The following is a 57,671-nucleotide window of genomic DNA, read 5'->3' as shown; positions in this document are numbered from 1 at the left end:
GGGGCGGGCGGCTACGGCTTCCAGGATGTAGCGGCCGTGGCCGGCCGCAATGTCGAGGATGCGCACCGGCTGGCCGGCGGCTTTCAGCAAGTCAATAGCCTGGCCGATAAGCTGTTCCAGGTGCTGCTTGCGAATGCGGATGCCGCGCCAGCCGATGCTGTTCAGGAATGCGTTATCGACCAGCTTGCCCACGGGCGTGAAGCCCTGCTGGCGGTTTTGGTACACGTAGTCGAGGGTGCTGCCCGAGTCGAAGCCGGTGGCCAGGCCGTTTTTCATGCCCGTCGAAAACCGGCCGCCCACGCCCACCCAGAAGCGGCTCATGGCCCAGTAGAGGCGCGCCGCGGCTGTGGTGGCGGGCGCGCTCAGGGTATCAAACTCGCGCTTGGTGAGGCCGTGCTGGTCGGCATCGAGCAGGCCGGGGCGGGCGGGCGTGGCGGCAAACAGGCGCTCGATAAACGCACGGGCCAGTCCGATGGGAATGGCGCGGTTGCGCTCGCCCAGCGTGTCGTGCAGGAAGTCGTCGAGGCGGTGCAGCTCCTTGTTTTCGGTGCCCAGGTTGTCGAAAAACGTCTGCTGCGGCTCCTCATACACCACGGCATCGCTGCCCGAAACCAGCACCTGGGTGGGCACGTGAATGGCCGCCGCATCGGCCACCACGCGGGTGGCGGCCTCGTCTACTTCGAGCAGAATATTGGCGGCTATGGGCCTGGTAATGAGTGGGTCGGCGTGGTAGGAGGCAATGCGCGCCGCATCGCTAGTGAGCTGGGTGGGTTTCACGTACGACTTCACGAAGTAGTTGCCCCGCGCCGCGTACAGCAGCTTGAGGCCGGCCAGCGCGCCGGGCACAATGAGGTTGATTTTGAAGGCCGGCGCGGCCAGTATCATGCCGCGCAGGCGGGGCGCGTAGTCGTGCACCCAGGTGGCCACCGTCACGGCCCCGAAGCTCTGGCCGATAACCACCACGTTTTCGGTGGCAATGCCGTGATTCGTAGCAATGTGGCGCACAAAGGCGTCCACGTCCTTCACCAGTACGCCGTAGTTGTCGGCCGCGCCCCGCTCGCCCGGCGACTGGCCGAGGCCGCGCGCATCCCAGGCGAAGAAATCGAAATCGGGCAGCGAGAATTCGTCGGCCAGGTGGGCCATGCGCCCGCCGTGCTCGTGGCCGCGGTGGAAAAGCACGATGGCTTTTTTGCCCGCCGCGCCGCCCGCCGCCGGCCAGTGCCGGTAGAAGAGCGAGGTGGCATCGAAGGAAGCGAAATGGCGCTCCTGGCAGGGGCGGATGGTGTCGTAGGTAGCGTTCATGCGAAAAGAAAAGTAGTGGTTGATAGTAGATTTTATATTGTGAGAAAATAACAAAAGGAACGTCCTGCTGAACGCAGTGAAGCATCTCGCTCGCTTAATTAAACGATTGATTTACTGCTGCGAGCGAGATGCTTCACTGCGTTCAGCAGGACGTTCTTGACCACTTTCGGCCAGCCCAAGCTGCGCGCGCAACTCGCAAAGCTGTTCGCGCAAGGTGCTCATAAACTGTGCTTTATCACCTAGGTAGCTTAATGGGTGGCCCACAATTGCCTGCACATTCATGGGCACCGCAATAGGCGCGCCGCGCGGCATCGACTTGCCCATGCCGGCCAAAAATACTGGCACGATGGGCACCTGCGGAAAGCGCCGGGCCAGGTACCAGATGCCCGATTTAAGCTCGCCGAACTGCTCGGGCTGGCCGCGGGTGCCTTCGGGAAAAACGATGACCACCTGGCCGGCGGCCAGGGCGCGGTAGCAGCCTTCAAGCGGGTCAATGTCAGCGGCTTGGCCGCTGCCGCGCACTATGGGGATAATGCCCACCAAATGGGTTGAAAACCACCGCAGCCACCGGCTTTTACAGAAATAATCGGTGGCGGCCACCGTTTGCACATCTGGCACGCGGCGTAGCGGAAACAGGGCCAGCAGCGCCAGAATATCGAGGTGGCTGTTGTGGTTGGCCACTATGATGGCGGGGCCCTGCTGGGGCAGCCGCGCACGGTGGCGCACCCGCAGGCCCAGCCACAGCCGCATGACCGGGTAGGCCATGCCCAGCGCAAACAGCTGCCGCCACAATGCACCTTGGCTTGGCATTAGTAGTAGAGATAATAGGTATAGTGAAAAAATAGCGGCGCTGCGTAGGTGAGCGAGTCGAGCCGGTCGAGCACGCCGCCGTGGCCGGGCAGCAGCGTGCCCGAATCCTTTACGCCCACATCACGCTTGATGGCCGAAACCACGACATCGCCAAAAAAGCCGAATATGCTGATAATGAGGCCCGCCAGCACCGCCTGCCCCGGCCCGAAGGGCGTGAGCCACGGCCCCAGCGCCCAGGCCAGCAGCGTGGTAGTGCCCACGCCGCCCAGTAGGCCCGCCCAGGTTTTGTTGGGGCTCACGGTGGGCGTTATGCGGCGGCCGCCCAGCATTTTACCCCACAAAAACTGCGCAATGTCGTTGAGCTGCGACAGCACCAGCAGGTAAAAAACCAGCAACTCGCCAGGTACCGGGCCGTGCGCGCCAGTGTGCGCGGGTAGTACCAGCAGGTAGGCTACGTGGCTGATGCTGAACACGGTAGCCATCAGACCCCAGTGCACCGTGCCCGCCGCCTGCAAAAACCCCTTGGTTTCGCCGGCGATAACCATGCGCACCGGCAGCAGCAGAAAAAAGTAGACCGGAATGAAGACGATGAACATCCCGTACCAGGCCAGGTGCACCCACAAATACTGCCCCGGAATGGCCAGGTAGGCCAGTAGCAGCACCGGGTTATCGACGGGCCGGGTGGGCACCAGCGATAAGAATTCCCGCAGGGCCAGGAAGCTCACCAAAGCCGCCAGCACGATGGCCACCGGGCGGCCCAGCGCCAGGCCCAGCGCCAGCAGCGCTGTGAGCCCCCACCAGGTTTGGATGCGCTGCCGCAGGCTGGTGTAGTCGTGCGCGGGGCGCCAGCGCATCAGCCCCGCCGTGGCGAGCGAGGCCAGCACCAGCAGCCCCGCGAGGCCACAAAAAGCGTAGATTAGGATAGGATTCACTGGTAATCAAGTAGTTGAATTTGCGGCGGCTCGCAGGGCCTGCCGTACCCGATTCCAGCAGGTGGCAACCAGCAGCAGGACCAGCCCGCCAAAGGCGTAGTTGAGGTAGGGGCTCACGGGCAGGCCCAGGGCCACGGCCAGCGCCAGCGCCGCAAAGGCGGCGGCCCGGTCGCTTTTGCCGCAGGGGCCGTCGTAGCGCCGCCCGCCGCCCACCACCTGGCCCACCACGCCCACAAACTCGCTAAGCAGCGCCAGCAGCACCACAAGCACCACGAGGCTGGCGTGCGCGCCCGGCAGCAGCGCAAACGGCAGGTAGAGCGCAGTATCAGCCACCACGTCGCCCACTTCGTTGAGCACCGCGCCTAGGCGGCTCTGCTGGTTGTACTCGCGGGCCAGCATGCCGTCTATCGCATTGAGGGCCATGCGGGTAAGCAAAAAGGAGGGCAGCAGGCCCCAGGCCCAGCGGTTGGCCGGGGCCAGCGCCAGCCAGCCGCCGTAGGCCAGCGAGGCGAGCCCGGCCGCCACCGTTACGGCATTGGCCGTGATGCCCGCGCCGTGCAAGGCCGCCAGCAAAGGCCGCAATAACTGTTGAAAGCGAGGCTTGAGTGCATAAATAGAAGGCATGGCGGCGAATGTAGGGGACGCCCGCGGCGCAAACGGCCCGTTGACTAAACAAAGCTGCGGGCTGCGCGCCCGCCTCACAAACGCATTTGTGCGCCCGTCAGACTTTAGCAAGCGCGCTAAAGCTGGCGCCATAGCTCATAATTCATTGATACTTAACGAGCCGGGCCAGAGCTTTGTCTGACTTTAAGCCGCGGCTGCCGGCGCGTCGCCGGGCCGACCGGTTGCGCGCCGCCGGGGGGCAGCTACCCGGCCGGGAGCCGTAAATTGCCGCTTTATTGGCGGTGGCGTGCAACGTACCAAACGCCCCGCGCACTCGTTACCCCGGCGGTGGCCACTGCGCCGCCGCGCTATTCACCCCTCTTTCTTTTGTTTATGAAATTCTCTGCTCTGGCCGCCGTTTCGCTGCTTGCTTGCGCGCTCGCGCCCAAGGCCCACGCCCAGTTCGGCATCAAGGCCGGCGTGAACGAGGCCGTGCTCAAGGGCCGCGTTGGCGAAGACGCGACCTACAAAACGTACTTCCACGCCGGTGTTTTCTACGAAGCCAAACTGATTGGCCCGCTCTCCATTCAGCCCGAATTGCTATACTCGTTGCAGGGCTCGCAGCTGAAAGGTGCCACTACCGTTACCAACTACACCACCCAGCTCAACTATATCCAGGTGCCCATCTTGCTGAAAGCCACCCTGGGGCCGGTGTTTGTGGAGGCGGGCCCGCAATTCGGCTACCTCGTGGCGGCCAATGAGAACGGCACCGTGCAGGTGCGCACCGCCAGCGGTAACGTGGCGTTTCGTGATATGAACCAGTCGTCGACCGGCAACTACAAGCGCGGCGAAATTGCTGTGTGCGCCGGCCTGGGCCTCAAGCTGGGCTCGCTCATCCGGGTGGGCGGCCGCTTCGTGGCGGGCCTCAACGACGTCAATAACCTTCAGTATCTGCAAGGCGTGAATGACCCGCAACTGAAAAACCGCGTGTTTCAGGCCTACGTGGCCGTGCAGCTGCCAAAATTGTAGGGTAAGCTTCAGCTTGCCAACGGGCGCGCCAGCCGCGCCTCAGTAAGTGTAGGGTAAGCTTTGGCTTGCCGGTAGGCGCGCCTGGTGCGCGCGCCGGCAAGCCAAAGCTTACCCTACACTTATATAGCGTCCGACAGGCTCGTGAACGTGAAGTCCCGAATTTTGAGGGGTGGCACCAGGCAGCCGGCCAGGCGCACGGGCCGGCCAATGGCCTCAATGTTATTGAGCATAATAATAGGGCTCTCGTTGAAGCGCAGGTTTTTAATGGGGAATTTGATGGCCCCGTTTTCGATGTAGAACGTGCCGTCGCGAGTGAGGCCGGTGTAGAGCAGCGTTTGCGGGTCGACCTCGCGGATGTACCAGAGGCGCGTGACCAGGATGCCCTTGGCGGTGCCTTTGATGAGTTCGGCGGTGCTTTGGGTACCGCCGCTCATGATGAAGCCGCTGGGGAAGGGCGTGGCCGTGGTCTTGTTTTTTTCGGCCCAGAAGCGCGAGTAAAACAGGTTTTTGACCACACCTTTCTCCACCCAGCTCATGCGCCGGGTGGGCAGGCCCTCGTCGTCGAAGGCGTTGCCGGGCACCTCGGCGTTGAGCGGGTCGGAGTAGATATTGATGCGCTCATCGAAGAGCTTTTCGCCCTTGCGGTTGCCGCCGCCCTTCTTGGTCATGAAGCTGCGGCCCTCGTCGGCCGAGCGCGCGCTGAGGCCATATACGAGCCCGCCGAGCAGCGAAAGGTCGTCGCCGGCCATGAGCGCGGCCGGCTCCAGAATCACGGTGTATTTGCCCGGCTCAATGGCCTTGGCATTCACCGAACCCAGGGCCTTGTCGACGGCGCGCTGGGTCAAGGCCTTGGTATTGAGCTTAGTAGGGTCCGTAACGTCGGCAATGGCGTAGCCCGAGCCCCGGCCGTCGGCGGTGCGCACCGTCACCGAAAAGTCGGTGTTGGTAGACTGCTGGTAGGCCTCCAGGCCCTTGGAGTTGCGCAGCGCCGTGAAGCGCGTGCCACCATCCAAGAAGCCCGCGGAGGTCAGGTTTTTGGCCGCGCACAGGGTCATGCTATCGGCCGCGGCCTGGGCGCGCAGCGCGGGCGTGAGCGGCGTAGAAGCTGCTGAGGGCGGGTTGAGGTAGGTTTGGGGCCCGAGCAGGGCCACGTACTCGGGGCTTTCGGGGGCCAGCTTGGCGATTTCCTCGGCCCGCTGCACGCAGCGGCGCAGGGTGGCGTCGTCAAACTCGTTGCAGGTGGCAATGCCGCTGCGCTTGCCAAAGCGCGCCTCCACGGCCAGCGACACGTTGTCTTGCGCGCCGGCCGTGCTCACGCTGTTGCGGGCGTAGCGGATGTTGCCGGCCGTGCGCCCGCTCAGCGATACCGCGCACTCGTCGGCGGTGCTGTAGCCGAGCACTTTTTTCAATAAAGCCTGGGCTTCGTCTTTGGATAGGATAGCCATGTTGGGGAGCAGCCCCACCCCCCGGCCCCCTCCCCTGCGGGGGAGGGGGAGCCGCGGCGGCGCAGGCATTAGCTTGATGATGATGCAGTTGGAAAATCGACTGGCTCCCCCTCCCCCGCAGGGGAGGGGGCCTGCCCCATAGGGGTCTCGTGGGGCTACACCTTCCGCGCCGTGTTAATGACGTTCACGCCATTAAACCGCGTGGTGGCCGAGCCGTGGCTCACCGACGACACCTGGGCGGGCTGGCCCTTGCCGTCGAAGAAGGTGCCGAAGAGGCGGTAATCACTCTGGTCGCAGCTGCCGGCGCAGGCGCCCCAAAACTCCTGGGTGTTCGACTGGTAGGCCACATCCTCAATCGGCTCCGTGATTTTGCCCTTCTCGATGGCGAAGAACAGCTGCCCGCCAAACTGAAAGTTAAACCGCTGCTGGTCAATGCTAAATGAGCCGGCGCCAGCGATGTAGATTCCTTTATCCACCTTGCTCACCATCTCATCCACGCTCAATTTGGCGGGGCCGGGCTTGAGGCTGATGTTGGCCATGCGCTGGAACTGCACATCCTCCCACGACTGCGCGTAGCAGCAGCCATCCGACTCCTTCTGGCCCACGATGTGCGCCTGGTCGCGAATCTTCTGGTAATCAACTAGTTTACCGGCCTTGATGATGTCCCACTCCTTGGTTTTCACGCCCTCATCGTCCCAGCCCACGTTGCCCACCGAGCCGGGTTGCAGCTTATCGGCCACGATATTGACCTGGGGCGAGCCGTAGGGCAGGTTTTTCGCCTTCCACTCCAGGGTGGCGAAGCTGGTGCCCGCGTAGTTGGCCTCGTAGCCCAGCACACGGTCGAGCTCGGTGGGGTGGCCCACGCTCTCGTGGATGGTGAGGCCCAGGTGGCCGGGGTCGAGCACGAGGTCGTACTTGCCGGGCGTCACCGACTTCATGGCCAGCTTGGCCTTGGCCTGCTTGCCAGCCAGCGCGGCATCGGCTAGTATGTCGTAGCGCAGCTTATAGCCCACAGTATCAGTGCCCTGCGGGCCGCGCACCTGCTCGGTGGCGCTGGGCGTGAGGTACTCGTAGCCCATGCCCACGGGCGCGCTTAGTGATTCGCGCGAGCGAAACTTACCCGACTTGGTATCCACGGCCGTGGCGCTGAAGGTGGGCCAAAGGCGGTGCACATCCTGGTCGATGTACGAGCCGTCGGTGCTCGCAAAGTACTTCTGCTCATTTACTTGGAAGAGCGCCGAGTTGATGTAGCTGGCCCCGGCATCCAGGGCGGCCGCGTTGGCGGCCAGCAGCAGGTCGGCCTTTTGCTTCACTGGCACCTCGAAGGCGCTTTGCAGCACGGGCGTTTTCCAGCTCACCTCGCCGAAGCCGGCCTGGGGGGCCAGCTGCACGGGCTCCTTCATTACCAGGCGGTTGGCCTTGGCAATGTCTACGGCCAGGCGGGCGGTGGCGGCCAGGCTGGCCTCGGTAACTACGCTGGTGGAGGCAAAGCCCCAGCATCCACCCACCAGCACCCGAATGCCCACGCCGTAGCTCTCGGTGCTCACGATGTTCTGCACCTGCTTTTCGCGGGTAAACACGTACTGGTTGAGCGAGCGGCCGATGCGCACGTCGGCGTAGCTGGCCCCGGCGCTCTTGGCGGCGTTGAGGGCCGCGTCGGCCAGGCGCTTCTTGAGGATGGTATCGGCGCCGGGCTCCAGCAAGCGGCTGGGGTCCACGCGCTTAGCCCCGAAGCCGGGCAGGCTGGGCAGCAGCAGGGCCGTAGCGCCCAGTCCGGTAAGGGCAGCAAAGTCGCGTCTGTTCATAGGAGGAAAGGTGTAATTGGTTGGCAGGAAGAAGTTGATAGCGGCAAGCTAGTACTGGTAGGGCTTAAAAGAGCGGTCCGTTTGCCTGGCCGCTCTTTTCTGGGACTGCACATATTCGGTTCGCGTCGCAATCCATACCATTCAAAGTATTGCACACGAAGGCTGTACAATTTTGTGCAACGTGCCGTATATTTGCCAAAAATAATAGCAAAATAAGATGGGCACGACAATAAACGAAGCCGCTGGCGACACGTCGTCAGCCTTGATGGGGGAGGTGCTAAGGCTCTTGGCAGCCTCAGATACGCCCACTTTAGCTTCCTTAATCGAAAAGAGAAGAGAAGAGCTACAATTGTCGACTAAGGCAGCAAGCGAAATACTTGGTATGCCCCGGTCGTCATACGAGCGGCTAGTTACGGGGGTATTGCAGAAGCTTGACGTTTTAACCGTTTATAAGCTAGCACACTTTCTAGATACCCGAATTGAAGATATTATGCAGCTATTCGCTGCATCTGCTATGCCACCTGAGGATTTCAAAGCAGTCGAAAAAGTAAAGGAGGCATCCTTTATCGCGAAGAACTTTGATGTTGAAAAACTTAGAAAAATTGGCTTTATAAAATCGGCTGATTATGAGCACATCAAAGAGCGTATAATTGAGTATTTTGGGCTGTCATCGCTTTATGAATATGGCGTAGAGACGGCAGCCATATTGTTCAGTAGGGCGAGGACTACTGTTGAGGATAAGATGATGAAGTTCTGGATTTTATCTGCTTACCAGCAGTTCCAGCGTATCAATAATCCTCATCCTTTTAATCCAGAAAGGGTAGAGCAGCTTGCTATGCAAGCTAGGCAGTACACCCGCAAGGAAAAAACAGGTCTGCTAACAGTTATGCGAGCGCTCGACGAAGCAGGTGTAACTGTAATTACGCAACGGGCACTACCAAATACATCGGTTCACGGGGCCACATTTATTGTGAATAAGAAGCCGTGTATTGTGCTGACGGACCACTTCAAGCGTTACCCAACCTTATGGTTTACACTACTTCATGAGTTAGCACATATCATATTTCATATGGATAAATTGGCTACTATGAAGTTTCACATCAGTGATGGAGTTGAAGACCTATTCTTGATTGAGGCACAGGCTGATAAATTTGCTAAGCAGCTTCTGCTGTCGCGCCAGAAATTTGATTACATCAAGAACTACATCAACATTGAATCATTCGTTACAACTTATGCCGAGCAGAACAATATCCATCCCTCGGTAATTTATTGGCTGTATGCACAAGAGTTGAGGGAGCAAAATGATGATTCTGGTTGGCGTTATTTCAGCCGCTATATCACCATGTCAGATGTTTGTCCCGCCCAACTTCATAGTGCGCCTTGGCTTGCTAAGTCAATCGTTGAAGAGGCCGATAAGAACAAAGCTCTAATTTCTAACCCTTCACAAATTTAGACTGGCTTTCCAATGCAAAATGACGAGTTTCCCAGCGCAGATGAATTTAAAGCAAGCGATGCTTCTGATACTGCCAAGAAAGAACGAGATGAGCAGGAGCGGCTTTTTCAGGACAAGCTAAAGCGTATGTCTGATGAAGCCGAAGCAAATGCGGAGGCAAAGCAGTCTGGTTTTGATTTTTCGGAAGGAGAAAGTGAGGATGAGCCGTTCAAACCTGAACTAGCTGGTGACTTACAAAATCCGAAGGAATCATACGACCTCTATTATACCATTCGACGGCTTTTAATGCAGGGGCTACCTACCGGAGATAAGAATAAAAAACTAAGACAATTCGTATACGACGAAAAGAATCTCTATCTCCGACAGGGTGTTCATCGTCCAGATGATGGTAGCATTGTTGGAGCAGATAGCCGGCAATCGCGGCTTCAGTTTTTGCGCGAAGCGTATGCTGCGACAAATGCCTGGGCAGCCCGGGGAGGAAGTGCTAACGATATCTTTTTAGAATATTACGACTTGAATAAGAAAATGCGCTTTCGTTAGATAGTATTTAACACATAAAAAAAGCCGCTTCTTGAAGCGGCTTTTTTTATGTGTTAAATAATTACACGGCGTCGGACAAGCTTGTGAACGTGAAATCGCGAATCTTAAGCGGCGGCACCAAATTGCCGGCCAAACGTACCGGGCGGCCGATGGCCTCCAGGTTGTTGAGCATGATAATCGGGCTTTCGTTGAAGCGGAAGTTCTTGACTGGGAACTTGATAGCGCCGTTCTCGATGTAGAACGTGCCGTCGCGGGTGAGGCCGGTGTAGAGCAGCGTTTGCGGGTCAACGGGGCGGATGTACCAGAGGCGCGTCACCAAGATGCCTTTTTTGGTGCCCTTGATGAGGTCGGCGGTGCTTTGGGTGCCGCCCTCCATGATGAAGCCGCCGGGGCCAGGCAGGTCGGGGATGCCCGATTTCTGGGCCCAGTAGCGGCTGGTGTAGAGGTTTTTCACCACGCCCTTTTCAATCCAGGTGGTGCGCTGCTGCGGGCGGCCATCGCCGGCGAAGGTGAGGTCGGGCACCTCGGCGTTGGTAGGGTCCGAATAAATCGTCACGCGCTCATCAAACATCTTTTCGCCCTTGCGATTGCCGCCGCCCTTCTTGCTCAAAAAGCTGCGCCCCTCATCGGCCGAGCGGGCGTCGAACGAGCGCATGAGCGCGCCCAGCAGCGAGGCATCGGAGCCCGAAACCAGCGCATTGGGCTCCAGAATAACGGTGTACTTGCCCGGCTCAATGGCCTTGGCCCCCAGCGAAGCCGAGGCCTTGCCGGCCGCCACAGCGGTCAGGACTTTGGCATCAAACTTCGACACGTCCGTAAAGTCAGTGGCCGCGTAGCCCGAGCCCAGCCCATCGGGCGTGCGCACGGTGATGCTGAAATCGAGGTTCGAGGTGCGCTGGTAGGCCTCCAGCCCTTTCGAGTTGCGCTTGGCCACGAAGCCCGCCTGGTCATTCAAGAAGCCCGCCGACGACAGCTTCTTGCCGTCGCAGTACTGCATGCTGGCCGCCATCTGGTTGGCGCGGTAGTCGGGCGTGATGTTGGCCGTGCTCTGCGCAAACGACTGGGGCGAAGCCAGATACGTCTGCGGCCCGAGTAGCGGCATCGACTCGGGGCTTTCGGGCGCGAGGCGCGCAATTTCTTCGGCACGCTGCACGCAGCGGCGCAGCGTAGCCTCGTCAAACTGGTTGCAGGTGGCGGTGCCCGAGCGCTTGCCGAAGTACGACGTCACGGCCAGCGACACGTTGTCCACAGCCCCGGCCGTGCTGATGGAGTTGCGCGCCGAGCGCACGTTGCCCTCCAGGCTGCCGTTGAGGTTGGCCTCGCACTCGTCGGCGGTGCTGAAGCTGAGGACTTTTTTGAGGATATCCTGGGCTTCGGTTTGGGAAAGAATTGCCATGTTGTGGAGTTGCAGCCCCACCCCCCGGCCCCCTCCCCTGCGGGGGAGGGGGAGCCGAGGAGGCGTAGGCTTCATTTGATTGACGATTGTAGATTGAAAATCGTTTGGCTCCCCCTCCCCCGCAGGGGAGGGGGCTGGGGGGTGGGGCTACCCGATTTTACGGGCCGTGTTAATCACGTTCACGCCATTGAAGCGCGTGGTGGCCGAGCCGTGGCTCACGGCCGAGCTCTGCGAGGGCTGGCCCTTGCCGTCGTTGAAGAAGCCCGCGAAGCGGTAGTCGCTCTGGTCGCACGAGCCGGCGCAGGCGCCCCAAAACTCCAGGGTATTGGTCTGGTAGGCCACGTCTTCGAGCATTTCGGTAATTTTGCCCTTCTCGATGGCGTAGAACACCTGGCCGCCAAACTGCGAGTTATAGCGCTGCTGGTCAATGCTAAACGAGCCGTTGCCAGCGATATAGATGCCTTTGTCCACCTTGCTCACCAGTTCATCCACGCTCATTTTGCTGGGGCTGGGCTTGAGGCTCACGTTAGGCATGCGCTGAAACTGCACATCGCGCCACGACTGCGAGTAGCAGCAGCCGTCGGAGGCGTCCTGGCCCACAATGTAGGCCTGGTCGCGAATCTTTTCATAATCAACTAGTTTGCCCTGCTCAATGAGGTTCCACTCCTTGGTTTTGACGCCCTCATCGTCCCAGCCCACCGCACCCAGCGAGTTGGCTTGCAGCTTGTCGGCCACAATATTCACCTGCTTCGAGCCGTAGGGCAAGCCCTTCTTTTTCCACTCCAAGGTGGCAAACGAAGTGCCCGCGAAGTTGGCCTCGTAGCCCAGCACGCGGTCCAGCTCCAGGGGGTGGCCCACGCTCTCGTGGATGGTGAGGCCCAGGTGGTGCGGGTCGAGCACGAGGTCGTACTTGCCGGGCACCACGCTCTTGCAGGTCAGCTTTTGCTTGGTTTGCTTGGCGGCCAGGGCGGCATCTTCCAGGATATCGTAGCTGTTTTTGTAGCCGATAACGCCCGAGCCCGCGGGGCCGGCCATCTTGTCGGCGGCCTTGGGCGTGAGGTACTCGTAGCCCATGCCCATGGGCGAGCTCAGGCTCTGGCGCGAGCGAAACTTGCCGCTGGCCCGGTCCACCACCGTCACCCCAAAGGTGGGATAGATGCGGTGAATATCCTGGTCGATATACGAGCCGTCGGTGCTCGCAAAGTACTTCTGCTCATTCACTTGAAACAGGGCCGAATTCACAAACGACGCGCCGTTGCCGAGCGCCGCCGCGTTGGCCGCCAGCAGCAAATCAACCTTCTCCTTGATGGGCACCTCAAACGCGTTTTTCTCGATGGGCGCCTTCCAGCTTACCTCGCCGTAGCCCTTCTGGGGGGCCAGCCGCACGGGCTCCTTCTGCACCTTCGAGTTGGCCTTGGCGATGGCCACCGCCTGCTGGGCCGTTTTGGCGATGCCCGCGTCGGTCACGTTGTTGGTCGAGGCAAAGCCCCAGGTGCCGTTGGCAATCACCCGGATGCCCACGCCAAAGCTCTCGGCATTGGCAATGTTCTGCACCTGCTTCTCGCGGGTGAAAATGCCCTGATTGAGCGTGCGCTGGATGCGCACGTCGGCGTAGGTGGCCCCAGCGGCCTTGGCGGCGGTGAGGGCCACGTCGGCCAGGCGCTTTTTCTGGGCCACGTCGAGGCCGGGCTCCAGCAGCTGGGCGGGGTCAACAAGGTTGCCGGCGAGGCTTGGGAAAGCGGGGAGCCACAGGGCACCGGCCGCCAATCCAGTAAGAGTAGTAAAGTCGCGTCTGTTCAAAGTTGAGGAGCGTAAAGGTTTGAAGGATAGAGAGTAGTTGGTTGTTCTGGCGGGCGCCTCACCCCCTAGCCCCCTCTCCGAAAAGGAGAGGGGGGACTAGATATTTAGCACTAGCTTAAAAGCTGAGTCTAAAACTAGAACTAGTCCCCCTCTCCTTTTCGGAGAGGGGCTAGGGGTGAGGCGCCCCGTTAGGGCCGCATAAGATTTACCCAATCTTCCGGCCCGTATTAATCACATTCACCGCATTGAACCGCGACGTGGCCGAGCCGTGGCTCACGGCCGACACCTGCGAGGGCTGGCCCTTGCCGTCGAAAAACGAGCCGAACATGCGGTAGTCGCGCTGGTCGCACACGGCCGCGCACGAGTTCCAAAACTCCTGGGTATTAGCCTGGTAGGCCACATCGTCGAGCATGCCCGCGATTTTGCCCTTCTCGATGGCGTAGAACACCTGGCCGCCAAACTGAAAGTTATAGCGTTGCTGGTCAATGGAATACGAGCCGCGGCCGGCAATGTAGATGCCCTTGTCCACCTTGCTTATCATCTCGTCCACGCTCAGCGGGGCGGTGCCGGGGCGCAGGCTCACGTTGGGCATGCGCTGAAACTGCACCGCATCCCAGGAGTCGGCGTAGCAGCAGCCGTCGGAGGCGGTTTGGCCCACGATGTGCGCCTGGTCTCTAATCTTCTCGTAGTCAACCAGTTTGCCCTGGTCGATGAGCGTCCACTCCTTGGTTTTCACGCCCTCATCGTCGTAGCCTACTGCGCCCAGCGAGCCGGGTTGCAGCTTGTCGGCCACGATGGTCACGTTTTTGGAGCCGTAGGGAATATTCTTCGCCTTCCAGGCCAAATCGGCGAAGCTGGTGCCCGCGTAGTTGGCTTCATAGCCCAGCACGCGGTCCAGCTCCAGCGGGTGGCCAATGCTCTCGTGGATGGTGAGGCCCAGGTGGTTGGGCTCCAGCACGAGGTCGTATTTGCCAGCCAGCACCGAGGTAGCCGTGAGCTTGGCCTTGGCCTGGCGGGCGGCCAGGGCGGCGTCTTCCAGCAGGTCGTAGCTGTTGCGGTAGCCCACCAGGCCGGTGCCGGCGGGGCCGGCTACCTTGTCGGCGGCGCTGGGCGTGAGGTACTCGTAGCCCAGGCCCATGGGCGAGCTCAGCGCGTCGCGGGTTTTAAATTTGCCGCTGGCCCGGTCAATGGCCGTGACCGAAAACGTGGGCCAGATGCGGTGGATATCCTGGTCGATGTACGAGCCGTCGGTGCTGGCAAAGTACTTCTGCTCGTTTATCTGGAATAGGCTGGAATTGACGAAGTTAGCACCGTTGGCCATGGCGGCGGCGTTGGCGGCCAGCAGCAGTTCGGCCTTCTGGGCCACGGGCACCTCGAAGGCGTTTTGCTTGATGGGCGTTTTCCAGCTCACCTCGCCGTAGCCCTTCTGGGGGGCCAGGTTCACGGGTTCCCTCTGGGTTTTGGCGTTGGCTTTGGCCATGGCCACGGCCAGCTTGGCGGCCTGGGCCAGGCCGGCATCGCTCACGTTGTTGGTGGCGGCAAAGCCCCAGCTGCCGCCCGCAATCACGCGCACGCCGGCCCCGAAGCTCTCGCCGCTGGCGATGTTCTGCACCTGCTTTTCGCGGGTAAACACGCTCTGGTTGAGGTAGCGGCCAATGCGCACGTCGGCGTAGGTGGCACCGGCGCTGCGGGCGGCGTTGAGGGCCGCATCGGCGAGGCGCTTTTTGGCGGTCACGTCGAGGCCGGGCTCCAGCAGGCGGGCGGGGTCTACGAGGGTGCCGCCGAAGCCCGGAAAGTGGGGCAGCAGCAGGGCGCTGGTGGCCAGGCCGGTAAGGCCCACAAAGTCACGTCGTTTCAAAGCGAAAGAAAATTAAAGGCAACCGGCAAAAACCGGCCGGCAAGATGGCATTTTTTTCATGAAAAAGACATATTCGCCCCGCGGGCGTTGCAGCGGGGCGGCCGTCTTTTTGTTGAATCAGCTTAAAAAAGCTTTGCCGGCGGACCGGGGCAACTATCCTGGTAAGCCAGGGGCGGCTTTTGCCCAAGCTGGCCGCCGATACCAACGTGGTGTTCGATGCGGTGCCGCCCAGCCAAGCTGTTAGGAAGCAGGGCGCAACCTTGGATTTTGGGAGCCGGGTAGTATATTTCTTGCCCGCTCTCCTTTTCCCACCCCAATACCCTGGTTTTTATGCAAATACGTCGACTTTTGGCGCTCGCCGCGCTCAGTTTTCTGGCGATGAGCAATAGCTGCAAGAAGGAGGACGATGTGGTGCCTTGCAATGCGTCGGCCGATGTGACGACCTGCCAGATAACCGGCCTCACGGCCCGCATCACCGAGCCGGTGCCCACCGTGGGGCAAACCAACGACTACGTTATCAACTCGGCAGCTGAGTATCGGGCGCTGTTTGCGGGCAAAAAGCTGCCGGCCGTTGACTTTGCTACCTACACCCTGCTGGCCGGCAAAACCCGCACCGCCAGCGCCAGCCACGTAGCCAGCCAGCAGGTGCTGCAAACCTGCGCCGGCTATACCTACGCCGTAAAGCTGGCCGCCGATGCCAGCCCCGCCGCCGCCAATGTGGTGTACTACGTACTGGTGCCCAAACTGAGCCTGGGTTCCCAGGTCAGGTTTGCGGTCGAGTTGCCGCCGGTAGTCGCAGTGGAGGGTGTTTCGACTATTGAGACGGTCAGGTAATTTAACTACTTATCAATAAATAAGTTAGTACATAAGGGTGCGTGCTCCGGTCCGTCGGCGAAGCCGGCCGACTGGTCGACGGGCGCGCCGCTTGGCCAGTCGTACCAGCATCGTTCACTGGCTCTAGTCCGTTGTGCCGTCGTTGTTCACGCGACAGCCGGTCCGCCGGCAAAGCCGGCCGACCGGAGCGTATGTGCTAACTACTTGCCCATCAGCTCCTTCACGGCCGCGTCGAGTTGCGCATCGCGCGTGGTGTAGCTCTCGCCGATGGGGCGGGTTACGGGGATGTCCACGGGGCGGGGGTTCATTTCCATCACCTGGCCGTTGCGGGTGGCGCGGATGGTGCTGGTGGGCAGGCGCAGGCTGGAGCCGTCGAGCAGGGTGGCACCCGAGGTGAAGATAATCCAGCCGCCGGTGGGCTCGCCCACTATTTTGCCCAGCCCAGAGGCCCGGTAACCTTCGCTAAAGTCTTCAGCATCAGAGAGGGAGTGCTGGTTGGTGACGAGTACCGTGGGTACTTCCAGGCTGCGCTGGCCGAGGGCGCTGCGGGCGGGCACGGCCGCTGCCATGCCCCGGCTGCGCATGCTGAGGTAGCTGCGGCGGGCCAGCACATCAATGGCGTACACGTTCACGAAGCCGCCGTTGTTGTTGCGCACGTCCACCACCACGCCCTCGCGGGTCATGTTTTCGGCGTCGAGGTCGAGGTACAGCTGCGCCAGGGCGGCGGCCGACATGTCGAACATGTGCACGTAGCCGAGGCGGCCGCCGCTGGCCTGGGCCACGTAGGCGCGGCGCTCCTCCACCCACTGGCGGTAGTCGAGGGCCTTCTCGGTGTCGCGGCTGAGGGGGCGCACCACCACGTCGCGCTCCTTATTATCCGAAGAAACGCGCAGCGTGGTGCGGCGGCCCACCTGGTATTGCAGCAGCTCATCGAGGTTGGTGGTGCCGGTGAGGGGCTGGCCGTTCACGGCGAGCAGCACGTCGCCGGGCTGGAGGCTGGCCAGCGCCCCCGCGCCCAGCGGCAGCACGGTGGTAATGCGCAGGCGGCCACGTTGCTCATAATCAGCGGCATCGAAGCGCAAGCCCAGGCGGCCGGTGGCGGGGGCTACCGTGCCGGTGGGCGGGGCGGCCGGCCCCATGCCCGAGTGCGAGGCGTTGAGCTCGCCAATCATCAGGTTGGTGAGGCGGCGGGCTTCGTCGGGGGTGCGGGCCCCGGCGATGTAGGGCGCAAACCTGGCGTGCTGGGCCGGCCAGTCGGTGCCGTTGAAGGCGGGGTCGTTGAAAAAATCGCGCAGGTAGGCCCATGCCTCGTCAAAGACCACCATTTTCTCCTGCTCAAAATCCACGTTCAGCTCGGCCGTTACGGCCACGGCGCGGGCCGTGCCCTTGCCGGCCTCCACGGGCACCACCTGGATGCGGCCCTGGTCGAGGAAATATACTTCCTTGCTATCGGGCGAAAACTGCGCCTCGCGCTTGGCCCCGGCCGTGGCCGTGAGCTGCCGCGCCGTGGCGGGCTCCTTGCCCAGCTCATCGAGCGGGTACACGTAGAGGTTGGTTTGGTTGGAAACGGTGGCCGTGAGCAGCAGCCACTTGCCATCGGGGCTGATGGTTTGGGTGCGCACATCCACGCCCACCGGCACTAGGCTCAGCCGCCGCCGAATGTCGTCGAAATTGATGGTGACGGGCGGCTTGGCGGGGGTGGCGGCCGCCGTAGCTGCGCCTTTCTTGCCTTTATCCTTCTTGCTGATTGCTTGGTCTTTAGCGCGAGCCGAGTCGGCAGCGGCTACCGGCAGCGGGGCCGGCGTGGGGGACTTGGCGGGCGCGGGCGCGTTCTTGTCGGGTGCGGTGGGGTTGGGGACTGACTCCTTGAATAAGTCACGAAACTGGTCCTCGCGGAAGCGCGGCGTGCGCAGCTGCAAATCCACGCGGGCCACCTGGGCATCCTCGGTGCGCTGGCCGGTGTCGAAAAGCAGGTACTTGCCATCGGGGCTCCACGAGAGCGAGTTGCTGTTGGTGTTGGCCAAAAAGCTGACTGGCCGCGCCGCGCCGCCCGCCGTGGGCACCACCTGCACGTTGGTGAAGCCCCGCGCCCCGGCTGGCGCAAACGCCAGCCAGCGCCCATCGGGCGACCACACCACCGAGCGCTCGGCAGCCAGCGGCGGCCGGCCAAAGCGCCCGGTGCCCGCCACCCGCTCCTGCTTGCTGGCCAGGTCCAGAATACGCAGCTCCTGGGCGTCGCGCTCAAAAGCCAGTAGCTTGCCATCGGGCGAGAAGCGTGGCCGGGCATCGCTGAGGATGGCGTTAGTGAGGCGCGTTTCCTGGCCCGTGGCGAAGGTGTAGCTGTATAAATGCTTCGCGCCGTCGCGGGCCGAGGCGTACACCAGCCGGCGGCTGTCGGGCGCCCAGGCCAGGTCGGTTTCGGCGGCCACGGTGGTGGTGAGGCGGGTAGCGTCGCCGCCATCGGCCGCGGACGCGGCAAATACTTCGCCGTGCACGATAAAGGCCACTTTCTTGCCATCGGGCGAGAGGGCCAGCTCCTGCAAGCGGTCAGTAAAGCGCTGGCGCTCGGTGCCGGGGCTAGCCGGCGCGCCCCGCCGCCGAATGGCCACCGGCTGGGCCTGGCCCGTGGCGGTGTTCAGCGTCCAGATGCCAAAGTCGCGCTCAAACGCCACGAGCTGGCCATCGTATGAAATGCTGGGCCACAGCACGCGGCCATCTTTGAAATTGGTAACCTGCTGGGGTTTAGCATTATCCAGGCCCACCGTCCAGATGTTTTCGGCCCCGCCCTGGTCGCTGGTATAAAACAGCTGCTGGCCGCCCGGCCCCCACATGGGCCACAGCGCCTTGCTGCCGCCGCTGGTGAGGCCGCGGTAGCTGGGGCCGGTTTTGCCCTCCTGCCGCAGCCAGATTTCGGACTCGTCCAGGTGGCTGTGGCCGTGCCGCCACCACTGGTTGGAAGCCACGCCGCGCGCGGCAAAGGCCAGCGTGCGGCCGTCGGGGCTGGGTGCGGCGAAGAACTCGTTGGCGTAGCGGTCGGCGCTCACGGCGGTGGGCGTGCCGCCGCCCACCGGCACGCGGTAGATGTCGTTCATGCCCGCGATGTCGCGGCTGGTGCTCGAAAAATACAGGTACTTGCCATCGGCGCTCCACCCATCCAACTGGTCCAGCCCGTCGTCAAACGTCAGCCGCTTCAGCTCGCCCGAGGCAAAATTGAGTAGGTAGATATCGCCGTTGCCGCTGCGCGTGGAGGTGAAAGCCAGCGACTTGCCGTCGGGCGCATACAGCGGGCGGCTCTCGGTGGCGGGGTGGGCCACCAGCAGCCGGGCCTCGCCGCCGGCCACCGGCACCGTCCAGATATCGCCGCCCGACACGAAGGCCAGCTCCTGGCGGTCGGGCGCCACGGCGGGCTCCGAGTAGTAGGGCAGCGGCGCGGGCGGGGTGGGCGGGGTAGCCAGCGCGGGCCTGGCGGCCAGCAGCGGCAGGCTAAGGCCGGCAAGCCGGCAATGGTGCACGAGGGTAGAAAAACGCATACGCTTGGGGTGAGGATACGACTGGCCCCAAGGTAGCCGCCGGCGCGGTAATCGTTGCACGGCCGCCAGGAGTAGCCCAGCTTACTGCGGTTCCCAAAGCAGGGCATATGCTCCACCCTCAGACCGGAGCACGTGCACCTACCCAGAAATTGTGCTAGTTTATATGAAAAAAGGGTCCCAGCCAACTAGCTGGGACCCTTTTAAGGATTTTAATTATAAGTACTTGTTTTACAAGTACTTATAAGAATTACTGCTTCTCGAAGCGGTCGGTGTAGGTCTGCTGCGCACCCACCACGCGCACCACGTAGAGGCCGGCGGCGAGGCCCGCCACGCGCTGGCTGAGCTGCTGGTTGAGCTGCTCTACCGAGCCGGTGCCGCGCAGCACGAGGCTGCCGGTGGTGGTGTACACGCTCAGGCTGAGGCTGTTGCCGGTTTCGGGCACCTCGAAGCGCACACTGTTGGCTACCGGGTTGGGGTAGAGGCCCAGCGAGGCCGCGCGGGCGCTCTTGGAAGCCAGCATAGTACCCGTGAACGAATAGCGCGTGAATATCGGGTAGTGGTCCGAAGTGGTGGTGCTGTAGTTGGTAATCTGGGCGGCAACGTCGGTGCGGATGGCCGCCGTGCCGTTGATGTAGTAGCGCGCCATGTTCTTGTTGGCGATAACGTGGTCAATCACCGTTTTGAAGCTGGCGGTTGACTGCAGGCCGGCTTGGGCCAGGGGCAGGGTCAGGGGCACGTAATTGATATCGTTGAGGAACGAGCTGTACGACGATACGGCCGGCGTGACACCCGTGGCGATGGTACCCTCCAAGATGTCGTTGTAGTCGCCCACGATGAGCGTGTTGTCGTTGCCGTAGCTGGTGTCGAGCAGGCCTTTGAGCAGGTCGGCCCCTGTTTTGCGGCGGGCGTAGTCATTGGCTGATGAGGCCGTGGCGTTGGCCTTGGCGTGAATCACGACGAAATCCACTTTCTTGGTTACGCCGTCGAGCGTTACGTCGGCGCGCATCTGCCACGGGAAGCGGCCCGATGCCCAGGGCGTGTAGGCGGGGCAGGCATCAGCCTCCGAGCAGCGCAGTAAGCCCTGGAACGACGGGTTTTTCACCATGTCGGTGCGGTAAATGAAGGCCAGCTTCTGGTCGCCGATGTATTCGGGGTCCTGCTGGTTGTCGCCGCGTGAGCCGTAGGGCGAAATCTTGTAGGCATACGGCACGCCGAGGGTAGTGCTGAGGTTGGTGGCAATGGCCCGCAGGCGCACGGTGTCCACTACTTCTTCCAGGGCGTACACGTCGGCCTTCAGGAAATTGAGCACGGCCGTGGCGTTGGTGTTTTGCAGGTTCTTATCCTTCGGCCCCAGGGTGGCATCGGCCGAGCCAAACCATTCCATGTTCCAGTTCACTACTTCCAGGGTTTTGGCCGGGTCGTAGGTATCGCCGCTCAGGGCTACAGTTTGGGCGGTAGCGCCGGCGCTACTCACCGTGAGCATGCCGCTGATGCTGGCCAGGGCCACGGTGGGTAGGAAGCGCACGGTTACGGGCTTGCTCAGGGCATTTACTTCCGCCTTGGTCAGGGTAACAGTGCTGGCGAAGTTGGTGCCGTCTTTCGAAACCGTGTAGTTGGCGTCCGACGAAGCCACCGTTACATCGGCGGTCAGGTCGTTGGCCGATACGTTCAGCGCTTGGGTGCTGCTGGTATTAATGGCCTGGTAGCCAAATGCCAAGCGGTTCACGTTCGTGAGCACGGTGGGGGCGGGGGGTGTGGCCGACTTGGTCAGGGCGATGTCGTCCAATGTCCAGCGGGCGGCCGCCATCGAAGTGGAGGTATACACGAAGGCCACGTACACCGTAGCCCCCTTGAAGGCTGCCAGGTTGATGTTGGCCGTCTGGGTCCAGGTATCCGAGCCGCCAGCCGGGAAAGCCACGCTCAAGTCCGTCCAGGTAGCGGCGCTGGGCGCGCCGGTGCCCGCATAGTTGGTCGACACGCGCAGTTTCAGCGAAGGGCCGTTGAAAGCCGTGCGGCTCCAGAACGAAAGCAGCGGGTAGGTATAGGTGCTTAAGTCAAGCACGGGCGAGATGAGCCAGTCTTCGTTCTCAATATTAGCTGCGGCGTAGCCGTTCATTTGCACGGCGCTGGGATAGGGGGCAGTACCGGCCGGGGCCATAGGGTCGCGGCCAAACGTGGTGCAGGCCCACATCTGCGGGCCCGTTACGCTGGTTTGCACCCAGCCGTCCGATAGCGTAGTAGTGCCAGTGCAGGCGTTGAAGTCGTATACCGTTTGGGTGGGGTCAATGCCCGAGCCCGTTACGGTTACCGTGCGGGCGGTAGCGCCGTCGCTGGTGTTGGTAATGGTGCCAGTAACTGCGCCACTCGCCAGGGCCAGGGTGGTAGGCGTGAAGCGCACGTATACCGGCCGGGCGCTGGTTAGCTCGGCGGCCGTGTAGGTAAGCGAGGTGCCAAAGGCCGTGCTCCCGTCCTTCGACAGGCTGAAGGGGGCCGCCGTGGTTACCGTGGTAGCACCCGTGAGGTTGGCCCCGGTGAGGGTATAGGTTTGGGTGGCCGAAGGCGTGTTGATGTTCTGCTTGCCAAAGGCCAGGGTGGCGGGCGTAGCGGTGAGCACCGGGGCATTGGCATTCGCGTTCCAGCTCAGCGAAAAGTCGTCGATGGCCGAGCTGGCGCGGGCGCCGGTGCCAGTAGTGCCATTGAGGGCCGTTATCCGCACCCACACTGGCCCGGTCTGGTTGTCGAGCGCCCCGTTGAAGCTGACGGTGACCGTGTTATTACTAAACGTGGTGCCCCCCGTGGTGGCGCTGCTGCCGGTGGTGGTGAAGCTGGTGGGCGTAGCCCCCACCGCGTAGTCTACCTGCCAGGTAGTGACGCGCGGCGACGCATTATCCAGCGATTGCAGCTTAAACGTGAGGGCCAGGTCGGTTTTGCCAGTGGTATTCAGCGCGCGAAACACAAAGGCTACGCCCGCATCGGTAGGCCCGGTTTGGCGCACGCCCAGGGCGCGGTTGGTGGCGGCGGCCTGCGCGGCGGTGGTAGCAGCGGCCGTGAGGTCGGTAGCCGAAGCAAAGTTTTTGAAGCCCGCACCGCTATCCGTCCAGCTCGTAGCGGCAGCGACGAGCGTGCCGGCCGTGCCGAGGGCAGCCGGCGTGGCGGCCGTGTACACGCTAAAGCCCGTGGGCAAGCCGCTGGCCAAGGTGTTAAAATTCTCGGTGTAGGGGCTGGTACCTAGTGTAGCCTGGGCCTGCGCCCCGAAGGCCGTTAATGCCAGCACACTGGCCCAACCAAAGGTGAGGAGTTTTCTTGTCATGTAAAAAGTAGGTAAATAGTCGGAATGGGGAGGAAAAGGGTGCGTATCAAGAAACAAAAATAGCCCCGGCCCGACCGAAAACCATGTTGCCTTATTGTTTCTAAATGAAGCGGTTTGGGTAGCAGCCTGGTGGGCTGGGCCAAAGGCAACGGAAGCCAGGGGGAGTTGCACGCGGCGAAGTAGTAGGCTAGCCTACTACTTATTATGAAAATTGGCGTTACATTTAACCCCTCAATCAACCCACCTAACTTTTTTGCATTTTATGCAGGTAAAATCTCTACTCCTCACGGGGGGGGCGCTGCTCGCTGCTTCCTCGGGAGCCTTCGCCAGCGGTTTCCAGGTCGGCCTCACCGGCGCCAAAAACGTCGGTATGGGTGGCACCGGCACCGGCCTCTACCTCGACCAGGCTTCGCAGTTTTTCAACCCCGGCGCATTTGCCTTTGCGCCCACGGGCTTTCAGATAGGTGGCAACATGGCCATTCCGCGCATCTCGTTCCGGCCCGGCGATGCCGACCAGGGGCAGCGTACCTTGCAGAATACCAACGTGTTCCCGTTTAGCGGGTTTATCGGCTTTGGCCCCAAGGAGGGCAAGTGGCGCGTGGGCGCGGGCGTGTACACGCCCTTCGGCAGTGAGCTGCACTACGCCCAGGGCTGGGAAGGCCGCTACTCGCTCACCGACATTAACTTGCGCTCGGTAATGGCCCAGGCTACGGTGGCCTACGCCATCACGCCGCAGTTCAGCATTGGCGGCGGCGTAACCACGCTGGTACTTGGCGACGTAGACTTGCAGCGCGATATTCCGGTGCAGGCCCAAGGCAGCACGGCCCCGGCCCACGCCCAGCTCACGGGCAAGGCCGAGCACAAAGTAGGCTACAACCTGGGCGTGATGTTTAAGCCCAGCGACAAGCTGAGCGTGGGCATCAGCTACCGCTCGGCTGTGAATGCCCACGTAACCGACGGCGACGTGAAGGTTACCGGCCTGCCCGCTTCGGCCGCTGGCAGCTTCACGGCTACCAAGTTCGACGTAACGCTGCCCCTGCCCGACGTGTACAGCTTCGGCGTGGGCGTGCGGCCCACCGACAAGCTGCTGCTGGCTTTCGACGCCAACCTTGTGGGTTGGAGCCGCTACCAGTCGCTGGACTTCCGCTACCTCAACGGCGTGCTCGGCGGCAACGCCCTGTCGTCGTCCAAGCGCCAGTACCAGGATGCGCTGGCCTTCCGCATCGGCGGCCAGTATAAGGTAACCGACAACTTTACGGTGCGCGCCGGTACGTTCTACGACTTTTCGGCCGTGCGTGATGGCTTCGTAACCCCCGAAACCCCTGATGCTGACCGCATTGGCGTAACGGCTGGCCTGGGCTACACCTTCGGTGAGCGCTTTGGCATCGATGCCTCTTTCCTGTTCGAAGACTTTATGAAGCGCAGCCAGAGCCAGGACGACCTCATCAGCAACGGCACCGCCGACCGCGTAGCCGGCACCTACAAAACGACCATTTATGTGCCCGGCGTGCAGCTGTACGTGAAATTCTAAGCCTGTCTTTTCTTCTACTCAATGACGACTTTATTCTCTACCGTTAAAACTGCCCGCCCGGCGCTTGCGCTGCTGGGCCTGAGCCTCGCCGGGCTGGCGGGCTGCCAGACCAATATCGACGCGCCGCCCTCCGCTTCGGCCGGCACGCTCGATTTTACGAGCTACGTATCCGTGGGCAACTCGCTCACCTCGGGCTACAGCGATGGCGGCCTCTACAACGAGGCGCAGGCTACCTCGTTTCCGGCCCTGCTGGCGCAGCAGTTTGCCACTACCAACAAGGGGCCGGCTGCCTTCGTGCAGCCCGCGTTTTCGGGTGCCAAAAAAGATGGCTCGGGCTATATCAAGCTGCAAATCGTGAACGGGGCGCTGGCTCCGGTAGTACCCTCGGCGGCCAACAAGTTTTTGGGTGAGCAGGTGGCCTACACCGGGGCCAACCCGGCGCTGCCCACCGAGCTGGAAGCCTACACCGGCGCGCAGCCCGACAACCTGGGCGTGCCCGGCATTTCGGTGCTGAGTGCCAGCGCCAAGGCTTCGTTGGTGCCGCAGGTGGCCGGGGCTGCCAAGGCCTACGGCGTGCTCAACAACTTTTACCAGCGCCTGCTGCCCGCCGCCGACCGCGGCACCAAAGACTACGTGACCTACATCGGCCAGAAAACGCCGACGTTCTTCACCTGCTGGATGGGTAACAACGATGTGCTGACCTACGCCACTAACGGCGGCGTAGCCGTAGCTACCAACCCCTTCAGCGGGCTAACCGATACAGCCAGCTTCCGCCGCGGCTACCGCGACATTGTTACCACCATTTCCAAGGCGGGCACAGTGAAAGGAGTCGTTGCCAACATCCCCAACGTTACCAATATCCCGTATTTTAATACGGTGACCGTGGCGGCCGTAGCCGCGGCCTTTAAAGCCGCCAACGTAGCTTCGCCGGGCGTTTTTATTCAGGTTAACGGTACGCCGGCGGTGCGCCTGGCTACCAGCGCTGACCTGCTGACCCTGACTGCCCAGTCGCTAGTGGCCGCGGGTGCAGGCAGCACGCCTGGTAACCCGTTACTTAACCAGTATGTGCTCGACGCGGCCGAAATCACGACCGTAGTTACCCGCACCAATCAGCTGAACGCCATCATCGCCAATGAGGCTGCCCGCTTCAAGGTGCCGGTGGCCGACATGAACACGTTCTTCACCAGCATCGCCACCCGCGGCATCTACACCAACGCCGTGAACAACACGGCTACGTTTGCCAGCGGCAACCTCTTCGGCCTCGATGGCGTGCACCCCACGCCCCGCGGCTACGCCGTGGTGGCCAACGAGTGGATTCGCGTTATCAACAACTACTACGGTGCGACTATTCCGAACGTAGACCCCAACACCTACCGCGGCGTACTGCTGCCGTAACTAGCGCTGGGCTTACCAACTAAAAAAGCGCCTTCCCCACCGGGAAGGCGCTTTTTTTTGCGCTCGCCGCTAGTATCTTCGTATCTGCTGCTATCCAGAAAGACCGAGGGACCAGGCCCGATGACGTCTTGGCAACCTACCCCGAGTAGGTGCCAACTCCTGTTCGGCCCGCGCTTGCGGCCGGAGAAGATATCAGCCGGAACCTGCGCCGTTTGGCGCGGCTTTCTTTCTGGATAGGGGCGTTTTACGCTTGTATTTTCTCCCGAAAGAAATGTCTGCTTCCCCCGCCGCCGTCGCTACCGACCCCGCCTGTATTTCGCCCCTGCCCGCGCTCCTGCGCCAGCGCTTGCTGGTGCTGGACGGCGCCATGGGCACCATGATTCAGCGCTACCCGCTGGAAGAAGAGGACTTTCGGGGGGAGAGATTTGCCGACCACCCGCGCCCGTTGCGCGGCAACAACGACCTGCTGAGCCTCACGCGGCCCGACATCATCCGGGCCATTCACGCCGAGTACTTTGCGGCCGGGGCCGACATGGTGGAAACCAACACCTTCAGCGGCACCACCATTGCGCAGGCCGACTACGCCCTGGAGCACGTAGTGTATGAGCTTAATTATGCGTCGGCTAGGCTGGCCCGCGAGGTAGCCAACGAGTTTTCGCAGCAAACGCCCGACCAGCCGCGCTTCGTGGCCGGGGCCATTGGCCCCACCAACCGCACCGCCTCGCTCTCGCCCGATGTCAACCGCCCCGGCTACCGCGCCGTGACCTTCGACGAGCTGGCCACCGCCTACCTGGAGCAAACCCGCGGCCTCGTGGACGGCGGCGTGGACGCGCTGCTCATCGAAACCATCTTCGACACCCTCAATGCCAAGGCGGCGCTCTTCGCGGTGCAGCAGTTCTTCAACGAGGGCGGCCGGGTGGTGCCGGTCATGATTTCGGGCACCATCACCGATGCCTCGGGCCGCACGTTGAGTGGGCAAACGGTGGAGGCCTTCTGGCACAGCATCAAGCACTTGCCCTTGCTAAGCGTGGGCCTCAACTGCGCCCTCGGGGCCGACCAGCTCCGCACCTACGTGCGCGAACTGGCCCGCCTGGCCGACGTGCCCGTGTCGGCCTACCCTAACGCCGGCCTGCCCAACGCCTTCGGCGGCTACGACGAAAGCGCCCAGGAATTCGCGGCGCTGGTCGAAGATTACTTGAAAGAAGGCCTGCTCAACGTGGTGGGCGGCTGCTGCGGCACCACGCCCCAGCACATTGCCGAGCTCAAGAAGCTGGCTGACACCTACGGGCCGCGCGCCGTTGCCTCACGGGACCCCTATGGGGCCGGCCCCCTCTCCTTCAGAGAAGGGGAGCCTGATGGGTTAGGCATATTGTTGGATGTTGAGCCTGCGCCTGGCTCCCCCTCTCTGAAGGAGAGGGGGCTGGGGGGTGAGGCAACTGGTGCCTTACCCAAAGGCACCACCCACCTGGCTGGCTTGGAGCCTTTTAACATCACGCCCGAAAGCCTGTTCGTCAACATTGGCGAGCGCTGCAACGTGACGGGCTCGCGGGCGTTTGCGCGCCTTATTCGCTCGGGCGACTACGAGGCGGCGCTGGCCGTGGCCCGCGCCCAGGCCGAAAACGGCGCGCAGGTGCTCGACATTAACATGGACGAGGGCATGCTCGACTCGGAGGCCGTGATGACGACCTTCCTGCACCTCATCGCCTCGGAGCCGGACATTGCGCGCCTGCCCATCATGATTGACTCCAGCAAGTGGAGTGTGCTCGAAGCCGGCCTCAAGTGCGTGCAGGGCAAGAGCATCGTCAACTCGATTTCGCTGAAAGAGGGCGAAGATTCCTTCCGCCGGCACGCCCGGCTGGTGCGCCAGTACGGCGCGGCCGTGGTGGTGATGGCCTTCGACGAAAACGGCCAGGCCGACAGCTACGAGCGCCGCATTGCCATCTGCCAGCGCTCGTATGATGTTCTGACCAAGGAAGTTGGCTTCCCGGCCGAGGATATTATTTTCGACCCCAACATCCTCACCGTGGGCACCGGCCTGGAGGAGCACCGCAACTACGCGCTCGACTTCATTGCGGCCGTGCAGTGGATAAAGGAAAACCTGCCCGGCTGCCGCACCAGCGGCGGCGTCAGCAACATCTCGTTCTCGTACCGCGGCAACGACGTGGTGCGCGAGGCCATGCACGCCGCCTTCCTCTACCACGCCATCCGGGCGGGGCTGGACATGGGCATTGTGAACGCCGGCCAGCTCGCCGTGTACGACGACGTGCCCAAGGATTTGCTCGAACTCTGTGAGGATGTGCTGCTTAACCGCCGCGCCGACGCCACCGAGCGCCTCGTGGACTTCGCCGAAACCGTGAAGCAAAAGGGCAAGGTCGAGGTAGTGGCCGACGCCTGGCGCAGCCTGCCCGTGTGGGAGCGCCTGCAACACGCCCTGGTGCGCGGCATCACCGAGTTTATCGACCAGGACACCGAGGAGGTGCGCCAGCAGGTAGCGCGGCCCCTCGACGTGATTGAGGGCCCGCTGATGGCTGGCATGAACGTAGTCGGCGACCTCTTCGGCGCGGGCAAAATGTTTCTGCCCCAGGTAGTGAAGTCGGCCCGCGTGATGAAGAAAGCCGTGGCCTACTTGCAGCCTTATCTGGAAGCCGAGAAGGAGGGCGCGGCCCGCCGCACGGCCGGTAAAATCCTGCTGGCCACCGTGAAAGGCGACGTGCACGACATTGGCAAGAACATCGTGGGCGTGGTGCTGGCCTGCAACAACTTCGAGATTGTGGACCTCGGCGTGATGGTGCCGCTGGAGCGTATTTTGGACGAAGCCCAGAAGCAGGGGGCCGATATCATCGGCCTCAGCGGCCTCATCACGCCTTCGCTCGACGAGATGGTGTACGTGGCCCGCGAGATGGAAAAGCGCAAGCTGCAAGTGCCGCTGCTCATTGGCGGGGCCACCACCTCGCGCCTGCACACGGCCGTGAAAATCGCGCCCGCTTACTCAGGGTCAGCGGTTTACGTGAACGACGCGTCGCGCTCGGTGGGCGTGGCCGCCAGCCTGCTCGGCTCGGGCAAGGACACCTACACCCAAACTATCGCGGCCGAGTACCAGGCCCTGCGCGAAGACCACGCCAGCCGCCAGCGCGACAAGAACTACCTCAGTATCAAGGCGGCCCGCGCCAACGGCTACCACGCCGACTGGGAAACCACGCCCATTACCAAGCCCAGCTTCCTGGGCACGCAAGTACTTGATAACTACCCCCTTGACGAGCTGGCGCGCTACATCGACTGGACGCCCTTTTTTCACACCTGGGAGCTGCGCGGCCGCTACCCCCGCATTCTGGAAGACGATAACCTGGGCGAAGCCGCCCGCCGCCTCTTCGAAGATGCCCAGAAAATGCTGGCTGAAGTGATTGAAAACAAGAGCCTTACTGCCCGCGCTGTGCTGGGCTTCTGGCCCGCCAATACCAAGGACCACGACACCATCGAAATCTATGAGGACGACTCGCGCCAGCAAGTGCGCGACGAGTTCTTCACGCTGCGGCAGCAGGGCGAAAAGGGCCCCGGCGTGCATAACGTGGCGTTTTCCGACTACCTCGCGCCCCGCGAAACCGGCCGCGCCGACTACCTCGGCGGCTTCGCCGTAACGGCCGGCCTGGGCATCGAAAAGCTCATCGAGAAGTACGAAGCCGACCACGACGACTACTCCAGCATCATGATAAAGGCCCTGGCCGACCGCCTCGCCGAGGCCTTCGCCGAGCGTCTGCATCAGCGCGTGCGCGAGGAGTTCTGGGGTTATTCACCCAACGAAAACCTAAGTGGCGAGGAGCTTATCAAGGAAGAATACCGCGGCATCCGGCCCGCGCCCGGCTACCCCGGCTGCCCCGACCACACCGAGAAAATCACCCTCTTCCGGCTACTCGATGCGGAGAATCAAACGGGTATTATCCTTACCGAAAACCTGGCAATGTACCCCACGGCGGCCGTGAGCGGCATGTACTACGCCCACCCGGCCGCCCGCTACTTCGGCCTGGGCAAAATCGGGGCCGACCAGGTGGCCGATATCGCCGAGCGCAAGGGCATGCCCCTGCCCGAGCTGGAAAGGTGGCTGATGCCGAATTTGAACTACGACCCACAGTAGCGCGGACTTTTAGTCCGCGAATAGTATCGTTAGCCCCGCCCACTCGCGGACTGAAAGTCCGCGCTACTACCATGAAAGTAACCGAACACCTGCGCCGCGCCGAGGGCAAAACGCTCTTCTCCTTCGAAGTTTTACCCCCGCGCAAGGGCGAAAATATCCACACGCTGTTCTCCAATATCGAGCCGCTGATGGAGTTCAAGCCGCCATTCATCGACGTCACCTACCACCGCGAGGAGTTTGTGCTGCGCGAGCGGCCGGGCGGCCTGCTCCAGCGCAAGGCCGTGCGCAAGCGGCCGGGCACGGTGGGTATTTGCGCGGCCATCAAAAATCGGTTTGATGTGGACACCGTGCCGCACCTCATTTGCGGCGGCTTTGCCAAGGAGGAAACCGAGAACGCGCTGATTGACTTGCACTTCCTGGGGATTGATAACGTGCTGGCCCTGCGCGGCGACCCCATCAAGAGCGAGGGCCACTTCCAGCCGCACCCCGACGGCCACACCTACGCCTGCGACCTCATTGGCCAGGTTTCAGAGTTGAATAAGGGCCGCTATCACGACCACGACGAAGAATATCAACCCATTGGCTCCGAGCCAGTGTTGTGCACTGATTTTTGCATTGGCACGGCCGGCTACCCCGAAAAGCACTTCGAAGCCCCCAATATGGGTTCCGATATCCGCTTTCTCAAGGATAAAATTGACCGGGGCGCCGACTACATCGTGACCCAGATGTTTTTCGACAACGAGGAGTTTTTCAAGTTTGAGAAGCGTTGCCGGGCGGCGGGTATCACCGTGCCCATCATTCCCGGCCTCAAGCCGCTAACTACTAAAAACCAGCTCATTGGCCTGCCACGCGCTTTCTTCCTGAGCATTCCGGAGGCGTTATCGGAAGCCATTCACCAGGCCAAGGACAACGCGGCCGCCCGCGAGGTCGGCATTGAGTGGTGCCTCAACCAAAGCCGTGAGCTCATGGCCCACGGTGTGCCCTGCCTGCACTACTACAGCATGGGCAAGTCGGAGGCCATCCGGCGCGTAGCCTCGGGCCTGTTTTAAGATAATCACCCATCATTGCCGCGCTCCACTTCGTTGCGCTCGCAATGATGGGTGGTTAATGGAATTTACCCTGCGGGTCGGGCATCTTGGCAATCAGCTCGCTGATGAACTGAAAGTCGAGGCTGGCGAGGCTGAGGTTCTGGCCTTTATGCAGGGCTTGCCAAGCGGCTGCGTAGTTTTCCTGGTAGTAGCGGATGTGCGCCTGGGCTTGCCAGGCGTTGGCGTTGGAGCTGTCGGCGAGCAGCGCGCGCTGGGTGTAGTCGCTGGCTTGCAGCAGCTCCTTTTTCTTCTTGGTTTGCTCGTAGCGGCCCAGGGCGGTGTTGGCCGCGTCGGTGAGCAGCAGGGGGTTGTTGGGAGCCACGGCCAAGCCTTGCAGCACCAGCGCCTGCACGGCCTCGGGTGGGGTGGTGGGGCGCTGGCTTAGTATGACGGCCAGGCCGCGGTAGGGGTCGGGGTTTTTGGGGTCGAGCAGCCAGGCCAGGTTGAAACGCACGATGGCCGTATCGGGCTGATTCTCTTGCAGATACTCGTAGCCCTTGGTGCTGAAGAACTTGCTGGCCTCGGGCCGCGACGGAAAGCTGCGGTCCACGTCGGCGAGCACGGCGGGGCCTACCAGCTGCTGGGCCTGGGCCGGTGTGAGGCCGCCGTAGAGCGGCTGCAAGCGCTGCGGGCCGGTGGCTACGGGTGGGGTGCCTTTGCTGCCTTTGCCCGCTCTTTGGGCGTGGGCGGGCAGGCCGAGCGCCGCCCCTAGCAACAACAAAAGCGCGCCACGCTGGGCACGGGAGGTAAGCCAAGAAAACACGCGGGCAAAGGGGTTAAAAGTCAACGGGAAGAAACTGCCGGCGCGGCCGGGACCGGGCAAAAATACACCCGGCCCCGGCGAAACGGGGGGCTAACAGTTTTCCAATCAACTGAGAACCCCGCGCTGCTTACCAGAGCCGCGTATCGGTGATGCCGGGTGGCAGCGGGGCCATGGTGCCCAGGCCCAGCACGCACCAGCCGTCTTCGACGCCGAAGGCGCCGCCGGGCATCACGTAGCTGGCCCAGCGCAACAGCGTCTGGCCGCTGTAAACCTTGGTATCGGGGTCGTATTCCCTAATCAGGAGCGCGTCCCCGACCTGATAATCACAGTCGTTCTCGCGCACGTCGAAGGGTTTGGTGCCGGCGGCCACGGCCAGGAAGCAGGGCGTCCAGAGTTGCAACTCGTGGGTGCGGGTGCGGGCAGTAGTGACGGTAGACATAGGGGAGGCAATGTAGTGCTGCATAATATAAAGGGGCCGCGTTCGAAGGCCGAATACTCGTAATTTACGTAGGAAACGCGTCAGTCGCTATTATCGTGCCGTTAAGTCTCAGCCTATTATGGTGGGCCGGCCCCGAGCTGCGCAACGTAAGCCCCTCTCTATGAAGCCTTTCTTCCGCTGGCTGGCCCTGCCCCCGCTGGGCCTGCTGCTGGCCGTGGCCGTCGTGCTGCTGGCCAACGAATGGGCCGTGGCCCGCGCCAGCCATCGCGTGGCCGACGTACCCTACGTGGCCGCTTCGGCCCCCGACTTCGACGCCCAGCGCCACTTGCTCGACATCTACCAGCCCACGGGCAAGGCCGCCGCGCCCCGGCCGGTGGTGCTCTTCATCCACGGCGGCAACTGGAACAGCGGCAGCAAAGACAATTTTCTGTATAAAGCCATGGGCCGGCGCCTGGCCAAGCAAGGCTTTGTGGGCGTGGTGATTAGCTACCGGCTCTCGCCGCAGGTACTGGTGACCGGGCAGGCCCAGGATGCCGCCCGCGCCCTGGCCTGGACGGTGGCCCACATCAAGGAATACGGCGGCGACCCGGCCCGCATCGTGCTCATGGGGCACTCGTCGGGCGCGGGGCTGGCCGCACTGCTGGCCACCGGTTCCGACACGCTGCTGGCCCGCGTGGGCCTGCCCGCCCACGCTGCCCACGCGGTGCTGCTCGATGACCCCGCCGGCCTCGACATGCGCGACTACCTCAGCAAAATGCAATACGCCGGTGATGCCGAGTACCTCATCCCGTTCAGCAAAGACCCGGTGGTGTGGCGGCAGGCCTCGGCCATCTACCACATGCGGGCGGGCGCGCCGCCGTTCAGCATCTACGTCGGCGGCGAAACGTACCCCGGCATCAGCAGCAGCAGCGAGCAGTTTCGGCAGCGGCTGAAGCAGCTGGGTGAGGAGCCGAAGTTTACCATCGTGCCCGGCAAGAAGCATGTGGCGATGGTGACGCAGCTATTCTGGAATAATAATCAGATTTACAAGGAGTTGCATAGGTTGGCGAAGTAGCGGGGGAGTTAGCAAAGGGGAGTTAGCAAATAGGAGCCTACCGTCAGATTTTTAAGGTGATAGGTACTCTAAAAGAGAATCTAACCGGCTCACCGTCAAGGCGAGCGACTTTGAATCGCCTCAGCTTACTCACTGCCTGCACGGCCTCGGCGTTAACGGATGGGCAAAGGCCTTCGATAACCTTTGCATCTTCTACCTGGCCCTGCGTATTGACGTAGAAAGTGAGGATAATCTGGCCTTGGATACCCGCCCGGCGGGCATCTTCAGGGTACGTGAAGCGCCTGCTAATGGCCGCCGAAATAGCGCGCGGGCTACCGTTACCTTCCGAGTACACGGGGATAACGTAATACTCGTAAAAGGGCACGGCAGCTCCGCTGGCGGCAAAGCACTCACCGTCAAGCCGCTGGCCGGCGGCGTAGTGTTCGCGGCGCTTTAGCTGCCCGCTGGGGTAATACCAGCGGTGCTCGCCGGTAGTTGCGCCGTGCGTGTATTCCCGATGGATTTTCAACTGACCGTTTTCAAAGAAATAGGCGCTTACCCCGTGGGAGCGGCGCGTGCGAATGTTCTCAAATCCCTCTTGGCTTTGCAACTGCCCGCTCAGAAAGTAATCGCGTACTGTGCCGGCCGTGCTGTCGCGCCACTCAGTTTCACGCCGATACTTGGCCCCGGTTGCAGATGGTAATACCTGCCAGACTGAATCGAGAAACTGCCTTTTGAGCGGTGGAACTATCTGTTGAGCAGCTACTTCACCTATGCCCAAACCAATGCAAAGTAGGACGCATATCAAATATCTCATTCCCAAAAATAAAGCGGGATTCAGGCTAACAGCCTAAATCCCGCTTTTACTAGAATAAATAAGTTGCTCAGTAGCGCTATTGTGCCATCGGGTACTTCAGGCCCATGTTCTCAAACATAAACGCCCACTTATCCACCTGCTCACCAATGACTTGGGCCGTGGAGCGACCCGCGCCGTGGCCGGCCTTGGTTTCGATGCGGATGAGCACCGGGGCCGGGCCCTGCTGGTCGGCTTGCAGGCGCGAGGCGAACTTGAAGGAGTGCGCGGGCACCACACGGTCGTCGTGGTCGGCGGTAGTTATCATGGTGGCGGGGTACACGGCGGGCTTCAGGGCGTGGTAGGGCGAGTACTTGTAGAGGTAGTCGAACATCTCCTTGGAGTCCTGGGCGGTGCCGTAGTCGTAGGCCCAGCCCGCGCCGGCCGTGAACTGGTTGTAGCGCAGCATGTCCATCACGCCCACCGCCGGAAAGGCTACTTTAAACAGCTCGGGGCGCTGGCTCATGGTGGCGCCCACGAGCAGGCCGCCGTTTGAGCCGCCCGAAATAGCGAGGTAATTACTTGAGGTGTAGTTGTTTTTGATGAGGTACTCGGCGGCCGCGATGTAGTCGTCGAATACGTTTTGCTTCTGAAGCTTGGTGCCGGCGAGGTGCCAGGTTTCGCCGTATTCGCCGCCGCCGCGCAGGTTGGGCACGGCGTACACGCCGCCGTTTTCGAGCAAGATGATGTTGGACGTGCTGAAGCCGGGCGTGATATTTACCCCGAAGCCGCCGTAGGCATAAAGCAGGGTGGGGTTTTTGCCATTCAGCACCAGGCCCTTTTTGTAGGTGAGCAGCATGGGCACGCGCGTGCCGTCTTTGGAGGTGTAAAACACCTGCTTCGACTCAAACTTGCTGGGGTCGAACTGCACGCCCGCCTTTTTATACACCGTGGAGGTGCCGCTGGCGATGTCGTACTTGAAGATGGTGGGCGGGTAGGTGTACGACGTAAATGTGTAGTACGTCTCCTTCTGGCCCTTTTTGCCGCCAAAGCCGCCGGCCGAGCCCACACCCGGTAACTGTATGATACGCAGGCGCTTACCGCTCATGTCGTACTGCTCGATCAGCGAGGTGGCGTCTTTGAGGTAGGTGGCGAAGATGTTGCCGCCCACCGTGCTCACGCTCAGCACGTTCTTGGTTTCGGCAATCAAATTCTTCCAGTTGGCTTGCTTGGGCGCGGCGGCATCCACGGTTACCAGCCGGAAATTAGGCGCGTTGTGGTTGGTGTAGATGTAGAGCTTACTACCCACGTTATCAACCACGTAGCCCTGGCTTTTCTCGTCGGCCACCACGTTGATGATGGGGCTGCCGGGCTTGCTGAGGTCCTGCAAATACAGCTCGTTGCCGGTGGTGGTGTTGGCCCCCGTGATAATGAGGTAGCGCTCGTCCTCCGTCACGTTGGCCCCAATGTAGCGGTGCGGCGCGGCCTCGCCGCCAAATATCAGTTTGTCGGTACTTTGCGCGGTGCCCAGCTGGTGGTAGAACAGCTTGTGAATCTGGGTTTTACCGGCCAGTTGGCTGCCGGCCTTCGGCTTGTCGTAGCTGCTGTAGTAGAAGCCCGCGTTGCCCTTCCAGGCCAGGCCCGAGAATTTGACGTCCTTAAGCGTATCGCCCACCAGGCTTTTGTCGCTGGTTTTCAGCACGATGACCTTGCGCCAGTCGGAGCCGCCCTCCGAAATCTGGTAGGCGGCCAGGGTGCCATCCTGGGTAAACTCGATGCCGGCCAGCGAGGTGGTGCCGTCCTTGGAGAACGTATTGGGGTCGAGAAACACCTCGGGCGCACCGGTGCCCAGCTGCCGGTACATAACGTACTGGCTTTGCAGGCCGGTATTTTTGGAGAAATACGTGTACTTGCCCTCCTTGGTGGGGGCCGAGTATTTCGCGTAGTTCCAGAGCTTGGTGAGCCGCTCGCGGATGGCCTCGCGGAACGGAATCTTACCCAGGTAGTCCTGCGTCACCTGGTTTTCGGCCTGCACCCAGGCCTTGGTATCGGCGGCCTGGTCGTTTTCCAGCCACCGATACGGGTCGGCCACCTTGGTGCCGAAGTAGGTGGTCATGGTATCGACCTGGCGCGTGGCGGGGTAAGGCAGGGGCTTAATACTGGCCACGCCCTGCGCGCTTACCTGGCTCGCCGCGAGCAGCGCCAGGGCTGAGATAGGAAGAAAGTGCTTCATAGACAAAGAGTTAAGGGGGAAGGTGAAATTAAAGCCGTCTGTCATTGCTGCGTTGCGCTCGCAATGACAAACGGCTTACCCAAAGAGCGCGCCTTGGCGCTGGGGTTGCTCGAAGGCCAGCAGCCATTGCTTGCGCACCAGCCCGCCCGCGTAGCCAGTGAGCGCGCCATTGGCCCCGATAACGCGGTGGCAGGGCCACACGATGGCCAGCGGATTTTGCCCGTTGGCGGCGCCCACGGCCCGCACCGATTTGGGGTTGTCAATCAGCCTGGCCACGTCGAGGTACGAGGCCGTGCGGCCGTGCCCGATGCCGGCCAGCGCCGCCCACACCTGCCGCTGAAAATCGGTGCCCGTGAGCGACTTATAAGTTAAGTTAAAGTCAATCAGTTCTTTATGAAAGTAGGCGTTCAGCTGGTGGTAGGGTTCGCGCAGGCAGTCGGCCAGGTCGGCGGGGGCGGTGGGCGGCGGCACGTCGTGGTCGAGAAACTGCACGGCGTGCAGCCCGGCATCAGAGGCGCGCAGGGCCAGCATCCCAATGGGCGAGTAGAGGTGGGCGAGGGCTTGCATGGAGATGTGCGGTAAGCTTTAGCTTGTCGTATTATTTTGATTATTAACAAAATACGGCAAGCTAAAGCTTACCACACACTCCTTTACCCCACCAACATGCGCTGGCGGCGCGGCTTAGCTTCGGCTTGCTGCACCATGGCCTGCTGCACCACTGCCTGCGCTTGCAGCAGCGCCTCGGCGCTGGCGTGGTGCAGGTGGCGGCGGGGCGGGCCATCGGCCCGCAGCTCGGCATCCCAGAGGCCCGAGCGGTGCCAGTTGTCGAGGTGGTCCCAGTCGGGGCGGTCCACGATGGGGTAGAGGCACACGCCCCACAGCGGCAGGCCAGCGCGGATGGCCGTGGCGCACTCCTGGCCAATCATGTGCCACCACTGGGGCCGGTCTACGCCGGGGTGGCTGGTTTCGGTGACCACGAAGGGGCGCTTGTAGCGCTTGTGGGCCTGGGCCAGCAGGTCGCTCAGGGGCACCCAGCGGGGGTCTTGCACGGTGTCGTTCCAGCCCAGGTGGCGGTGGGGGTGCAGCTGCCACTGGTTGTCGTAGTAGTAGTTGAAGCCCACCATATCGAGCAGGCTTTCGTGGCCGCCCAGCTCGGGGCACAGGCGGCCCGAGAGGATATCGGTGGCCTGAAACTGGTTGATGTGGGCCTGGCGGGCTTCGCGCTGGTGGCTGGCCCAGGGGTTGAGCGGGGCCACGATGTTCACGAGCGGCTCGGTGCTGAGGAAGCGGATGCTGGGGTCGGCCTCGCGCAGGGCCCAGCTGCCCTCAATGTAGGCGCGCATCAGGCCCAGCTTCACTTCCCAGCCCTGGCCCACGCAGTAGGGCGAGGTGCCGCGGGCATCGCCGCCGAGCCACGACATAAAGCTCACCTCATTGATGGGCGTCACGATGAGCGTGCCCTCGGGCCGCTCGGCGCGGTAAAAGGCCACAAACGCCCGGCAGAGTGCGGCAAAGCGCCGGGCAAACATGGGGTGCAGCGGCGTGAGGTCGTCGGGGTAGCCGAAGTGGCACAAGTCCCAGACCTGCTGAATGCCGTGGCGCTTACCAGCTTGCAGCATCGTTTTCACGGTGCTCCAATCGTACTGGTAAGGCGTTTTTTCAATCATCGCCCAGCGGATGCCTTCGCGCACGGTGCGCACGTTGAAGGGCCCGAGGTCGGTGTAATCCTCGTCGAGGAGCTGCAAGTGGCCGGTGAGCGGCAAAAAATCGACCCGGTTGCCAAAGGCATTGAGCTGGTCGGTGCACTCGTAGCCGCCCCACCAAAACGAATCGAAGGGAGAATCTGTCGAGGTAACTGCCATAGTAATAGGGTAAAGTGAAGCAGCGCGGCCGGCCTACTCGCGGCCCGCCAGCGACTTGGCTTCGATGAAAATGCGTTTGAACTCGGGGCGTCTGGCCCGGATGGTATCCTGCACCGCTACCACGGCTGCTTCGACCTGCGCGGCCGTGAGGTGGTCGTCGAAGTCCACGTCGAGAGCCAGCATCACGTCGTCGGGGGCCAGGTACATGGTGAGGGGCGGGCGCACGGTGGTTACGCCGGGCACCTGGCGGGTGAGCTCCTGCACCAGCAGGGTGGTTTCTTCATTCACGCCTTCGCCAATGAGCAGCGCCTTAGTGCGCGACACCAGCAGCACGGCCACGCCCATCAGCAGCAAGCCGATGATGATGGAAGCCCCGCCGTCAAACGACGGATTATTCAGTAAATGACCAAAATACACGCCGAGCAACGCAATGAGCAGGCCGGCCACGGCGGCCGCATTCTCCAGCACCGAGGCAAACACGGCCGGGTCGTGGCTGGTGCGCAGGGTGGTCCAGAAGCTGGTACCGGCCACCTGCCTTTCCAGCAGCGCCCGCACCGAGAGCCCCAGCGCCGCGCCCTCAAAAAGCAGGGAAATGCCCAGCACCACGTAGTTCCACAGCGGGTTTTCGAGCGGCTCGGGGTGCTCCAGGTGCTTGATGCCTTCGTAAAAAGACATGCCGCCACCAATGGCAAAGATGAGCACAGCCACAATCAAAGCCCAGAAATACAGCTCTTTACCGTGGCCGAAGGGGTGCTGCGCATCGGCTGGGCGCTGGCTGCGGCTCATGCCATAAAGTAGCAGCCCGCCGTTGCCGGTATCTACCAGCGAGTGGATGCCCTCGGAGAGCATGGCCGACGAGCCGGTGAGGTACGCGGCCACAAATTTGCTGATGGCGATGGCTACGTTGGCGGCGATGCCACCGTAGAGCGAGAGCTTGGAGGAAGAGTTTGCAGACATAGGCAACTGGCGTGTACGCGGCCGGCGGGCCGGGGGTTGGCGGTGGGGCAGCTGGCCGCCAACGCAAAAGCCCCGCAAGTGCCGAAGCAGCTTACGGGGCTTTTACTTGTTAAGGAGCCTCTTATTGGACTCGAACCAACGACCTGCTCATTACGAATGAGCTGCTCTACCAGCTGAGCTAAAGAGGCGCTTTTGCCAACGCCTGGTGCCGTTGGGGGTGCAAATATACGTTGCCGCGCCGCTGCCGCGCAACCCTTCGCAAAATTTTGCGCAACCCTACCGGGTGGGTTTCGTCTGCTACTTAGTCCAGCGTTCCTTTTCCCTGCTCCATAATAGAAGACTATTGGCTTCCCTCGCCGCCGGCTTTGCTGGGGTTCTGGCCCTCACGGCCCTGCACGAAACCGCCCGCCGCCTGCGCCCCGCCGACGCCCCCCGCATGGATGTGCTCGGCGAGCGCGGCCTGCGCAAGCTACTAGGCCTGGCCGACTTGCCGCAACCCGACGGCGACACGGCCTACACCGCCACCATGCTCGGCGATGTGCTAAGCAATGGCTTGTATTACAGCCTGGTAGGCAGCAGCAAGCACAGCCTGCGCCGGGGCTTGCTGCTGGGCGCAGCTGCTGGCGTGGGCGGCGTAGTGCTGCCGGGCCCGCTGGGCCTGGGCAACGGCCCCAGCAACCGCACCCCCCAAACCCAAGCCATGACCGTGGCCTGGTACACCGTGGGCGGGCTGGTGGCCGGCGCGGTGGCTCAGAGGCTTCGAAAACGAAACAAGTAATTAGTAGTCAATTAGTTACTGACTAAGCCGGCTGCCGGCCGCATCCACGGTGAGCGTGGCCGCCCGGCCCACTACCAGCGCCTGGTTATCAGCTTCATGGCCCACCGGGAAGCCGTAGCCCACCGGAAATGCGTAGCGCTGGGCGTAGTGGTCGATAATCTCGTAGGCCGACTGGCCGAAGGGCACGGTGTTGTCGCGCATCTGCGAAAAGTGGCCCACCGCCAGCCCGGCGAGGCCCGCCAGCTGGCCGCTGCGGTGCAGGTGCAGCAGCATCCGGTCGATGTGGTAGAGGTACTCGTCGAGGTCTTCCAAAAACAGAATGCGCCCCGCAAAGCTGGCTTGCGAACCGGTGCCCGTGAGGGTGTGCAGCAGGCTCAGGTTGCCGCCCACCAGCTCGCCGGTGGCCGTGCCGGGGCGGTTGAGCTCGTGGGCGAAAGCTTCGCAAGTGCCTGATTCTTTGAATAAGGCGTGGTGCAGGCTAGCCAAGGCCGCCTCCCCGTTTTCCTGCCCAAACAGCACCGGCATTACCCCGTGAATGCTCTGGTAGCCCAGGTGCAGCAGGTGGCTGTTGAGCACCGTCACGTCGGAAAAGCCGGCCACCCACTTGGGGCTTTCGGCAAAGGCCCGGAAGTCGAGCTCGTCCACGAGGCGGGCGGTGCCGTAGCCGCCGCGGGCGCAAAAAATGGCCCGAATGCTGGGGTCGTCCAGCTGGCGCTGGAAGTCGCGGCGGCGCAGGTTGTCGTCGCCGGCAAACTGGTGGCTGGCCGCCCCAATGCTTTCGCCCAGCACCACCTCCAGGCCCCAGCCGGTGAGGGTTTGGCGGGCCAGCTCGACCTCGGTGGGGCTGATTTTGCGGGCGGGGGCCACAATGGCCACGCGCTGGCCCGGCCGAAGCGCGGGCGGAGAAATAGCAGGCATAGGGCAAGCGGCGGTTGGGAGTGGTGGCCGGCCCGCAAAGAAACCATGGCCCGCGCATTAACCCTGGCCCGCCAATTTCCGCTGGCAACTGTTATACTGAGGTAATATATTCTTAATCAAGATATTTACGTAAAATTGTCTGTCCTTGCGCAAGCCTTCACTCAACCTGATTGCCGCCAGGCAGTCGCTTTTTCCTCTTCCTTATGAACCCACTTCTCCGCTTGTTCCTGATGCTGTTTTTGCTGGGTTGCGCCGGCCGGGCGGCGGCTCAGTTGGCCCCCATCGACACCACGGGCGGGCGCTACTACCAGCCGGTTTTTGCGGGTGTCACGGTCACCAGCAACGTGGTGTATGGCTCGGCCACCACCTTCGCGGGCACCACCCAGCAGCTGGCGATGGACATTTACCAGCCCACCGGCGACACGGTGAAGCGGCGGCCGCTCCTGCTTTTTGCGCACCAGGGCGGCTTCCTCACGGGTTCCAAAACCGATGCCTACATGGTGAATATCTGCACGCGCATGGCCCGGCTGGGCTACGTCACGGCCAGCATCGAGTACCGGCTGGGGTTTCCGCTCACTGGCATCGCCCGGCCGGCCGACACGGTGGGCGTGGCGCAGGCCGCCATCCGGGGCATGCAGGATATGCGGGCCGCCGTGCGCTTCTTCCGCCAGGATGCCGCCACGGCCAAGGCTTACCGCGTGTACGCCAACTACCTAGTGGCGGCGGGCTCGTCGGCCGGGGCCTTTATCGCCCTGCAAATCGGCTACTTAGATAAGGCTAGCGAAGTGCCCGCCTACGTGGGCCTGGCCGCGCTGGGCGGCATAGAGGGCACCGGCGGCAACCCGGGCTACAGCAGCGCCGTGGCCGCCGTTATCAGCCTGAGCGGGGCCACCCAAAGCCCGAGTATCATCGAAGCTGGCAACGTGCCGCTGTGCAGCGTGCACGGCACCGCCGATGCCACGGTGCCCTATTTGCAGGGTAAAATCGGCTCGTTGCTGCCCCCCAAATATGTGTATGGCAGCGGCCGCCTGCACCCGCGCGCCACGGCCCTGGGCATCCGCAACACGCTGCGCACGCTAAAGGGCGCGGGCCACATCCCGTTTGAAAACAACGCCACCTACGCCGACACTGCCTTCTGGACCATGCGCGATTTTCTGCGGCCGATTCTGCGCCTGTCGGGTTCCGTGCTAGCGGCGCGTAGCGGCAACGTGCATATTATTAATATGTTAGCCTACCCCGCGCCCGCCCGCGACTTCGTGCAGCTAGCCCTGCCCGAAAACTGGCGCGACCTGGGCGAGGCCCAACTCTTCGACCTGACGGGCCGCGTGGTGCGCCGCCTCACGCCCGCCGCCCGCGAGGTGCAGCTGGCGCGCGGCAGCCTGGCGGCCGGCATCTACTCGCTCAGGTTTGCGGGCCAGGCCCCGGCGCGCGTCGTGTTTGAGTAAGTGCCGCAGGGGTTGGCCATTGCTTGCTGGTACGCAGCAGGGGCGGGCTATTTTCGTAAATCGCGCCACCCCTCCCCGGCAGTGCGCCAGGGCTTGCCTAGCACAGCGCCCGCTAGCAAGCTACCTTGGCCAGTGCGCTAGTAGCGCGGCAGCGGGCACTGCCGGGTGCGGGCTAGCGGGTTGGCCCATCACTTAGATTCTCCTCCAGTAACATGAAAAAAGTATCCCGGCGCGGGTTTGTCGAGCGGTTGGGGCTAGGCCTGGGAGCCTCGCTGTTAGTGCCTGCCTTTGAGGCATATGCAGCAAAGAAAGCCCCGCTGTACGCGGGCAAAAAACTGCGGGTGGCCCTGTGTGGGTTGGGTCGGTATGCCAATCTGGTGCGTGAGGGCCTCGCGGCCTCGCAGTATTGCCAGTTGGCGGGTATCGTCACGGGCACCCCGGCCAAGGCGGCCCAGTGGCGCAGCGCCTATGGCATTCCTGAAAAAAACGTGTACTCGTATCAAAATTTCGATACCATACTCGCCAACAAAAGCATCGACGTCGTTTACATCACCCTGCCCAATGCGCTGCATAAGGCATTCACGTTGCGGGCCGCCAAAGCCGGCAAGCACGTGATTGTGGAGAAGCCGATGGCCCTGACCGAACAAGATTGCCAGCAAATGATAGCGGCCTGCCAGCGGGCCGGCGTGCAGCTGGCCGTTGGCTACCGGTTGCACTACGAGCCAAACCACCTCGAACTCAAACGACTCGGCCAGGAAAAGGTATTCGGGCCAGTTCGGCTGATTGAAGCTTCCCTGGGATACCGCCTGGCCGACATCAGCCCCGAGGACTGGCACCTGAAAAAAGCGCTGGCCGGGGGCGGGCCGCTCATGAACCTGGGGGTGTACTGCGTGCAAAGCAGTCGCTACGTGCTTGGCGAAGAGCCGGTGGCGGTGAGTGCGCAGTTTGGCCCCGTCACCCTGCCCGACTTGTTTAAGGAAGTGGAGGAGTCCATTACCTGGCAGCTCTACTTTCCCAGTGGCGCCTTGTGCACGTCCACCGCCACCGCCACTTGCAACATTGACCGGTTTTTTGCCTCGGCCGATAACGGCTTCTTTGAGCTCAGCCCAGGCCTGAGTTATGGGCCATTTAAAGGCCGAAGCAGCCAAGGCGCATTTAACTTCCCGGTTATCAATCAGCAAGCCGCCCAAGTAGACGGTATCGCGCCCTTCCTGCTGGACAATAAGCCCCTGCCCGCCCATATTTCGGGCGAGGAAGGGCGCAAAGACCTGCGGGTGCTGGACGGCATTTACCAGGCGGCGCGTAGCGGAGAAAAAATAACCCTGCGGTAAACCACGCAATCAGGCCTACCCACCGGCGGCATTGGCGTCGGTGGATAGGCTTAGCAGAGGCTTCTGGGCAGTTGACCCTGAGTGCTCATTCCCAATGGCTTGCAGCAGGCGCTCTTTCCATTGCTGAAACTCGGGGCTGGTGCGGCGGCGGGGGCGGGGCAGGTCCACGCGCAGCGTCTGGCTGATGCGGCCGGGGTGGCCGTGCAGCACCACCACGCGGTCGCTGAGCACGAGGGCTTCCTCCACGTCGTGGGTCACGAGCAGCAGCGTGGGCCGCGCATCGGCCCACACATCGAGCAGGTGCTCGTGCAGGCTGGCTTTGGTGAAGGGGTCGAGGGCGCTAAACGGCTCATCGAGCAGCAGCAGCGCCGGCCGCGTCACCAGCGCCCGCGCAATGGCCACCCGCTGCGCCATGCCGCCCGACAGCTGCCGCGGCAGCGCCCCGGCAAATTTGCTGAGGCCCACCCGCGCCAGCACGGCCGCCGCGCGCGCCGCCTGCTCCTCGGCCGGCAGGTGCCGAATGCCGAAACACACATTATCCTGCACGCGCAGCCAGGGCATGAGGCGCGGCTCCTGAAAGATGACGCCCATGGCCGGGTGCGGCCCGCTTAGCGGCTCATTCTTCATGAGTACGCGGCCGGTGCTGGGGGCATCCAAGCCCGCCACCAGGCGCAGGAGTGTGCTTTTGCCGCTGCCGCTAGCCCCCACCAGCGTCACGATTTCGCCCGCCTGCAAGTGCAGGCTGATGCCAGCGAGCGCCACCACGCCGTTGTCAAACTGCTTGCCGATGTGGTCGAGTTGAAGCATGGTAACGTATTGATTGATAATGGGTAATCGCCGGTCATTGCGAGCGCAACGCAGTGGAGCGCGGCAATCTTTCCTTCACGTTGGGGTTACTAACGCTAATGCTGAGGACGACCAGGAAAGATTGCCGCGCTCCACTGCGTTGCGCTCGCAATAACAAATGGCTCAGGTAGTTGTGCCGTGCGTATCCTGCCAGCGCAGCAACCGCCGGCTCAGCCGCGCCAGCAGCGAATCGGTGCAGCGGCCCAGCACCGCGAAGAGCAGAATGCTGGCCAGAATAGTCTGCGGGCGGCCCGTCATCTGGCCATCAACCAGCAGGAAACCCAGGCCTTTCGTAGCGCCCATTATTTCGGCGGCTACCACAAACATCCAGCCCAGGCCCAGGCCGTTGCGCAGGCCCACGAAGTAGGCGGGCAGCGCGGCCGGCAAAAACACCCGCCGCACCAACTCCAACCCCGATAGCCGGTACACGCGGCCCACCTCCACCAGCTTGCGGTCCACGTTCTGGATGCCGCTCATCACCGCCAGGTACACCGGAAAAAACACGCCCACCGCAATCAACACCACTTTCGAGGTTTCGTAAATGCCCATCCAGAGGATGAAAAGCGGCACCCAGGCCAGCGACGGAATATTGCGCAGCCCTTGCAGTAGCGGGTCGAGCAGCCGGCGCAGCAGCGGCAGGTAGCCCGTGAGCGCCCCCAGCGCGGTGCCCAGCGCCGTGCCCAGCCCAAACCCCAGCAGCACCCGCCCCAGCGTGAGGCCCAAGTGCGGCCACAACTCGCCGGTGCGCGCCAACTCGGCTATGGTGGCCAGCACCCGCGAGGGCGCGGGCAGCAGGTTGGGCGGCAGCGCACCGGTGCGGGCCAGCACTTCCCACAGTGCCAGCAGCAACACCGGCAGCACCGCACCCAGCGGCCATTGCCAGCGGCGGGCGGGCCGCGGGGCGGTGGCGCGCACGGGCCGCGGTGCTGCCGGGGCCAGCAGGGGAGTAGCTAAGGTGGAAACGGCGGACATCTTACAGGAGAGTTACAGCGGTTTGGAAGTTCGGGTGCAGCGGGAAGGAATTAAGCATTAGAAATGATAAATTAAAAATTCAACTACCCGATTTTTAATTCTTAATTCCTTCCGAAATAGTATCTGGACTTAGAAATCGCTTTAGCGCACGGCCACCGGCGGGGCCGCGAGCTTGGCTGCGTACTGCGTGTCAATCAATTCATTCACTGTCTTTTGCACATTCACGGTGGCGTCGATGGTGCCGCTCTTTTTGAGCACGTCGCCGGCCGCCGCAATGGTGGCGCGCTGCTGCGGGCCAAACTGCACGATGCTGAAATCGGTGCGGCCTAGCTGCTTGGCGGCCACGGCCGGGCTCAGCTTGGCCGCGGTAGCCAGGGTTTGTTGCAACTCGGCGGGGTGCTCGCGGGCCCAGGCGCGGGCCTGCTCGTAGGCGGCCAGCACCTCGGCCACCAGGGCGGGGTGCTGGGTGGCAAACTCCTCGCGCACGTTGAGCACGCCGTAGCTGTTGAACTCGGGGTTGCGGTAGAAAAGCCGGGCGCCCGACTCCAGTTCAGCCTTGGCCATGTGGGGGTCGAGGCCGGCCCAGGCATCCACGTCGCCGGTGGCCAGGGCGGCGCGGCCGTCGGGGTGCTGCAACGGAATCAGCTCAATGTCCTTTTCGCTCAGCCCGGCCTGGTCGAGGGCGCGCAGCAGAAAGATGTAGGGGTCGGTGCCCTTGGTGGCGGCCACGCGCTTGCCCCTAAGGTCGGCCACCGACTTAATGGCCGAATTGCCATTCGTAACCAGGGCCGTCCACTCGGGCTTCGAGTAGATGTAGATGGCTTTCAGCGGGTTGCCATTGGCCCGCCCGATGAGCGCCGCCGCGCCCGCCGTCGAGCCAAAGTCGATGCTCTTGCCATTCAGAAACTCTAGCGCCTTGTTGCTGCCCTGGCTCAGTACCCATTCTACCTTGATGTTTTGCTTGGCCAGGTCTTTTTCGAGCCAGCCCTGCTGCTTCAGCACCAGGCTCAGCGGGTTATAATAGGCGTAGTCGAGCCGCACGGTTTCGGGCGCGCTGGCGGCAGTGCCGGCGCTGGTGCCGCCGCCGCAGCTGGCCAATAGGCCAGCCAGCGCGAGCGCGCTGGCCAGCCGCGTAAGTGGCCGATGAGATACGGAGAAATAGGACATAGTCAGTTTGTAAAGCTCAGAAAGCATTTTAAGGTAAAGTACTAAAAACCTGATGGTTATACGAAAAGGTGCTAAAGCCCAAAGGCAACCAGCCAAAACTGTTCTTGGCTAGCTATCCTCATGCCCTAGCCGCGCTACCGCGCCGGGCTACGCCGCCAGCGCCGCCGCGTAAAAAAGCTCCAGCGACTGCGTTATCTTGCTGGTTTCCAGCAAAAAGCCATCGTGGCCGAAGCCCGAATCCAACTCGTTATACACCGCGCCCGCAATGCCCTCGGCCAGGGCGTGCTGCTCGCTGACCGGAAACAGCACGTCGGAGGTGATGCCCAGCACCAGCGTGCGCGCCCGAATGCCGGCCAGCGCCGCCGCTACGCCGCCCCGGCCGCGGCCCAGGTTGTGCGAATCCATGGCGCGGGTGAGCACCACGTAGCTGTAGGCGTCGAAGCGGGCCACCAGCTTGTTGCCCTGGTAGCGCTGGTAGCTGCTGGCCCGGAAGCCGCGCAGGCGCTCGGGGTCGGGGTCGGTTTGGGTGTTGGCGTAGGCCTCGTAGCCGCGGTAGCTGAGCAAGGCCACGGCGCGGGCGGCCGCCAGGCCGGCATCGCCGCCGCCGGGCCGGTTTTCGTGGTAGGTGGCGTCGGCCTCAATGGCCAGCCGCTGCGCCTCGTTAAAGGCAATGCCCCAGGCCGAGTGCCGGGCGCTGGTAGCAATAACTACCAGGTGGCCAATTACTTCTGGATTACTCACAGCCCACTCCAGCGCCTGCTGGCCGCCCAATGAGCCGCCAATGAGCGTGTGAATGTGGGCCAAACCCAGCTCCTGCCGCAGTGACTCGTGGGCCGCCGCCATATCACGAATAGTTACCAGCGGAAACTCCTGAAAGCGGCCCTGCCCGGTGGCCGGGTCGGCCGAGAGCGGGCAGGTGCTGCCGTAGCACGAGCCCAGCACGTTGGCGCACACGATGAACCAGTCGGCCGGGTCAAAAAAACAACCGGCTCCAAACAGCCCCGGCCACCAGTCCAGCACATCGGCGTTGGCCGTGAGGGCGTGGCACACCCACACCACGTTGTCGCGGGCAGCGTTGAGCTGGCCCCAGGTGCGGTAGGCTACCTGGGCACCGGCCACTAATTGCCCGCTTTCCAGCGGAAAGGGGTCGGGAAGCTGGAAAAGCTGATTATGCATAACTCCGGTTAAATTTTCCGCAGAGGGTTTCGCAGCACGTTCTGCCACTTCTGCGAAATCCTCCGCGGCCTCTGCGGGCTAAAAAAATCCGCGCCGTTACACCTCCAGCGGCTGGGCGTGCTGCGCGGCCGGCTCCAGAATGCGCTCGTCGCTCTCCTCGCCCTTGGGCGTAGCGGCGGTGGCGGCCACCAACGCCTGCCCCAAGTCGGCGGTGATGTCGTCGATGTGCTCGATGCCCACCGACAGGCGCAGCAGCGTGGGCGTTACGCCCGCCACCAGTTGCGCCTGCTCGCTCAGCTGCTGGTGCGTGGTAGCCGAGGGCTGAATGATGAGCGTTTTGGCATCGCCCACGTTGGCCAGATGGCTGATTAGCTTGAGGTTATCGATAAGAGCCACGGCCGTTTCCTTGGTGCCGTGCAGCGTGAACGAGAGCACGCCGCCGAAGCCGCGCTTCAGGTATTTGGCGGCGTTGGCGTGGTGCGGACTGCTGGCCAGGCCGGGGTAGTTTACCTGGGCCACCTCGGGGCGCTGCTCCAGCCACTGGGCCACTTTGAGGGTGTTTTCGACGGTGCGCTCCACGCGCAGGCTCAGCGTTTCGAGGCCTTGCAGCAGCAAGAACGAGTTGAACGGGCTGATGGCGGGGCCAAAATCGCGCAGGCCCTCTACCCGGGCCCGAATGGCGAAGGCGATGTTACCAAACGGCCCGTTTTTGCCAAACACGTCGTTGAAAACCAGGCCGTGGTAGCCCTCGCTGGGCTCGGTAAACTGCGGGTATTTGCCGTTGCCAAAGTCGTAGGTGCCGCCGTCCACGATGATGCCGCCCACGCTGGTGCCGTGGCCGCCAATCCACTTGGTAGCCGAGGCCACCACAATGCTCGCGCCGTGCAGCAGGGGCTGAAACAGGTAGCCGCCCGCGCCGAAGGTATTGTCCACCACCAGCGGCAGGTCGTGCTTCTTGGCCACGGCCGCAATGCGCTCAAAATCAGGCACGCTAAAGCTCGGGTTGCCAATGGTTTCGACGTACAGCGCCCTAGTGTTCTCGTCAATCAGCTTCTCGAAGCCGTCGGCCGAGTCGCCGTCCACGAAGCGCGCCTCAATGCCCAGGCGCTTGAAAGCCACCTTAAACTGGTTGTAGGTGCCGCCGTAGAGGTACGAGCTGGCCACCAGGTTGTCGCCCTGCTGAAGGATGTTATTGAGCGCAATAAACTGCGCCGCCTGCCCCGAGGCCACGGCCACCGCCGCCACCCCACCTTCGAGCGCCGCCAAGCGCTGCTCAAACACGTCGGTAGTGGGGTTCATCAGGCGGGTATAAATGTTACCAAACTCCTTAAGGGCGAAGAGGTTGGCGCCGTGCTCCGCGCTCTTAAACACGTAGCTGGTGGTTTGGTGAATGGGCACCGCACGCGAGCCGGTAGTGGGGTCGGGCACTTGCCCGGCGTGAAGTTGCAGCGTTTCGAAGTGCAAGGTTGGAGTAGCCATGACGGTAAGAAATTAAAGGCGTTTTGAATTGAAAATCAAGAAGATAAAAAGAGCCTGCTACTAAGCCAACTGCGGAACCGGCAACTGCTCCAGGGCCCGAATGATGTCGGCCGGGTCGGCGCGGTGCTTGAAGCTGGCTTCCACCCAGCGCCAGCCAATCACGCCATCGGTGTTGATAATGAACGTGGCCGTGAGGGGCAGCTCGTCGGCGGCCGTGCCGTTGAAAGTAGCCAGGTCGATGCCCACGCCGCGCAGGGTGGTAGCCACCTCGGGGCCCACGCCGTAGGCCAGGCCATACTGCCGGGCCACCACGTTGCCCACGTCGCTGAGCACCGGGAAGGTAAGTTCTTTCTCGCTGGCAGTGAGGCTGCTAACCTCGGGCGTTTGGGGCGAGATGGCTACCAGCGTGGCCCCGCGCAGGGCCAATTCGGGCAGCGCCTGCTGGTAGGCCCGCAGCTGCACGTTGCAGTAGGGGCACCAGTTGCCGCGGTAAAAAGTGAGTATCACTGGCCCCTGCGCCAGCAGCGTGGCCAGGGCCTGGGGCTGGCCGTCGGCATCGGGCAGGGTGAAATCGGGGGCTAGCTGGCCGGCGGCCAGCGCGTAGTGGGCCAGCCCGGCGGCGGCTACCTGGGCAATGCCCCCGTCAATAGTTTGCGAAGCGGCCGGCGGCAGAACGGTGGCCAGGTGCTGGGCCGTAGCGGCCAGCGCTTGCTGAAAAGGGGTGGGCGAAGTGGGGAAAGACTGAACGAAAGCAGACATGCGACAAAGGGAAATAGCGACGACAAAAAAGTTTTTGATAAACTCCGCGCTGTTGGCTGTTTCGCTCCTCTGTAAAGCTTCGTGCAAGAGGCTTTAAGATAAATATTTGTTAATCAATAAGTTACACTTAAGTAACCGCATTAGTTAACCGTTGCCGGGGCCTGGCCAGCCGGCAAGAATACTACCCACGAAAAGAGGAGGAAACAGCGCCGAAAGCGTTAGCCTCGACAACAACAGCACATTCGCATTCGCCGGGCGCAGGGGGCCAGGCTAGCTACAGCCATTTGCAGGAAATACCCGGAACCGCCCGCAAGCGCGGTGGTAGATGGGGAAGCAGCGAAAGTGGGTGCGTGTGCCATGGTACTCGGTTTATAGCCCCCCAGGCTGCACAAGCAGCTGCCGGGGTAGGAATTGGCACCTTTCAGCGAGTGAAGGTTGCCAGCGGGTCAGGGAGCCTAATCTCTCGCCGCTTCTGTATAAAACTTACTAAAACTACCCCGCCTGCTGCGGAGAAGTACCGATTGGTAACGGCAAAGATAGTCGCAGCCTTGGAATGTGCAAGAATACCTAAAAAAATGTAGGGTAAGCGTTGGGTTGCCGGGCGCGTTTCACGTCCGGCAACCCAACGCTTACCCTACATTTTAGTGGCCCGCAGGCAGCTCAGCTGCGCAACGCGCCAAAAATCAGGCTTTCCAGAAAATTATAAATGTTTTTCTCGGGCGAGCTGGCCGGATTGGTATCGGTGAGCGAGGGCAGGTGCTGCACAAAAAATAGCTGCTTGCGGGCGGCTTCCAGCGCGGTGCTCACCAGGGCGCGCGGGTAAGGGTAGGCGGGTTGCAGCTCGCTCACCACGGCCGCAATACTGGCTACCAGGCGCTTATATTCCTGAAACAGGCCTTTCTGGTTCTCGTCGTCCACGTCGCGGATGAGGTACGACTTGGAGGCTTCGTTCACCACAATGCGGTAGAGGGCCGCCTCGTTGAGGCCGGTAGGGGCGGGGGCATCGGCGGGGGCGCGGGTCATAATGCCCAGAATCAGGCGCAGGCGCTGGGCCGGGTCGGCCACGTTGTGGGTATGAAACCGAATCTGGAAGCCCAGCCAGGCCCAGTACCACGACACGAGGTAGACCAGCAGCCGGTGCTTGTTTTCGAAGTAGCGGTACAGCGAAGCCTCGGTAGAGCCCATGCGCTGGGCGAGCTTTTTGAACGTGAATTGCTCGAAACCCAGCTCGTCGATGAGCACAATGCCCTCGGCCACCAGGCGGCGGCCCAGCTCCGTATCCTGCGGGTCGCGCAGGAAGAGGTTGTCGTTGAGGTCGATGCGAAGCTGCGTGTTCATGAGCCAGGGGCAGTAAAAAGTTTAGCCCCCAAAGATGCTGGATTTACTGGCCCGGCCGGGGTACCATGCGCTTGCATTGGCCTGGCGCTACTCGCCCTGCCCCAGCGAAAACGCCCGCTGGCCATCCATCAAATACAGGTGCTCGGTTTTGATGACGTACAGGTTAAAGTCGACGAGGCGGTGCAGCAGCGCTAGGATATCGGCAAAGGGCACGGGGGTAAACTCGGGCTGGCTGCCGCCCACGCGCGCCGTGGCCGCCACGAAGCGGCAGCGCCAGTGGTCGGTGCAAAACGTTTCGGCGTGGCCGTTGGGGTACACCTTCACCCCGCGGTTGGTGATGAGCTTGAGCTTCAGGCGGTGCCCGGTCAGGGTTTCGAGCTGCTGGCCCAACTCATTGGGGTCGAAGCCGTCCCAGCGCAAAAACACATCGACGCCCACCAGCTGCTGCTCTGCCACTGGCCGCTTGAACGCGGGCTGGCTGGTAGCCGCGGGGGCCGGTGCGGCGGGGGCCACCTGCATGGCTTCCAGCTGCTGGGGCAGGCGGCCGAGGCGCTCAATTACGGCCGTGGCAAAGTCGCTGGTACTCAGCAGGGCCTGGCTGGTGCCGGGCGTATATATGTCGGCGGTGTGCTGGCCGTCTTCCAGGGCGCAGAGCCAGGCGTTGTGCACTTTGGCGGCTACCTCCTGCTGGCCCAGGTGCACGAGCATGAGCACGGCCGCCTCCAGCAGGCCCGACGGGTTGGCTATGTTCTTGCCCGCGATGTCGGGGGCCGAGCCGTGAATGGCCTCAAACAAAGCCCCGTGGTCGCCCACGTTGGCCGAGCCGGCCAGGCCCACCGAGCCCGCTATTTGCGCCACCACATCCGAAATAATGTCGCCATACAGGTTCATGGTCACTACCACGTCGTACCGCTCGGGCGTGTCGGCCAGGCGCGCCGTGCCGATGTCGATAATCTGGTGGTCCTGCTCTAGGTCGGGATATTCCTTGCCGATTTCCTGAAACACCCGGTGAAACAGGCCATCGGTGAGCTTCATGATGTTGTCCTTGGTCATGCACGTTACGCGGTGGCGGCCGTGGTGGCGGGCATACTCAAAGGCGTAGCGCACAATGCGTTCGCAGCCCGAGCGGCTCACCAGCTTCAGGCACTGCACCACGTCGGGGGTCTGCTGGTGCTCGATGCCGGCGTACAGGTCCTCCTCATTTTCGCGGATAATTACTACGTCCAGCTTGGGGTGGCGCGTGGCCACGGCCGGGTGCAGCGAGCGGCTGGGCCGCACGTTGGCGTAGAGGCCCAGCGTTTTGCGCAGCGTTACGTTCAGGCTTTTGTAGCCGCCACCCAGCGGCGTAGTAATGGGGGCCTTTAGCAGCACCCCCGTGCGCCGCAGCGAGTCCCAGGCCTCGGGCCGGATGCCCGACGTGTAGCCGGCGCGGTACTCGGCCTCGCCCACTTCGATAAACTCAGGCTCCAGCGCTGCGCCGGCCGCATCGAGCACGCGCAACGTCTCGCGCATAATTTCCGGGCCAATACCATCGCCCATGGCGACCGTGATACGGGTTTTGGGTTGCATAAACTAGCAAAAAAGGAAAGTTGCCGCCAGCCAATGGGCCGGAGCTTGGCCGGGCAAAGATAGTAAGGCATTTCATTTTGATAGTATTACTTTTAAAATTAAAAGTAAGGGTCTTATGCGGCATGTTTTCTCCGAAGCTGAGAGGTCAAGGTGGGGATTACTACAGGCTCCTGTATGCTAACCAGCCAGAAAACCAAAAGGGGCCAAAAACAAAAAGGCCACCCCAATGCTGGAGTGGCTTTTCTCACCTTTTTTCTGCAAAAAGTACCTAGATACTAGGTAGGGTTAACTCCTGACCTACTTCGATGAGGTCGGGGTTACTGCCGATAATGGCCTTATTGGCCTCGTATATCTGGTGCCACTTGGCGGCGTCGCCGTAGTGTTGCTTGGCAATGTGGGAAAGGGAATCGCCGCTTACTACGGTGTAGGTAGTGCCAGCAGCGGCATCGGCGGGTTTGTTGTTGCCGAAGAAATCGGTGCCAGCGGCGGGCTGGGTAGCATCAACCGGCTTTTTATCACCTTCGTTATTCAAAAAATCGAGCAAGCCCATGTGACAAGTGCGGTTAGGGTGTGAAAGAATAGCTGCCGCAGCAGGGCTGGGTGGCGTGCAGCTTTTTACGGAGGTGCTGCGGGATGGTTACTAGATATAACTAAAAAAAAAGCGGTGCGTAAGCAGAGCCGAAGTCAGTTACGGCTTTTCTTTCACCCTCTCTCTTTTTTGTATGAATTTTTCACCCGTATCCTTCCGCTCCTACTTTGCCTCCATGCTGAGCGTACTGGCTTTCCTGTTCGTCGTTTCGTCGTGCGGCAGCGATAAAGGCAAGGTAGAAGGCGTTAACATGTTATATGGCACCAGCAGCAAAGCCTGGGTGACCGACAAGCAGACCGATGCCGCCGGCGACAAGATGAAGCAGAGCGATGCCGACGAGAACATGGAAATCAGCTTTACGTCGGGCGGCACTTACGCTGGCACGCAGAGCGGCAAGTATGTGTTTGACCAAGCTGGCAAAACCATCACCATGACGCCCGAGGGCAGCGCCACCAGCAACACCTTCAACGTAGAAACGCTGACCGATAGCAAGCTGACGCTGGTAGGCACCAGCGGTGCCAAGCTGATGCTGAAGAGCAAGTAGGCCACGCTGCTAGAAGGGCCTATGCCCACCCCAAGGCCTCGCCCCGGTAACGGAGCGGGGCTTTTTTTGGTAGTGCGGAAGCTGGCATACCGGGCCGGCTGGTTCCGTAGTTTGTAAGAAGGCTGCCCGCGGAAGGCAGCGCGGCTAACTTAAGTATTTGCGCTCATGCACGCTAGTTGTAAAGGACTGATTTTTTGGATGTTGCTTGGGATGCTGCCGTTTGAGGCACGGGCGCAGACCCCGGCGGCGCTGCCCCTGCGCGCCCTGCGCAGCGTGGCCCCCACCGATACCACCTTTGCGGAGCTGGAGTTTTTGCGGGCCGAAATTGGGGGCGCGCGGGTCGTGTTTTTGGGCGAGCCCACCCACGGCGAGGGCAACGTGCTGGCGGCCAAGGCCCGGCTGCTGGCCTTTTTGCAGCAGCGCATGGGCTTCACCACGCTGGGCATGGAGAGCGGCTTCTTTGACCTGTACAAGGCGCAGCGGGCAATCGGGGCGGGCAAGTCGGTGCTTAAAAACCTGCAAAGCAGCGTGTTCCCCATCTGGATGCGCACGCGGGAGTTTCAGGCGGTGGTACCGCTGGTGGGGCCCGATGGCCTGCGCATTATGGGGTTTGACCCCCAGCTGACCGGCGACTATAGCGACGATTTGATAGACGACCTGGAGGATTTTCTGGACGAAGCAAAGGGAGCTAAGAGCATCAACTTCGAGCTGCTGGGCGAGGCGACCAGCTACCTGCAGGAGCATTATGAGCTGCCGCTCACCCAGCCGCTGGCGGCCTTCGAGGCCGAGTTGGACAAGGCCGAGCCGCTGCTGCGCCAGGCGGCCGCCGCGCCCGGCGCCGCCCGCCGCAACGAGGCGGTGTTCTGGCAGCAGTGCCTGCGCAGCCTGCGGGCGCTGGCCCGCGACTACGCCACCCACAATCCCAACGCTAAAACCGCCGCCACCTTCGTGGCCGCCGATAGCAACCCCCGCGACGCCCAAATGGCGGATAACCTGCTGTGGTACCTGCGCCAGCACCCCACCGAAAAAGTGGTGTGCTGGGGCGCGCTGCCGCACTTCGCCAACCACGTAGAAACGCTGGGCAGCGAGGAGCTGCGTGCCTACCGCCCCATGGGCCGCGCTGTGAAAGCGGCCCTGGGCCCCAACCAAGTGTACATCCTGGGTACCCTGGCGGGCGGCGGCACCCACGGCCTGGTGGGCACCGCTGGCCAGCCCGTGCCCACCCCCGCGCCCGGCACCCTGGAGGCCAGCCTGCTGGCCCTCGACTCGCCCTACGCCTTCGTGAGCCTGAAGCACGATGCACCCGGCCTCCAGCTTACCACCTATGCCTTTGATTACCAGCCACTAGCCGGCCCCTGGAGCGAAGTGGTGGATGGCTTCCTGTTTTTGCGCAGCGTGGCGCCGCCGCACCTAGCGGCGGCCGATAGCATGGCCACCGCCGCCGCGCCGGCCGCCAAGGGCGACAGCGCCGCGGCGGCCGCGCTGGCCAGCCGCCCGCCCGGCTCGCTCAACCCCGCGCCCGGCCGGGGCGGGGCCACGCTGGGCCGCCCGGTGGCGGCAGCCGATGTATCGGGGCTGCGCACGGTGCGCGGAGTGGTGCTCGACCAGCGCCGCCGCGCGCCGGTGCCCTACGCCTCGGTGCAGGTGGCGGGCCAGGGCCGGGGCACGGTGGCCGATGCGCAGGGGCGGTTCTCGTTGCCGCTGCCGGGGCCTACTGCCTTGCAGGTCAGTAGTTTGGGCTATGAGGTGAGCGTGGTGCAATCGCCGCGCGGCAGCGAAGAGTTGACCGTATTAATGGCCCCCGCCACTTACGCGCTCGATGAGGTGCGGGTGGCCGCCGCGCCCCTCGACCCGGTGGTGATTATGAAGCGGATTATCAAAAATATTCCCACTAATTATGAGCAGCAGGACTACGCTACGGAGGTGTATGCGTACCGCCGCCTCAGCAACTTCGACACGCTGCGCTACGAAGCCGAAACGGTGAGCCGCATGCGGGTACCGGCCGGCTACCGGCACTTTGGGGGTGGCTTTCTGATGCTGGAGGAAGGGCCGGAGGTGCAGGTGCAGCAGCAGCATATTTTGGCGCAGCGAGGGCCCCGGCAGCGGCGGGACGAACTGGGTGGGGTGCAAGGCTTTACGCCTGGCACCGCCGACCCGGTGCGAATTTCGCCGCTTTTCGTGGCCCGCAACCTGCGCAAGTTCACGCTCAAGCTCGACAGCACGCGCCAGCAGGGCAACGAAACGCTGTACGTGCTGAGCTTCGCCGCCCGGCGGGCCAACCTGCGCAGTACTGGCACCTACCTCACGGGCGTGTACCAGGGCCGGCTGCTGGTGCGCCAGCGCGACTACGCTGTGCTGCGCTACGAGGCGCTGTGGCAGCTCGACACGGCTACTTTCAACGGCGTGGCTCGCAAAAACGCCGGCCGCCAGACCCGGCTGGCGCAGCTCTACAGCCAGGTATTCAGCGCCGACCGCAGCACTCACACCGTGGATTACGCCAAGGCCACCAACGGCCGCTATTACGCCCGCCGCAGCATCGGCCAGAGCCAGCGCGCCGGCCGCACGCTCAACAGCCAGCAGCCCTTTTATTACCAAACGCTGGTTGAGCAGTTCTTGCAGCCCCTGCCCGAGGCTGGCCCGGCCCCGGCCCCCAAGCCAAAACCGAAGTCGAAAGGGGAGGTGCCGGTGCCAGTCGAGGTGCCTTACCGGCCCGAGTTTTGGGCGGGCTACCAGCGGCCGGGCGGGCCGCTGGCGGGGGCTACGCCGGCTACTGCGCCGCCGGTGGCCCAGCCGTAGCCGGGGCTGCCGGCCGGCGGCCCGCCCCGGCCAGCCAGCGCGGCAGGTAGGCTACGCCCAGCGCCAGGTAGAAGTAGTAGGTAACGATGCGGTAGAGCAGCACCAGGAAGCTCGTCATGGCCGCCGAGCCCATGAAGTGGCCGAAAAACGTGGGAAACGCGCCCTCGGCAATGCCCGCGCCGCCCGGCGTGATGGCCAGTAGCAACACCACTTTGTAGGTGATGTTGCGGGCAAAAATGAATAGAAACGTGCCCGTGCTCATGGGCGTGAAGGCCGCAATGAGGCAGCCGATAACGGCGTAGCGGGCCGTCCAGACGAAGACCGTGCTTAGGCTGGCGCGCCACCAGTAGGCCGCTCCCGCCCCTTGCAAGTGCTTGGAAGCCAGCACCATTTCCTGGCCCTGCCGGTAGGCCAGCCGCCGAAACCGCCGCAGCACCCGCAGCGACGCCAGCCGCACCAGCAGCCGCCGCACCGAGCGCGGGTTGATAAAGAGTGCGTACATCAGCAGGGCCGAGTAGGCCGACACTGCTACGTAGCTGAAGATGAAAATGGCCCGCAGCGTTTGCACAAACGCCGATTGCAGGCCCTGCGGGTAGAGGCCGTCGCCGGCCAGCCACACCACCAGCGGCACCATCAGCACGTAGTAGAGGTTGTCGAGAAAGGCCGTCACGATGGTGTAGGCAATGGCTTTGCCCAGCGGAATGCCTTCGCGGCTGAGGATAACCGGGGCCGCCGCCGTGCCGCCCGCCGCCGAGGGCAGCACGCACGAGGCAAACTCCCACACCACAATCACCCCAAACGACTGCCGCCAGTTCAGCGCGCCCTCGGCAATGCCCCGGATGCGGTAGATGTAGCCCAGATCGCGGGCCCATAACACCAACAGCGTGATTACCAGCCACTCCCACTTGGCATTGGCCAGCGGCGCGAGGTCGCCGGGCTTATACGAGCGCCAGAACAGGAACGCCACCACGCTCAGGCCGATGAGGGCCGGCAGCACAATGCGCGACGGCCGCAGCTGCCACAGCAGGTCGGCTTCGGGGCGGGCAGCGGGCGGTGGCGGGGGGGCGGGTCGGGGCATAGGCAGGGGTAAGGTC

The 57,671-nt window shown here is 62.5% G+C and carries 43 protein-coding genes, 1 tRNA gene and 2 riboswitches (1 of these 46 running past the window's edge); of the genes, 14 read left to right on the top strand and 30 right to left on the bottom strand.

Annotation, left to right across the window (positions count from 1 at the left end; genetic code table 11):
- From QMK33_RS13175 to QMK33_RS13160, 4 genes are all read right to left on the bottom strand, one after another.
- On the bottom strand, positions 1–1,302 hold the 5' portion of the coding sequence (locus QMK33_RS13175; RefSeq protein ID WP_283565063.1) for a bifunctional alpha/beta hydrolase/class I SAM-dependent methyltransferase. It extends 465 nt beyond the left edge of the window; 1,302 of the gene's 1,767 nt are visible here — the first part of the coding sequence; it begins with the start codon at positions 1,300–1,302; its stop codon lies beyond the left edge, outside the window.
- 111 nt (positions 1,303–1,413) lie between these two features.
- Positions 1,414–2,112, bottom strand: a complete 699-nt coding sequence (locus QMK33_RS13170) for a lysophospholipid acyltransferase family protein (protein ID WP_283565062.1) — start codon at positions 2,110–2,112, stop codon at positions 1,414–1,416.
- On the bottom strand, positions 2,112–3,044 hold the full coding sequence (locus QMK33_RS13165) for a phosphatidate cytidylyltransferase (RefSeq protein ID WP_283565061.1): 933 nt from the start codon (positions 3,042–3,044) through the stop codon (positions 2,112–2,114). The genes QMK33_RS13170 and QMK33_RS13165 overlap by 1 nt, the downstream gene beginning before the upstream one ends.
- Positions 3,045–3,050: 6 nt before the next feature.
- The gene (locus QMK33_RS13160; RefSeq protein ID WP_283565060.1) at positions 3,051–3,668 is read right to left on the bottom strand and encodes a CDP-alcohol phosphatidyltransferase family protein; all 618 of its coding nucleotides are present in this window, start codon (positions 3,666–3,668) and stop codon (positions 3,051–3,053) included.
- 372 nt (positions 3,669–4,040) lie between these two features.
- On the opposite strand from QMK33_RS13160, the gene QMK33_RS13155 reads away from it, so the two are divergent.
- Positions 4,041–4,676, top strand: a complete 636-nt coding sequence (locus QMK33_RS13155; RefSeq protein WP_283565059.1) for a porin family protein — start codon at positions 4,041–4,043, stop codon at positions 4,674–4,676.
- Positions 4,677–4,795: 119 nt separating this feature from the next.
- On the opposite strand, the gene QMK33_RS13150 is transcribed toward QMK33_RS13155, so the two are convergent.
- Both QMK33_RS13150 and QMK33_RS13145 read right to left on the bottom strand, forming a co-directional pair.
- On the bottom strand, positions 4,796–6,121 hold the full coding sequence (locus QMK33_RS13150; protein WP_283565058.1) for a TldD/PmbA family protein: 1,326 nt from the start codon (positions 6,119–6,121) through the stop codon (positions 4,796–4,798).
- Between the two features lie 155 nt (positions 6,122–6,276).
- Positions 6,277–7,926: a TldD/PmbA family protein gene (locus QMK33_RS13145; RefSeq protein ID WP_283565057.1), complete on the bottom strand. Its 1,650-nt coding sequence runs from the start codon at positions 7,924–7,926 to the stop codon at positions 6,277–6,279.
- 217 nt (positions 7,927–8,143) lie between these two features.
- Here QMK33_RS13145 and QMK33_RS13140 point away from each other — a divergent pair, with 217 nt between their 5' ends.
- Complete coding sequence (locus tag QMK33_RS13140) at positions 8,144–9,379, top strand: ImmA/IrrE family metallo-endopeptidase (protein WP_283565056.1); 1,236 nt, start codon at positions 8,144–8,146, stop codon at positions 9,377–9,379.
- Positions 9,380–9,391: 12 nt separating this feature from the next.
- On the top strand, positions 9,392–9,919 hold the full coding sequence (locus tag QMK33_RS13135; protein ID WP_283565055.1) for a hypothetical protein: 528 nt from the start codon (positions 9,392–9,394) through the stop codon (positions 9,917–9,919).
- Between the two features lie 61 nt (positions 9,920–9,980).
- Here QMK33_RS13135 and QMK33_RS13130 read toward each other — a convergent pair whose 3' ends face one another.
- The 3 genes from QMK33_RS13130 to QMK33_RS13120 all read right to left on the bottom strand — a co-directional run bounded on the left by QMK33_RS13130 (position 9,981) and on the right by QMK33_RS13120 (position 14,973).
- The gene (locus QMK33_RS13130) at positions 9,981–11,315 is read right to left on the bottom strand and encodes a TldD/PmbA family protein (protein WP_283565054.1); all 1,335 of its coding nucleotides are present in this window, start codon (positions 11,313–11,315) and stop codon (positions 9,981–9,983) included.
- A gap of 147 nt (positions 11,316–11,462) precedes the next feature.
- On the bottom strand, positions 11,463–13,115 hold the full coding sequence (locus QMK33_RS13125) for a TldD/PmbA family protein (RefSeq protein ID WP_283565053.1): 1,653 nt from the start codon (positions 13,113–13,115) through the stop codon (positions 11,463–11,465).
- Positions 13,116–13,320: 205 nt separating this feature from the next.
- On the bottom strand, positions 13,321–14,973 hold the full coding sequence (locus QMK33_RS13120; protein ID WP_283565052.1) for a TldD/PmbA family protein: 1,653 nt from the start codon (positions 14,971–14,973) through the stop codon (positions 13,321–13,323).
- Positions 14,974–15,351: 378 nt separating this feature from the next.
- Between QMK33_RS13120 and QMK33_RS13115 the strand changes: the two genes are divergently transcribed.
- Positions 15,352–15,807, top strand: a complete 456-nt coding sequence (locus QMK33_RS13115; protein WP_283565051.1) for a hypothetical protein — start codon at positions 15,352–15,354, stop codon at positions 15,805–15,807.
- Positions 15,808–16,007: 200 nt separating this feature from the next.
- On the opposite strand, the gene QMK33_RS13110 is transcribed toward QMK33_RS13115, so the two are convergent.
- Complete coding sequence (locus QMK33_RS13110; protein ID WP_283565050.1) at positions 16,008–19,337, bottom strand: S41 family peptidase; 3,330 nt, start codon at positions 19,335–19,337, stop codon at positions 16,008–16,010.
- Positions 19,338–19,584: 247 nt separating this feature from the next.
- A complete protein-coding gene (locus QMK33_RS13105; RefSeq protein ID WP_283565049.1) occupies positions 19,585–22,647 on the bottom strand; it encodes a T9SS-dependent choice-of-anchor J family protein in 3,063 nt (1,020 codons plus the stop codon).
- Positions 22,648–22,909: 262 nt separating this feature from the next.
- Here QMK33_RS13105 and QMK33_RS13100 point away from each other — a divergent pair, with 262 nt between their 5' ends.
- The 4 genes from QMK33_RS13100 (at position 22,910) to metF (ending at position 30,751) form a co-directional block, all read left to right on the top strand.
- Positions 22,910–24,178: an OmpP1/FadL family transporter gene (locus QMK33_RS13100; protein ID WP_283565048.1), complete on the top strand. Its 1,269-nt coding sequence runs from the start codon at positions 22,910–22,912 to the stop codon at positions 24,176–24,178.
- Between the two features lie 21 nt (positions 24,179–24,199).
- Entirely contained in the window at positions 24,200–25,573 is a 1,374-nt protein-coding gene (locus tag QMK33_RS13095) for an SGNH/GDSL hydrolase family protein (protein WP_283565047.1), read from the top strand.
- A gap of 87 nt (positions 25,574–25,660) precedes the next feature.
- Positions 25,661–25,769, top strand: a riboswitch (SAM riboswitch).
- A 75-nt stretch (positions 25,770–25,844) separates the two neighbouring features.
- On the top strand, positions 25,845–29,702 hold the full coding sequence (metH, locus tag QMK33_RS13090; protein ID WP_283565046.1) for a methionine synthase: 3,858 nt from the start codon (positions 25,845–25,847) through the stop codon (positions 29,700–29,702).
- A 71-nt stretch (positions 29,703–29,773) separates the two neighbouring features.
- A complete protein-coding gene (gene metF / locus QMK33_RS13085) occupies positions 29,774–30,751 on the top strand; it encodes a methylenetetrahydrofolate reductase [NAD(P)H] (protein ID WP_283565045.1) in 978 nt (325 codons plus the stop codon).
- A 55-nt stretch (positions 30,752–30,806) separates the two neighbouring features.
- On the opposite strand, the gene QMK33_RS13080 is transcribed toward metF, so the two are convergent.
- The gene (locus QMK33_RS13080) at positions 30,807–31,553 is read right to left on the bottom strand and encodes a tetratricopeptide repeat protein (protein WP_283565044.1); all 747 of its coding nucleotides are present in this window, start codon (positions 31,551–31,553) and stop codon (positions 30,807–30,809) included.
- A 127-nt stretch (positions 31,554–31,680) separates the two neighbouring features.
- Positions 31,681–32,016 carry an ASCH/PUA domain-containing protein gene (locus tag QMK33_RS13075; RefSeq protein ID WP_283565043.1) on the bottom strand — a complete coding sequence of 112 codons (336 nt, stop codon included), beginning with the start codon at positions 32,014–32,016 and terminating at the stop codon, positions 31,681–31,683.
- Positions 32,017–32,152: 136 nt separating this feature from the next.
- On the opposite strand from QMK33_RS13075, the gene QMK33_RS13070 reads away from it, so the two are divergent.
- The gene (locus QMK33_RS13070) at positions 32,153–33,046 is read left to right on the top strand and encodes an alpha/beta hydrolase (RefSeq protein WP_283565042.1); all 894 of its coding nucleotides are present in this window, start codon (positions 32,153–32,155) and stop codon (positions 33,044–33,046) included.
- Between the two features lie 43 nt (positions 33,047–33,089).
- On the opposite strand, the gene QMK33_RS13065 is transcribed toward QMK33_RS13070, so the two are convergent.
- The 6 genes from QMK33_RS13065 to QMK33_RS13040 all read right to left on the bottom strand — a co-directional run bounded on the left by QMK33_RS13065 (position 33,090) and on the right by QMK33_RS13040 (position 39,058).
- Positions 33,090–33,554: an energy transducer TonB gene (locus QMK33_RS13065; protein ID WP_283565041.1), complete on the bottom strand. Its 465-nt coding sequence runs from the start codon at positions 33,552–33,554 to the stop codon at positions 33,090–33,092.
- A gap of 364 nt (positions 33,555–33,918) precedes the next feature.
- Positions 33,919–36,051 (bottom strand): prolyl oligopeptidase family serine peptidase, encoded by a 2,133-nt coding sequence (locus QMK33_RS13060; protein WP_283565040.1) that lies wholly within the window; start codon positions 36,049–36,051, stop codon positions 33,919–33,921.
- Between the two features lie 75 nt (positions 36,052–36,126).
- A complete protein-coding gene (locus QMK33_RS13055) occupies positions 36,127–36,618 on the bottom strand; it encodes a methylated-DNA--[protein]-cysteine S-methyltransferase (protein WP_283565039.1) in 492 nt (163 codons plus the stop codon).
- A gap of 83 nt (positions 36,619–36,701) precedes the next feature.
- Positions 36,702–37,913, bottom strand: coding sequence for an amine oxidase (locus QMK33_RS13050; protein WP_283565038.1), 1,212 nt, complete (start codon positions 37,911–37,913; stop codon positions 36,702–36,704).
- A gap of 33 nt (positions 37,914–37,946) precedes the next feature.
- Positions 37,947–38,870, bottom strand: a complete 924-nt coding sequence (locus QMK33_RS13045; RefSeq protein ID WP_283565037.1) for a cation diffusion facilitator family transporter — start codon at positions 38,868–38,870, stop codon at positions 37,947–37,949.
- Between the two features lie 115 nt (positions 38,871–38,985).
- Positions 38,986–39,058: transfer RNA gene (locus tag QMK33_RS13040), tRNA-Thr, on the bottom strand.
- Positions 39,059–39,213: 155 nt separating this feature from the next.
- Here QMK33_RS13040 and QMK33_RS13035 point away from each other — a divergent pair.
- A complete protein-coding gene (locus QMK33_RS13035) occupies positions 39,214–39,648 on the top strand; it encodes a hypothetical protein (RefSeq protein ID WP_283565036.1) in 435 nt (144 codons plus the stop codon).
- 15 nt (positions 39,649–39,663) lie between these two features.
- Here the strand turns inward: QMK33_RS13035 and QMK33_RS13030 are convergent, their stop codons facing one another.
- Positions 39,664–40,566, bottom strand: coding sequence for a S66 peptidase family protein (locus QMK33_RS13030; RefSeq protein ID WP_283565035.1), 903 nt, complete (start codon positions 40,564–40,566; stop codon positions 39,664–39,666).
- A gap of 203 nt (positions 40,567–40,769) precedes the next feature.
- Here QMK33_RS13030 and QMK33_RS13025 point away from each other — a divergent pair, with 203 nt between their 5' ends.
- Positions 40,770–42,011 (top strand): T9SS type A sorting domain-containing protein, encoded by a 1,242-nt coding sequence (locus tag QMK33_RS13025; protein ID WP_283565034.1) that lies wholly within the window; start codon positions 40,770–40,772, stop codon positions 42,009–42,011.
- 212 nt (positions 42,012–42,223) lie between these two features.
- Positions 42,224–43,342 carry a Gfo/Idh/MocA family protein gene (locus QMK33_RS13020; RefSeq protein WP_283565033.1) on the top strand — a complete coding sequence of 373 codons (1,119 nt, stop codon included), beginning with the start codon at positions 42,224–42,226 and terminating at the stop codon, positions 43,340–43,342.
- A 15-nt stretch (positions 43,343–43,357) separates the two neighbouring features.
- Here the strand turns inward: QMK33_RS13020 and QMK33_RS13015 are convergent, their stop codons facing one another.
- From QMK33_RS13015 to QMK33_RS12975, 9 genes are all read right to left on the bottom strand, one after another.
- Complete coding sequence (locus QMK33_RS13015) at positions 43,358–44,149, bottom strand: ABC transporter ATP-binding protein (protein ID WP_283565032.1); 792 nt, start codon at positions 44,147–44,149, stop codon at positions 43,358–43,360.
- Positions 44,150–44,311: 162 nt separating this feature from the next.
- On the bottom strand, positions 44,312–45,160 hold the full coding sequence (locus QMK33_RS13010) for an ABC transporter permease (RefSeq protein WP_283565031.1): 849 nt from the start codon (positions 45,158–45,160) through the stop codon (positions 44,312–44,314).
- A gap of 141 nt (positions 45,161–45,301) precedes the next feature.
- On the bottom strand, positions 45,302–46,327 hold the full coding sequence (locus QMK33_RS13005) for an aliphatic sulfonate ABC transporter substrate-binding protein (RefSeq protein ID WP_283565030.1): 1,026 nt from the start codon (positions 46,325–46,327) through the stop codon (positions 45,302–45,304).
- 147 nt (positions 46,328–46,474) lie between these two features.
- A complete protein-coding gene (gene metX, locus QMK33_RS13000) occupies positions 46,475–47,551 on the bottom strand; it encodes a homoserine O-acetyltransferase MetX (protein WP_283565029.1) in 1,077 nt (358 codons plus the stop codon).
- A 48-nt stretch (positions 47,552–47,599) separates the two neighbouring features.
- A complete protein-coding gene (locus QMK33_RS12995; protein ID WP_283565028.1) occupies positions 47,600–48,982 on the bottom strand; it encodes an O-acetylhomoserine aminocarboxypropyltransferase/cysteine synthase family protein in 1,383 nt (460 codons plus the stop codon).
- 60 nt (positions 48,983–49,042) lie between these two features.
- On the bottom strand, positions 49,043–49,741 hold the full coding sequence (locus tag QMK33_RS12990; RefSeq protein WP_283565027.1) for a peroxiredoxin-like family protein: 699 nt from the start codon (positions 49,739–49,741) through the stop codon (positions 49,043–49,045).
- Positions 49,742–50,107: 366 nt separating this feature from the next.
- Positions 50,108–50,224, bottom strand: a riboswitch (SAM riboswitch).
- Positions 50,225–50,401: 177 nt separating this feature from the next.
- Positions 50,402–51,079 (bottom strand): TetR/AcrR family transcriptional regulator, encoded by a 678-nt coding sequence (locus tag QMK33_RS12985; protein WP_283565026.1) that lies wholly within the window; start codon positions 51,077–51,079, stop codon positions 50,402–50,404.
- A gap of 87 nt (positions 51,080–51,166) precedes the next feature.
- Complete coding sequence (locus QMK33_RS12980; RefSeq protein WP_283565025.1) at positions 51,167–52,648, bottom strand: NADP-dependent isocitrate dehydrogenase; 1,482 nt, start codon at positions 52,646–52,648, stop codon at positions 51,167–51,169.
- A 268-nt stretch (positions 52,649–52,916) separates the two neighbouring features.
- The gene (locus QMK33_RS12975) at positions 52,917–53,198 is read right to left on the bottom strand and encodes a LysM peptidoglycan-binding domain-containing protein (RefSeq protein WP_283565024.1); all 282 of its coding nucleotides are present in this window, start codon (positions 53,196–53,198) and stop codon (positions 52,917–52,919) included.
- A 172-nt stretch (positions 53,199–53,370) separates the two neighbouring features.
- Here QMK33_RS12975 and QMK33_RS12970 point away from each other — a divergent pair, with 172 nt between their 5' ends.
- Together QMK33_RS12970 and QMK33_RS12965 are read left to right on the top strand one after the other, a co-directional pair.
- A complete protein-coding gene (locus tag QMK33_RS12970; protein ID WP_283565023.1) occupies positions 53,371–53,781 on the top strand; it encodes a hypothetical protein in 411 nt (136 codons plus the stop codon).
- Between the two features lie 165 nt (positions 53,782–53,946).
- Complete coding sequence (locus QMK33_RS12965; RefSeq protein ID WP_283565022.1) at positions 53,947–56,577, top strand: erythromycin esterase family protein; 2,631 nt, start codon at positions 53,947–53,949, stop codon at positions 56,575–56,577.
- On the opposite strand, the gene QMK33_RS12960 is transcribed toward QMK33_RS12965, so the two are convergent.
- A complete protein-coding gene (locus tag QMK33_RS12960; protein WP_283565021.1) occupies positions 56,549–57,655 on the bottom strand; it encodes a lysylphosphatidylglycerol synthase transmembrane domain-containing protein in 1,107 nt (368 codons plus the stop codon). The two genes, QMK33_RS12965 and QMK33_RS12960, sit on opposite strands and share 29 nt — an antisense overlap.
- Positions 57,656–57,671 lie beyond the last annotated feature (16 nt).

The sequence above is a fragment of the Hymenobacter sp. H14-R3 genome, assembly GCF_030063445.1.
Lineage (GTDB): Bacteria > Bacteroidota > Bacteroidia > Cytophagales > Hymenobacteraceae > Hymenobacter.
This window is presented reverse-complemented; position numbering and strand designations above follow the sequence as displayed.

Bases quoted from the DNA above. Each gene is read 5' to 3' on its own strand.
- QMK33_RS13170 (WP_283565062.1), bottom strand. From the start codon at position 2,112: ATGCCAAGCCAAGGTGCATTGTGGCGGCAGCTGTTTGCGCTGGGCATG.
- QMK33_RS12995 (WP_283565028.1), bottom strand. From the start codon at position 48,982: ATGGCTACTCCAACCTTGCACTTCGAAACGCTGCAACTTCACGCCGGG.
- QMK33_RS12990 (WP_283565027.1), bottom strand. From the start codon at position 49,741: ATGTCTGCTTTCGTTCAGTCTTTCCCCACTTCGCCCACCCCTTTTCAG.
- QMK33_RS13160 (WP_283565060.1), bottom strand. From the start codon at position 3,668: ATGCCTTCTATTTATGCACTCAAGCCTCGCTTTCAACAGTTATTGCGG.
- QMK33_RS13060 (WP_283565040.1), bottom strand. From the start codon at position 36,051: ATGAAGCACTTTCTTCCTATCTCAGCCCTGGCGCTGCTCGCGGCGAGC.
- QMK33_RS13095 (WP_283565047.1), top strand. From the start codon at position 24,200: ATGACGACTTTATTCTCTACCGTTAAAACTGCCCGCCCGGCGCTTGCG.
- QMK33_RS13070 (WP_283565042.1), top strand. From the start codon at position 32,153: ATGAAGCCTTTCTTCCGCTGGCTGGCCCTGCCCCCGCTGGGCCTGCTG.
- QMK33_RS13010 (WP_283565031.1), bottom strand. From the start codon at position 45,160: ATGTCCGCCGTTTCCACCTTAGCTACTCCCCTGCTGGCCCCGGCAGCA.
- QMK33_RS13045 (WP_283565037.1), bottom strand. From the start codon at position 38,870: ATGTCTGCAAACTCTTCCTCCAAGCTCTCGCTCTACGGTGGCATCGCC.
- QMK33_RS13020 (WP_283565033.1), top strand. From the start codon at position 42,224: ATGAAAAAAGTATCCCGGCGCGGGTTTGTCGAGCGGTTGGGGCTAGGC.
- metF (WP_283565045.1), top strand. From the start codon at position 29,774: ATGAAAGTAACCGAACACCTGCGCCGCGCCGAGGGCAAAACGCTCTTC.
- QMK33_RS12965 (WP_283565022.1), top strand. From the start codon at position 53,947: ATGCACGCTAGTTGTAAAGGACTGATTTTTTGGATGTTGCTTGGGATG.
- QMK33_RS13005 (WP_283565030.1), bottom strand. From the start codon at position 46,327: ATGTCCTATTTCTCCGTATCTCATCGGCCACTTACGCGGCTGGCCAGC.
- QMK33_RS13145 (WP_283565057.1), bottom strand. From the start codon at position 7,926: ATGAACAGACGCGACTTTGCTGCCCTTACCGGACTGGGCGCTACGGCC.
- QMK33_RS13155 (WP_283565059.1), top strand. From the start codon at position 4,041: ATGAAATTCTCTGCTCTGGCCGCCGTTTCGCTGCTTGCTTGCGCGCTC.
- QMK33_RS12980 (WP_283565025.1), bottom strand. From the start codon at position 52,648: ATGCAACCCAAAACCCGTATCACGGTCGCCATGGGCGATGGTATTGGC.
- QMK33_RS13150 (WP_283565058.1), bottom strand. From the start codon at position 6,121: ATGGCTATCCTATCCAAAGACGAAGCCCAGGCTTTATTGAAAAAAGTG.
- QMK33_RS13135 (WP_283565055.1), top strand. From the start codon at position 9,392: ATGCAAAATGACGAGTTTCCCAGCGCAGATGAATTTAAAGCAAGCGAT.
- QMK33_RS12985 (WP_283565026.1), bottom strand. From the start codon at position 51,079: ATGAACACGCAGCTTCGCATCGACCTCAACGACAACCTCTTCCTGCGC.
- QMK33_RS12960 (WP_283565021.1), bottom strand. From the start codon at position 57,655: ATGCCCCGACCCGCCCCCCCGCCACCGCCCGCTGCCCGCCCCGAAGCC.
- QMK33_RS13110 (WP_283565050.1), bottom strand. From the start codon at position 19,337: ATGCGTTTTTCTACCCTCGTGCACCATTGCCGGCTTGCCGGCCTTAGC.
- QMK33_RS13140 (WP_283565056.1), top strand. From the start codon at position 8,144: ATGGGCACGACAATAAACGAAGCCGCTGGCGACACGTCGTCAGCCTTG.
- QMK33_RS12970 (WP_283565023.1), top strand. From the start codon at position 53,371: ATGAATTTTTCACCCGTATCCTTCCGCTCCTACTTTGCCTCCATGCTG.
- QMK33_RS13025 (WP_283565034.1), top strand. From the start codon at position 40,770: ATGAACCCACTTCTCCGCTTGTTCCTGATGCTGTTTTTGCTGGGTTGC.
- QMK33_RS13075 (WP_283565043.1), bottom strand. From the start codon at position 32,016: ATGCAGCACTACATTGCCTCCCCTATGTCTACCGTCACTACTGCCCGC.
- QMK33_RS13130 (WP_283565054.1), bottom strand. From the start codon at position 11,315: ATGGCAATTCTTTCCCAAACCGAAGCCCAGGATATCCTCAAAAAAGTC.
- metH (WP_283565046.1), top strand. From the start codon at position 25,845: ATGTCTGCTTCCCCCGCCGCCGTCGCTACCGACCCCGCCTGTATTTCG.
- QMK33_RS13050 (WP_283565038.1), bottom strand. From the start codon at position 37,913: ATGGCAGTTACCTCGACAGATTCTCCCTTCGATTCGTTTTGGTGGGGC.
- QMK33_RS12975 (WP_283565024.1), bottom strand. From the start codon at position 53,198: ATGGGCTTGCTCGATTTTTTGAATAACGAAGGTGATAAAAAGCCGGTT.
- QMK33_RS13055 (WP_283565039.1), bottom strand. From the start codon at position 36,618: ATGCAAGCCCTCGCCCACCTCTACTCGCCCATTGGGATGCTGGCCCTG.
- QMK33_RS13030 (WP_283565035.1), bottom strand. From the start codon at position 40,566: ATGCCTGCTATTTCTCCGCCCGCGCTTCGGCCGGGCCAGCGCGTGGCC.
- QMK33_RS13100 (WP_283565048.1), top strand. From the start codon at position 22,910: ATGCAGGTAAAATCTCTACTCCTCACGGGGGGGGCGCTGCTCGCTGCT.
- QMK33_RS13105 (WP_283565049.1), bottom strand. From the start codon at position 22,647: ATGACAAGAAAACTCCTCACCTTTGGTTGGGCCAGTGTGCTGGCATTA.
- QMK33_RS13015 (WP_283565032.1), bottom strand. From the start codon at position 44,149: ATGCTTCAACTCGACCACATCGGCAAGCAGTTTGACAACGGCGTGGTG.
- QMK33_RS13115 (WP_283565051.1), top strand. From the start codon at position 15,352: ATGAGCAATAGCTGCAAGAAGGAGGACGATGTGGTGCCTTGCAATGCG.